Raw genomic sequence first — 55,497 nt, 5'->3', positions numbered from 1 at the left:
CCCGACGCCATCTTCGACTGCGTGGCGTACAAGCCCGCCGAGGTCGCCTCCGCGGTCGACATCTTCGCCGACGTGGACGCCTACGTCTACATCTCCAGCGGCGCGGCCTACGGACGCGAGGTCATTCCGAAGCGCGAAAACGAGACGCCGCTTTGCGACTGCACCGACGAGCAGGCGGCGGACGACTCGGGCGCGAGCTACGGCCCGCGGAAGGCCGAGGGCGACCGGGTCGTCTTCGAGGCGGCCTCGCGGGGTATCAACGCGATGTCCGTCCGCCCCTGTATCGTCTACGGCCCGGAGGACTACACAGAGCGCCTCGACTACTGGATCGACCGCGTGCTGAACTACGACCGCGTCGTCGTCCCCGGCGACGGGACGAACGTCTGGCACCGCGCCTACGTCGAGGACGTGGCGAGCGCGATGCGCGTCGTCGCCGAGGAGGGCGAGGCCGGCGAGGCCTACAACGTCGGCGACAGGCGGCTCGTCACGCTCGAAGAGATGGTTCAGGTCATCGCCGACGCCGCGGGCACCGACGTCGAAGTCGTCCACGCGGGCGAGCGCGAACTCGCCGCGACGGACCTCTCGATGGACGATTTCATCCTCTACCGCGGCTACCCGCACGTCCTCGCGACGGAGAAACTCGCCCGCCTCGGCTGGGAGTCGACCCCCGTCGAGGAGGCGATGCGCCGGTCGGTCGCCGACCACCGCGACAGCGACCGCGACGGCTCCGAACACGACCCCGGCCGCGACGCCGAAGAACGCGTGCTGTCGATTCTCGACACGCTCTGAGGAGGGTCGGAAAACCGGGACCGCGGTCGCGACGGGGTTTCGTTCAGCCGCTGAACTGGCCGTCGTGGTCCATCTCGGGGACCTCGTCTTCGAGCCACTCGCGGAACCACTTGACGCGCTTGAGCCGCTGGTGGGCGAAGCTCTGGGCCGTGTCGGTCTCGAGACGCGCGGACGCGTCGCGGCCGCGCTCGAAGACGCGCTCGACCATTTCGGCGGCGTCCATGTGCGTCCGCGCCTCGTAGCCCATCCGCAGGAGCATCAGCGCGGTGCCGTTCGCGCCGATTTTGTCGAGGATGTCGGCCTCGATGAGACAGCGCGTCTCCAGCGACACGTCCGTCAGCGGCCCCTGATACGAATGGTCGGAGACGACCTGACACACCTGGTCGACGAAGGACTCTGGGTAGTCGCCGTGGGTGCTGAGGAACTCGCGGGCGACGCGAGCGCCCTCCTCGGCGTGGACCTCCTGGTCGGCTTCGAGCTTCGAGATGTCGTGAAAGAGCGCGGCGACGCGGACGACGTCGACGTCAGCGCCCTCGCGGTCGGCGATGCGCGTCGCGAGGTCGACGACGTTGAGGATGTGATTGAACCGGTACTCCGCGGAGTGCCACGGGTACCAGCGCATCCGTCCGCCGTCGTCTTCGTTTTCGACGCTCGCAGAGAGATAGTCCGAGACGAAACGCTTCATATCCTCGAACTCCGCGTCGGAGACGGCCGACTCTTTGATTTCAACGCCCACGGCAGAACCTCCGTAGGTGTTGGCACGTGCGTATTCTCATTACACGGAATGAGGGTCGTTCCACTCTTAGGCGTTACGACCACCCTGAGTCGCGCGAACCGGGCTCTCGGGCGACCAGACCGGGTCTCGTGGCCGGCGGTGTGACTCGGTGCCACATCGGCGGGAGTTAACTCGACCGACCGCGTCGTCCCCGCCGTGACCGAAGCACGATACCTCGACGACGCGACGACACACGAGTTCGAGGCGACCGTCGAGACGGTCCGCGGAAGCGACCGCGTCGTCCTCGACCGGACCTATTTCTACCCGACCGGCGGCGGCCAACCGAACGACACGGGCACCCTATCGAGAGACAGCGAGAACGGCGACGGCGAGACGTGGGACGTGACGGACGTGCGGAAACGCGACCGAATCGAACACGTCGTCGCGGGCGACGCCCCCGAGCCGGGAACGACCGTCTCCGGACGCGTCGACGCGGCGCGGCGGCGGGCACACAGCCGCTACCACACGGCCCAGCATCTCCTCTCTGCGGTCCTCCTCGACGAGTTCGACGCCGAGACGACCGGTAACCAGCTGTACGCCGACCACGCGCACCTCGACTGCGCCTACGACCGCTTCGACGGCGACGACCTCCGGACCATCGAGACGCGCCTGAACGACCTCGTCGCGTCCGACCTCCCCGTTCGGTGGTACAGCCTCGACCGCGACGAGGCCGAGGCGACGCTCGACCCCGAGCGCACCCGACTGCACCTGCTCCCGGACTCGATTCGAGAAGTCCGAATCGTCGAAATCGGCGACTCGGACGACCCCTTCGACCGGACCGCCTGCGCGGGGACGCACGTCTCGGCGACGGGCGACATCGGCACGGTTTCCGTCACCGGGCGGACCACCCAAGGCTCGACTCACGAGCGCGTGAACTTCGTCCTCGAATAGCCGATTCGACCCCGACTGAACCCGACTGACCGCCCGCGACTACGCCGACTGGGCCGCCTCGGTCCGCGCCCGTGGCTCGCACACCCAACCTTCCTTGACCGGGACCAGTTCGTAGCCCGCCTCCCGGAGCAGGGCCTTCGCCGCCGCCTCGTCGTGGCTCCCGCGGGCGTCGTGCAGTTCGAAATACACCGTCGGCCGGTGCTCGCGGAGGACCGTTTCCGCCCCCCGGAGCACGTTCAGGCCGAACCCCTCTACGTCCACCTTCAGGTGGTTCGGCGGCGGGACCGTCCCGGAATCGACGAGCGAGTCGAGCCGCCGCATCGACACCGACGCCGTGTCGACGACCTGCGCTTCCCACGCGCTCGCGTGGTCCCGCGAGAACGAACCCAACTCGTCGTAACTCGACAGGTGGAACTCCCGCGACTCGTCGGCCTCGCCGAGGCCGCACTCGAGAAGGTCCACCCGGTCGCCGAAGTCATTGACCTCGACGTTCGCCCGCAACTGGTCGGCGACGTCAGGGTGCGGTTCGACGGCGACGACCCGCGCGGGGGACTCGCTGGCCGCGGTTGCGAGCGTGTAGGTTCCCGTGTTCGCGCCCACGTCGACCACGACGTCGCCGTCGTCGAGACCGAGCAACAGCGCCTGCAGGAGCACGTCGTTGCCGTGGCGGTTGTACAGTTCGTAGCTCCTGAAACTCGTGCGCCCGACGTGCTTCTTCGTGGCGACGAGCCGTCGTTCGTAGTTCGCCCGAACGACCGCGTAGTGGAGGGAGTACGCGAGGTGGCGAGCGGCCGATACCGGGTGCAGCAGAGACACGTTAGTATACTGTCATTGTCCGGTATTAAAAATCGCTCGGCAGCGAAGCGACTCGGCGTGTCGTGTTTTCGAAGGTTCGGTGGGATCGAATTTCGACGAGACGACGCGCTCTTCGCGTCGGTTCGTCGGAGAAGTTTGAGTAGTCCCGGGCGGATTCGAACCGCCGTCAGCGGCTGTCTTCTCGGCACGCATTGAACCGTACCAATCCAAAGGCCGCTATGATTGGCCACTACACCACGGGACTTCGGTCACGGTGTCCACTCGTCGGTTGTCCGCTGGTAAATGAAAACGCTTCGGTTCCGGCCGGTCGGCGGCGGCGATTAATCGGCGACTTCCGTCTCCGTCTCGGGCTCCGCGCCGCACACCTCGAGATACTCGCAGGCGTCCGTCTCGGGGTCGAAACAGTCCGGACACTCGGAGTTGCGGTCGATGATGGTGTCGAGTCGCTCCGCGATCATCCCGTCGATGACGGGTTCGAGTTCGCGGGCCTCCGCGCGGAACTCCTCGACGTCGAGGACGTTCGAGAGGAAGCGCTCGATGATGCAGTAGGTCTGGAGCGCGTCGCGAGCGCGGACGATACCCTCGTCGGTGAGGGTGACGCCCTTGTACTTCTCGTGTTCGGCGAGGCCGCGGGATTCGAGTTTGCCGATCATCTCGTTCGCGCTCGCCGGGCTCACCTCCATCATGTCCGCGAGCGCGCCGGTGGCTGCCGGGCCGTTCTCCATCTCCTGCAGCAGGTAAATCGCCTTGACGTATTGGTCTGCCGTGTTCATCGTTTCACTCGCGGTCTTCCATGATTCGCGTTACTTCTTCTACGCCCTCGGCCTCCTCCTCGCGAATCGCCGACAGCGTCGCGACGAGTTCCTCGCGGTCGATAGAGAACTGTGCGTCGCTCGCCTCGATGGCCTCGATGACGTCGTCGTAGAACTTGTAGGCGGTCTCCTCGTTACAGAGTTGGTCGTAGAGAACGCCGTCGAAGTCCTCGGGTTTCGTCTGGCCGTACTGGGCTTCGACCAGCGCCTCTATCTCCTCGAAGGGGACGCTGTCGACCTCCAGCCGGTCGATGACGGCTTCGAGGCGTTCGCGGTGGTCGGCAGACTCCTCGGCGGCGTGCGAAAGAAGGGCTCGAACCTCCTCGTCGAGCGCGTCTTCGCCGAGTTCCTCGTGGTGGTGGTAGGCGCGTGCCTCCACGACCTCTTCGAGGACGATACCGATCTGGAGGAGTCGGGCGAGCTGGTGGTCCGAGGTGACCTGATACCCGACGCTCACGGACTCGTCCCCCTCGACGTTCGAAGACACGGTCCCACGACGTACATACACACCTCTCCGGGAGTAACCGACTTAAGCGGTTCCCTCGCGGGTCGGCGGGACGAGAAAAACGGTCGTCGAAGCCGCGCCGCGGAGCGGTCTGCCTACCGCAGGCGGGCCGCGATGAGTTCTTCGAGGTCGTCGCGGAACTCGTCGACTGCAATCTCTTCGAGGACGGGCACGAAGAAGCCCTCCACGAGCATGTTACGGGCCTGTTCTTCCGGGATGGACCGAGAGACCATGTAGAAGAGGTCCTCGGCGTCGACCTGCCCGACGGAGGCGGCGTGAGACGCCTCGGTGTCGTGGTTGTTGATGATGAGCTTCGGCGACGCGTCGGCCTCGGACTGGTCCGAGAGCATCAGCGTGTTCTCGCGCTGGTAGGAGTTCGTACTCCACGCGTCGCGGCCGACGTCCTGGACACCCTCGTACACCGAGCGCGCCTCGTCGTCGAGGACGCCGCGGGTCACGAGGTCGGCCGTCGTGTTCTCGGCCTTGTGCCAGACGCGGGCGTTGACGTCGAGATGCTGGTCGTCGTGACCGAAGAACGCGCCGACGATTTTCGTCTCCGACGCTTCGCCGTTGAGTTCGGTCTCGACGTCGCTGCGGGTGAGCCGCGAGCCGAGGTTCCCCTCGATCCAGTTGACGGTCGAGTAGGTGTCGGCGTCGGCGCGCTTGAGCGAGTACGTGTACGTCTCCTCGTCGAGGTTCTGCAGGGAGCCGTACTGGACGTACGAGTTCTCGCCCGCGTCGATTTCGACGAGGTTCGAGAAGTACCGCGCGTCGTCGACGCTGTCGCCGGATTCGACGGCTTCGAGGATGGTGACCGACGAGGACTTCTCGGTGACGACGAGCGTGTGGCTGAACAGCGACCGAGAGTTCATCTCGGCGCGAATCTTCACGTCCTCGGCGTCGACGCCCTCGGGGACGTAGATGAACGTGCCCGTCGTGAACAGCGCCGCCGAAAGGGCGGTGAGGTAGTTCGACTGGGGGTCGACGACGGAGCCGAACCGCTCCTCGATGAGGTCGCCGTACTCGGAGAGCGCCTCCGTGAAGGGGAGGACGACGACGCCTTCGGGCGACTCGCGGGTCGTCTCGTCGGCCTGGTTCAGCGGGTCGACGAGCGACTCGAAGTCGAGCGCTTCGAGGTTCGTCCAGCGGCGACCGGGCGTCTGGATGACGTCCGGTAGTTCGAGCTCGTCGAGTGCTTCGAGGGCCTCGAGTCGGGTCTCGAGGAGCCACTCCGGCTCGTCCCGTGCGTCCGAAATCTCTCGTACCGTCTCTGCGGACAGGTTCGCGGGAAGTTGCGCACTCATTGGTTATCCGAGGCTACCCTCCATCTCGAGTTCGACGAGTCGGTTGAGTTCGACCGCGTACTCGATGGGCAGTTCCTCCGTGATGGGTTCGATGAACCCGGAGACGATCATCTGCTTCGCGTCGTCGTCGTCGAGACCGCGCGACTGGAGGTAGAAGATGTCCTCGTCGCCGATCTTGCCGACGGTCGCCTCGTGGGCGACGTCCACCGTGGACTCGTTGATCTCCATGTACGGCATCGTGTCCGAGGTGGACTCGTTGTCGAACATGAGCGCGTCACACTCGACCGCGGTCGAGGAGTTCTTCGCGCCGTTGGCGATGTGGACGAGACCGCGGTAGTTCGTGCGGCCGCCGTCCTTCGAGATGGACTTCGACTCGATGGTCGACTTCGTCTCGGGGGCGTTGTGGTACACCTTCGCGCCGGTGTCGATGTTCTGGCCCTCGCCCGCGAAGGCGATGGTGATGTGGTTGTCGGAGGCGCCGCGGCCCTTCAGAATCGAGGCCGGGTACAGCATGGTGGCCTTCGAGCCCATCGAGCCCGAAATCCACTCCATGCGACCGCCCTTCTCGACGATAGCGCGCTTGGTGTTGAGGTTGTAGGTGTTCTTCGACCAGTTCTGAACGGTCGAGTACTGGACGTGGGCGTCCTCGCCGACGAACACTTCGACGCCGCCGGAGTGGAGGTTGAACGCGGAGTACTTGGGAGCCGAACAGCCCTCGATGTAGTGGACTTCGGAGCCCTTCTCCGCGACGATGAGCGTGTGCTCGAACTGGCCCATGCCCTCGGAGTTCATGCGGAAGTACGCCTGGACCGGCATCTCGACCGTCACGTCCTCGGGGACGTAGACGAACGAGCCGCCGGACCAGATAGCGCCGTGAAGCGCCGCGAACTTGTTGTCGCTCGGGGGGACGCACTTCGTCATGAAGTACTCCTTGACGATGTCTTCGTGCTCCTGGACCGCCTGGTCCATGTTCATGAAGACGACGCCTTTCTCCTCCCAGCGCTCCTGCATGTTCTGGTAGACGACTTCGGACTCGTACTGGGCGCCGACGCCAGAGAGGGCGTTCTTCTCGGCTTCCGGGATACCCAGTTTGTCGAAGGTGTCCTTGATGTCGTCCGGCAGGTCGCGCCAGTCGTCGACGCCGCCGCGGACTTCCACGTCGGGTCGGATGTACGGGACGATTTCGTCCACGTTGACCTCGGAGAGGTCAGGCTGGCCGGGCCAGTCGGTCGGCATCGGCATCTTCTGGTACTGCTTGAGCGCGCGAAGGCGGCGCTCGAGCATCCATTCGGGCTCGTCTTTGTCCTCCGAGATGACGCGGATGGTCTCTTCGGTGAGACCCTTCTCGGCCACGAACGCGGCCTTCTGCTCCTTCTTGAACTCGAAGCGAGCTTCCGTGTCTGTCTCTTTGAGGTGGTCTTGGTCGGAACTCATGATGTTGGGGGATTACGCGGCTTCGTACACTTCCTCACGGACCCAGTCGTAGCCCTTGTCTTCGAGTTCGGACGCGAGCGAGGCGTCGCCGCTCTTGACGACCTTGCCGTCCAGCATGATGTGGACGTGGTCCGGCTCGACGTATTCGAGGATACGCTGGTAGTGAGTGATCTGGAGGATACCGGTGCCCTGCTCGTCGCGCAGCGCGTTGATACCCTTCGAGACGTCCTGCAGGCGGTCGATGTCGAGACCGGAGTCGATCTCGTCGAGAACCGCAATCGACGGTTCGAGAATCGCGGCCTGAAGGACCTCGTTTTGTTTCTTCTCGCCGCCGGAGAACCCGGCGTTGAGGTAGCGCTGCATGAACTTCTCGTCCATGTCGAGGAGGTCCATCTTCTCCTTGAGGAGCTTCTGGAACTCGGCGACGCCGACTTCGCCGTCGTCGACGTTACCCTCCATCGGGGAGGTGTCGTAGCCGGCTTCCTCTTCTTCTTCCTCGTCGTCCTCGCCGAAGAGGAGCTCCTCGCGCTCGTCGATCTTCGCGTTGAGCGCGGTGCGGAGGAAGTTCGTCATGGTGACGCCCTCGATTTCCGCGGGGTACTGGAAGCCGAGGAAGATGCCGAGCGCGGCGCGCTCGTTCGGCTCCAGTTCCAGAAGGTTCCACGTGCGGGCGTCGTCCGGAATTTCGAGGTCGCCGAAGTCGTCGTCCTCCAGGCGGAGGAGGATTTCGCCGTCGGTTACCTCGTAGGCGGGGTGCCCGGCGATGATTTTAGAAGTCGTAGACTTGCCGGACCCGTTGGGACCCATCAGTGCGTGGATCTCGCCGGATTTGACTTCCAGGTCGACACCTCGCAGAATCTGCTCACCGTCTTCCTCCGCGACACGTGCGTGGAGGTTCTTGATCTCGAGAGTTGCCATCGTTGGTTCGTTGCCTCGTACTCGAAGGGTGGGGAGTATCGCCCATAATGCTTGCGCATTCACCCCCGCCACCTTTTGTAGAAAGAAAATTTGTTTTCAAAACCGCAAAGAATCACGGCAGTTCGGAACGCTCGTCCGGGTTTTGGACAGCCGAACAACGTTACGGTTCCGTCGTCTATGTAACCGAATATAGTTTCATTACTCGGTGATACGGCCGGTCACATGAAACTCCCGAGGCCGGTCTGTTCCTGTCCGCTTTTCACCTCGTCCCACGACATCCCGAGCGCCTCGATGACGCGGGAGATGGGCCCTTCGAGCGTCTTGGTGAGCATCGTGTCCCAGTCGACCTCGAACGCCTCTGGAATCTGGTCGGCGTACTCGAAGCAGATGACGTCGGGGTCGCGCTTGAACTCGCGGTAGAGGTCGTCGACCTGCGGGTCGAACTCGCCGGTCTCCATCTCGCGGAACCACGACGGGTGGACCTTCTTGAGGTAGACCCGCTTCGGCTTCGAGCCCCGCCCGAAGTTCGTCCCGAGGAAGGCGTTGGCGTACTGCGCGCCCCGGACGTGCGCGGTCGGTGTCTCGTACGCCGAGAGGCGCTTGCCGATTCCGCCGGGGATACCGGCCTGTTCGAGCGGCAGGTTCCCCGACTCGAAGTCGGTGATGATGTCGTGGAGGTAGTCTTTGATGACTTCCGTCTCCTCGCCGTGGACGATCATGTCGATGACGTTCTTCTGGACCTCTTTCGTTATCTGCGCGATGTCCGAGCGCTTGTACTCGAAGCCCGTGATGTCGATGTCGTCGACGTCCTTGCCCTCCTTCCAGACGATGTGGCCCGCATAGCGCTTCTTCTTCCCCGCCTGGAAGAACCGCCGGTACAGCTTCTCGAACTCGATTTGGAAGCGGTGTTCGTCCGCGCCCAACTCGTCGCGCGCGAAGTCGTCGTAGGCGGCGTTGATGTGCTCCTCGATGTCGAACGACTGCTCGATGGCCTCCTGTTTCGACACGTCGGGGCCGAGTTCGAGCATGACGCTGTCGGTGTTGTGAAGGACAATACCTCCAACACCGTCGACGAAGTTTTCGTTTTCTTCGACGCTCAGGTCGTACACGTAGCCGTCGTGGTCGGCTTCGGTCAGCACGGGGTCTCGGCCTTCCCGGTAGGTGCTACACGTCCGAATAGTGTACGAGTCTTTACTGTCCCGATACTTGAGCGAGTGTTTTTGCCCCCGTTGCGTGAGCAACATCGAGAGACCGGCAGCAAGTTCTCGGCTCGTCGTCTCGAAGTCGAAGTTTCGCTGTGCGTACGCTTCGGTGTATCGTGGGAATTCGCGAGATCCATCGCCTTCGACGAGCAACGTCAGGAACAAGTCTTGCTTCTCCTCAGGAAGGTGGAAGACGAATGAGGGGATCCGTTTACCACGCGACGTCTGCCCTGCGAACTCGCGGAAGAACACAGCAGCGAGTTCGTTCATCATCTGCAGTTTCAGCGTCTCGTCATTGTACGTGACCGACGCACCGCCTGTGTCCGTTTGATACTCGACGGTTCGCTCCGCTCGTCGGTCGCTCGTAATGATACCGGCGGTCGTGTTCTCGAACAGTCGAGAGTAATCTCGCTGGAGTTGGGCTAGCCACTCACGGTCGGATTCAGCGATACTTGCCCCGAATTTCGACGTCGCCGTCTCGCCAGTGGATGCGCTTCCTTCAGGGACGTACGCACCGAGGAGCCGAATGAGTGCTGCACCATCTTCGCTGTCGATATCGACGAATCGTTTGACTTTGACGGTCGAGTCGACGTCTCGGTGGTGCTCGTGGCCGAACCAGACATACTCGTCGTCCGCATGGATTTGTTTCCGCTTCGTTATCGAATTATCGCTCCCGACGCTCCGTCCGTCCTCGTACTCGCGTTCGTACCCACGAAGGACCTCGTAGACGTCGACCTGCTCGACAGGCTCGACATCGGGTACCCCGGAGACGCGATACGGCTCCGCCACGTCGTCCGGAGAGACAGTTGTGAGGCCGTCTTCACCGGGGACGACGTACGAGTGGTCTCTCGTCGTCGTCGACTCACCGAACTTGTGTTGGAGGTTCACCACCGGTTTGTCTGTGTTATGGCGAATCGCCTGCGCAATCGGTTGCCACTCCGCCTCTCCATCTTCGTTCACAGAGAGGGCGTCCCACCCGTCGAGCGCTCGGCGAGTCTTCCCGGGAGTGGCACTTGCGACGACGTCCCCGTCGGCAGCGATGAGTACCTCAGATTCAGTCGTTCCGCGGGCAAACAAGTCCTCGATAGGAAGGATTCGAACAGTCCCACCGGGGTCTCTGACGACGACCGGGCGATCTCCCGTCACGCTGTCGCCGTAGGCCACGTCGTAGCCGATTTGGTTCGCGGCCTGCTCCGTGAACTCGATGACCTTCCGACCGGTCGCCGTCACCGCCGCGCCCATCTCCTTGTCGTAGAGTCGGAAGCGGTCCCAGCCCAGCACGCCGTACAGCGAGTTCATGATGACCTTCACCGCGGCCTGCTGGCGGTCGAACTGCTCGTACTCCGAGGAGCCGGGGTCGTGGGAGTTCCGCAGCGACTTCTTTTCCTCCCGCTCGGTGAGGAGTTCGTCGACCATCTCCCGAATCATGCCGTCCGGCTCCTGCTGGAAGTGCGTCCCGTTGGGCGCGCGGAACATCTCCCCATCGTAGCGCTCGGGGTCGACTTTCGTCTCCGGCGACGCGTTGATGGTCACCATGCACATCGGGTACAGCGACTTCAAGTCGAGCACCGTGACGTTCTCCTTGACGCCGGTAATGGGGTCGAAGACGGCTCCGCCCTCGTAGTCTTCCGACTCCTGTTTGCCCTTCGAGGGGAGCGCGAACTCACCGTGGACCTTGTGGAGCACGTAGATGTCGACGGTGTCGCCGGGCGTCGGCGCGTCTTCGAGCTTACAGCCGACGAACGTCCGCACCTCGTCCCAGAAGGCGATGATGTCCTGTTTCCGGTCGATTTCGACGCACAGCTCCACGTCACGGAGGTTGTATTCGAGCAGGCGCTCGGGGTCTTCCTCCCAGAGGTCGCCGATGTCGCCCGAGTAGCGCTCCTTGCCCGCGTCGAGTTCGAGTTCGCCGACCGCGTCGAGACGGTAGGATTCGAGTTCGGTGAACTGGGTGCGCTTGTAGGCGTACAGCAGGTCGAAGACGACGCGCCCTTTGATGTCCGGGCCGCCCCAGCCGCCGCGCCAGACCTCGCCGAGCCGCGACATGCGGTTGTAGTCGAGGTTCAGGTCGGTCCTCCTGTCGACCTCCTCCAACCGGTCGAGGAAGTACGGCGCGTCGAAGTCCTCGAAGTTCCACCCGGTGAGGATGTCGGGGTCGGTCTCCTCGATGTACGAGAGGAAGGCGTCGAGCATCGTCGCCTCCTCGTCGAACGTCCTGACCTCCACGTCCGCGTCCTCCCCGAGGAACTCGTAGTTCGGCAGCGAGTCGGGGCGCTTGCCGAGACCCTCCTCGGCGACGGCGTGCCAGACGACGTACTCGTCGCGGTAGGAGTCGTGGCTGGTGAGGCAGATAATCGGCTCTTCGCCATCCTCGGGGAAGCCGTTCCGGTCGTTGACCTCGATGTCGAAGGTGTTCACCCGAAGGCTCGCGTCGACCTCCGCGGGCGCGACCTCCTGGTGGGGTATCTGAATCGACCCGTCGTCGAGGCGGCGCTCGGGGACGCGGACGCCGCTCTTGATGTCCTTGTCGATGAGCAGGCGGTTCGGAAAGAGGATGTCCGCCTCGTAGTGGTCGAACTCGTCGCGAATCTGGCCGACGTCGCGGGGGGTGCGACCGTAAATCTTCGTTAGCTCCTCGCCACGGATGCTCTCGTAGCCGTCCTCGGTGCCGGTGATGACGTCCTTGTCGAGCGCGTCGTCGTCGAGGCTGGCGGTGGGCGCGTAGAAGTACGGCCGGAACCCGAGCACGCGGACGTGTTCGGTCTCGTCGTCCGCCGTCCGACCGAAGATGTGAATCACCGGGTACTCGTCGCGGCCCGCGCCCTCGATGGTGTAGTCGACCTGCGTGACGGCCAGTTCGACCGTCCCGTCCGGGTCGGGAAACCGCACCTCGTCCGTGTCGATGACGTCGGAGACGTGCTGGCCGGCGTCGCCGGCGACGATGGCGGCCTCCTCGTCAGGCCGCGCGTCGCCCGCGCCGTCGGCGTCGTTCCCCCCGAAGTCGGTCAGACCCGTCTGCGTCATGCCAGTCGCTTCGATGGCGCGGCTAAAAACCCCGGCGTTTCCGCGTACTGCACCCCGAACCACGGAAAGACATATATCCATGTGTGACATTCCTTGTCACACGATATGACCGACCACGCAACTCCGGAGCGGTGGGATGGCACGATCGACGGCGACGGACCGGCTGGTCCGACTGGAGCCGAGACGGTCGAATCCTACGACATCGACGGTGGCGTGGTGTTCTATGACGCGGAGAACCCACTCGCGTGGGTCGAGGCATCGCGGTCGATGCGCCTCGACGACTGCGCCTGACTCGGCCGAAACGGACACTTTTTCTCGGCACGGCGTCTCGACGCGAGCGTGACGGACGACGAGCGACGCGAGGGAACGCCCGCCGCTGGCGCGGAAGACGAAGGCGACGAGGCGGAGCGTCCGTCGGCGGACATGGCCTCGAAAATCGACCCCGAAACGCGATGGGGCGACCCCGAGGCCCGCTGGGGAGACCCGGAAGCCCGCTGGGGGAACCCCGAGAAGGAACTCCCGACGATTCCCCGCGTTCGCATCCCCGGCGAGGACGCCGACGACGAGGACCCGGACGGCGAGAGCCACGGCGACGACGCACCGGAGTTCTCCCCCGACGTGAATCCCGAGGTAGCCCGTCTGTTCTGGGCGAGCGTCGTCCTCGCGAACGTCGGCCTCGCGGGGGTCACGGTCGGCCCGATGCTCGCCTACTTCCGCGGCGACACGCTCCTCGGCGCAGGCCTGTTTCTGTTCGGTACGGTCGTGCTCGTCCGCGTCTACTCCATCTACCGAGAGTTCAAGCGAGGGGAGTGGCGGGACGACGGGGACGATGCGGACGACGGTGATGTAAGCGACACCGACGAAGACGCTCCCGAGCGCAACCGCTAACAGTCGCCGCGCCCTTCGCCGAGACATATGCGAACCGTCCGCGGGCCAGACGGCCGGACGTACCTCCTCGTCAAGCAGTCGAGCGACGCCAGCCGCGTCCGCGACCCGGAGACCGGCGAGGAGCGATACCTGCCGAACGACGACCTCGAAGCCGTGAGCGGCGAGTCCCCGCTCGAAACCGCCGCGCGCGCCGTTCCCGAACCGGTCCGGAAGATACTCGTCGCGGTCCCGACCGAGCGCGGACTGGGCTTGCTCGTCGACCTCGTCGACCGCGGGCCGCTCCCCGTGGTCGACCTCCTCGGGGCCTACGACCTCTGCGAGAGCGACCTCCACGGCCTCCTGACCGAGTTCCGGGTCGCCGGCCTCGTCGCCGAGACCACGGTCTACGGGGAGCGCGGCTACGAGGCGACCGACGCCGCAAAAGAAGGGGTCGAACTACTCCGGGCGAGCGCATAAGGCACTCGCGGCGGAACCGACCCGCACTCAGTCGTCCGCGAGCGCGCTCTCGACTATCGGCGCGTCGGTCCGCTCGACCGTCGAGCGGTTCGTCGTCGGGTTCTTCTCCACGCGGACGAGGTCGTCGGCCGCGCCGACCAGTTCGTCGTCGTGACTGACGATGAGAATCTGCTTGACGCCGCGGCTCTGCATGTCCCCGACGAGGTCGACCAACCGCGAGACGTGGCCGTCGTCGAGGAAGACCGTCGGTTCGTCGAGGATGAGCGGCGGAAGCGGGGCCGCGCCGTCGATTCCCTCGGCGAGGAGCCGGTAGATTGCACACCGGAGGCTGAGGTTGAACAGGGCGCGCTCGCCGCCCGAGAGCTGTTCGGGTTCGAGCGCGGTGCCGTCCTTCTGGAACACCGTCAGCCCGTACTCGCCGTCGAGTCGGATGCGCGAGTAGGCGTCGTTGGCGTAGACGAGGTCGAACGTCTCGTTGAGCATCCGTTCGAGCACCTCGACGTTGCGCTGTCGAAGCTCCGCCCGGAGGTCGCCGTAGGTCGATTCGAGCGTCGACACCTCCTCGTGGACCGATTCGAGGGCGCCGACGCGCTCGGCGAGGTGTTCGCGGCGCTCCCGGAGGTCGTCCAACTGTTCGAGTTCGGCCTCGACGCCGCCGACGCGGCTCTGGAGTTCGTCGCGCTTGTCTCGCAGTTCGGGGAGCACTTCGTCCTCGACCCGTTCGAGATACGTCGCGGCGTTCTCCTTGCGCTGTCTCGCTCCCTCGACCGCCTCCTCGTCGACCGTCTCGCGGAGTTCGTCGCGGCGCTCGCGACGCTCTCGGAGGTGTTCGCGGCGCTCGCGATTCACGTCTGCGAGCGTCTCGCGCTTCTCGCGGAGCCGGTCCCGCACGTCGATTTTCTCGGCCCGCGCGTCGACCAGCGACTCGACGCGGTCGAGTCGGTCGCGCCGCTCGTCGAGTGCTTCGAGGTCCGCTTCGAGCGACTCGACCGTCTCCGCGACCTCCTCGGCCCGCTCGGCCTGCGTCGTCGCGGCCTCGCGTTTCTCCTCGGCCTCGGCTTCGAGTTCCGCGGCCACTTCGCGTTTCTCCGCGGCGGCCTCGCGGCGGCTCTCGACGGTCCCCTCGCGGTCGGCGATACGTTCTTCGACGAGGTCGAGTTTGTCGCGCTGAGAGCTCGCGCGGTTCTCGATTTCGACCAGTGCCTCGGCCGCCTCGACGGCCGCCGAGCGCGACTCGACGTCCGATTCGAGCGAGTCGAGGTCGGCCTCCAGCGATTCGACCGCGGCCTCGCGCTCGCTGATGGCGTCGACGTGGGGCGAGCCCTCGACCGGCTGTCCGCACTCGGGACACTTGCCCGCGTCGCGGAGGCGCTCGGCCTCGGCGAGGCGCTCGCGCGCGTTCTTCAGTTCGGTCTCCGTCTCCGCGAGCGACTCGCGGGCGTCGGACCGCGTCTCACGCCGTTTTTCGAGGAGGTCGGCGGCCTCGCCAAGTTCGACGGGGGCGTCTTCGAACCGCGCTTCGGCGTCGTCGAGCGACGACCGAAGCTCCGCGCGCGTCTCGCGGAACGATTCGAGTTCCCGTTCGGCCTCGGCGGCGGTCTCCGCGTCGGCCTCGGCGGCCTCGCGTTTCTCCTCGGCGCGCGATTCGAGGTCGGCGGCGCGCTCGGCGAGCCGCTCGGCCTGCGTCTCGAACGCCTGCGCCCGCGTCCGCGCCTCGGAGAGGTCGTCGCGCAGCTCGGATTCGCGCTCCGAAAGCGCCTCCCGCGCGCCGGCAATCGCCTCGTCGCTCGCGTCGTCGAGGTCGGACCGGTCGAGGGCGTCGTCGATGTCGGATTCGAGGTCGTCGGCGGCGGCGTCGAGTTCGCGGACGCGCTCCGAGAGGTCGTCGCGCTTCGTCTCGTCCGCGGAGATTTTCGCGGTCAGGTCCTCGATTGCCGCCTCGACTTCGTCGAGTCGCTCCCGCTTTTCTGCGTGCTCGTCGAGCGTCGCCTCGGCGGCGTCGAGCGCCGCCTTCGCCTTGTCGCGCTGGCCCTCGTAGTTCGAAATCTCCTCGTCGAGGGAGTCGAGTTCGGATTCGAGCGCGTTGAGCGTCGCGTGGAGGTCCGCCTCCTCTTTCGTCTCGATTTGCGACTCGACGTCTTCGAGGACGCTCCGCTTTCTCGTCAGCACGTCTTCGACCCCGAGCCGGGCGTTGCCGGCGCGCTCGCGGTACGTTTCGAGCGTTCCGAGTTGCAGGAGGTCGTCTATCATGTCCTGGCGCTGGCTCGGCGTCGCGTTGATGAGCTTGTTGACCTCGCCCTGCTGGACGTACGCGCAGTTCACGAACGCCTCGGCGTCCATGCGCAGGAGCGACGCGACGTGCCGGCGAACGTCGCGCGCGCCTTCGACGGTCCCCTCGGGACCTTCGAGGACGCACTTCGCGGTGGTCGCGCGGTCGCCGGAGACGCGAACCCGACGCTCGATGCGGTACTCGCCGCCGTCGTGGACGAATTCGAGCGCGATTTCGGCGTCGGCGGCGCCCGTCGTCACCACGTCTTCGAGCGTCCCCGCGAGCGCCTTCGAGCCGTAGAGCGCGAAGAAACACGCTTCGAGGAGCGACGACTTTCCGCTGCCGTTGACGCCGTGGATGACCGTAACGCCGTCTCGGAGGTCGAGTTCGGCGTCCTCGTAGGGTTTGAAGTTCCGGATGGCGATGCGGGTGAACCTCACGCGAAATCACCCAGCGAACTGTCGCGGCTCGCCGCCGGTTCCGCGGCGGCCTCCGAATCGGATTCGGTCGTCGTTTCAGCGGTGGTCTCGGTCGTCGGCTCTGTGTCGGCCTCGGCCGCGTCTTCGGGGGCTTCCGCGTCCTCGACGGTCTCCGACTCCCCGGCCTCGACGCCGTCGTCGCTCTCGATGTCATCCTCGCTCTCGGCGGCGACAAAGGCTCCGGGGTCGTCGGAGAGCAGCGATTCGACGCGCTCGCGGACCTCGTCGCGGACGTTCGAGTCGGCGACCTTGCTCGCGCGGACCGTCTCGTCCACGTCGAGGGCGGCGCTCGACAGGCCCATCTCGCGGACCCGCTCGCGCACCGCGTCGTCGGGGTCGGCGAAGCTCACGTCGGCCGCCAGTTCGGCGTCGTCGGCGATATCGCGCTTGTCGTTGACGCGGGCGACGAGCGCGCCCTCCTCCACGGCGAACGACTCGACCGCCGCGGGCGTGACGGTCTCGCCCTCGCCTCGCAGTTCGACGATGACGACCGCGTCTTCGAGGTCGAACTCGCGGACCCGCTGGCGGACGCGCTCGATGCCCTCGTCGCCGGCGAGGTCGACCTCGACGAAGGCGAACGGGCGCGTTTCGAGGGTGCGCCGGCGGATGTCGACCTCGCCGGGCGCGAACTGAACGAGGTTGTACCCGCGCGGGTCGCGCTCGGTCGCGCTCGCGCGCTCGGTCGACCCGCAGTAGGTCACCCACGTCCCGTCGAGTTCGGCGGTGTCGGGGACGTGGTTGTCACCGAGGAGGACCGCGTCGAAGTCGACGTTCGACTCGGCGAGGACGGTTTCGGTCTCCCAGTCGGCGTGCGCGAAGGGGGTGAACAGACCGTGGGCGACGAGCACCGCGCGCTCGGCGTCGTGCGGTTCGAACTGGTAGTCAAGTTCGTCTCGGCGCGAGCGCGGGACGTGGTCGAGACCGTAGAAGGCCACGTCGCCGACGACGTGGGGGTCGCGTCCGAGTCTCGTCGCCAGTCCGAGGCGCTCGAAGAGGTCGAGCCACTGGCCCCCGCGGGTCGACTCGTGGTTGCCGACGATGGCGAGGAAGGGTATCCCGGCGTCGTCGAGGCGGCGGAGCGCGGCGAGCGTCCCGAGGAGGTCGGGGAGTTCGGGACGGCGGTCGTGGTAGAGGTCGCCGGCGTGGACGACGGCGTCCACGTCTCCGTCGAGCGCGTCCGCGACGACCCGCTCGAAGGCGTCGAGGAAGTCCTGTCGGCGCTCCGGCGAGTGGTACTGCTGATACCCGATGTGGGTGTCGCCGGTGTGTATCACCCGTGTCATCTATCAACCGGTTCGCCACCGCCGCTGAAAACGGTTGTGCGACCGGAGCGGAAGTGGTCGGCGTCCCGCGGTCGCCGCTGAGCGGTTCGGGAACACCGATTCGACACCTCGGTCGCGCCCGCGTCGACGAGCGCGCCGCGCAGGCGGTCGAGGTCCGTGAGGAGCGTCCGTCCGGTGCGCGCGCACTCGTGGTGTCCGCGCCGGTCGGCCTCGCCGACCGCTCGGCGGAGCGTTAGTTCGCCTCCGTCGGAGAGAAACCGGGCGGCAGAGTGGAGCGACTCGAAGGCGGTTCGCGCCTCGGCGACGACTTCGGCGGACGGGCGCGACTCGTAGTCAGGGATACCGGTGTCGGCGTCGGCGAGCGCGGAGAGCGCGCGGCCGACGTCGTCGGGAGCGGGCGAAGACATGCGGCGACGTGGCCGCGCGTTCGGATTTAAATGTTGAGCGTGTAGAGGCGCTTGCGCGCGTCGGAGAACGAAAATCGGGAGTCGACCGCGCCCTCGTCTTCCAGCCGGGAGAGCGCGTAGCGGACGGTACGCGGGGGCAGAAGCGATTCCTCGGCGATTTGGCTCTGGGTGAGCGTGTCCTCGTAGTCGAGAATCTTCGCGACCAACTTCGCGCTCGGGGGCATGTCCCGAACCGATTCCCACCGGTCGTCTGACTGGGGCTCGGACTCGCGTTCGACTGCTTCCGTGGTGCTCATCGTACGAGACACCATGCAATGCTATTAGATAATATTTGCTATCCAGATTTATTACTATGGGGAATTTATGTGACGCACGTCAGACTCGTCATCCGGGCGGCAGACGGCCCCTAGGCGGCGAATCCCTCACACACCCGAAGCCTCTTATGAACCTGCACCCTATGCCGGATGATGACCGATACTGTGGACGACGTCGACCTCCCCTACGATAAGGACTCGGCGTCGCAGCAGGAGAAGATCACCGCCCTTCAAGAGCGGCTCGAAGTTCTCGAAACGCAGAACGAGGAGATGCGCGACAAGCTCCTCGACACGAACGCCGAGAACAACAAGTATCAACAGAAGCTCGAGCGGCTTACCCACGAGAACAAGAAGCTCAAGCAGTCGCCGCTCTTCGTTGCGACGGTTCAGGAAATCACCGACGAGGGGGTCATCATCAAGCAGCACGGTAACAACCAAGAGGCCCTCACCGAAGTGACAGACGAGATGCGCGAGGAGCTCGAACCCGACGCGCGCGTCGCCGTGAACAACTCCCTCTCTATCGTCAAGCGACTCGACAAGGAGACGGACGTCCGGGCTCGCGTGATGCAGGTCGAACACAGCCCCGACGTGACCTACGAGGACATCGGCGGACTCGAAGAGCAGATGCAGGAGGTCCGCGAGACGGTCGAGATGCCGCTCGACCGCCCCGAGATGTTCGAGAAGGTCGGCATCGACCCGCCGTCCGGCGTGCTCCTGTACGGCCCGCCGGGGACCGGCAAGACGATGCTCGCGAAGGCCGTCGCCAACCAGACGAACGCCTCGTTCATCAAGATGGCCGGCTCCGAGCTGGTGCACAAGTTCATCGGCGAGGGCGCGAAGCTCGTCCGCGACCTGTTCGAGGTCGCCCGCGAGAACGAGCCCGCCGTCATCTTCATCGACGAGATAGACGCCATCGCCTCGAAGCGCACGGATTCGAAGACCTCCGGCGACGCCGAGGTCCAGCGCACGATGATGCAGCTGCTCGCCGAGATGGACGGCTTCGACGAGCGCGGCAACATCCGCATCATCGCGGCGACCAACCGCTTCGACATGCTCGACCCCGCGATTCTCCGGCCGGGTCGGTTCGACCGCCTCATCGAGGTGCCCAAGCCGAACGAGGACGGCCGCGAGATAATCTTCCAGATTCACACCCGGAAGATGAACGTCTCCGACGACGTGGACTTCGTCGAACTCGCCGAGATGGCCGACAACGCCTCCGGTGCCGACATCAAGGCCGTCTGTACGGAGGCGGGGATGTTCGCCATCCGCGACGACCGCACGGAGATATACATGCAGGACTTCCTCGACGCCTGGGAGAAGATTCAGCAGGAAGCCTCGGACGAGACGGAAGTCTCCCGCGCGTTCGCGTAACCGACGCGAGTCGCGTTTCGTTTCGGCTTTCGATTCTACCTTCGCTTTTCGCGCGATTGCGACCGTTGAGTGGCTACGCGGCGAACGCGAAGTACGGCAGGACGAACAGCGCGAGGAACATCGCGGCGAGGATGAGACCGTACCCGCCGAGCGTCGCGGCCGCGGTCAACCACGATTCGCGCCGGCTGGGGAGTTCGAGCGCGGACATACTCGGTCGGTCGCGGTCGTGAATGATAAATCGTCGGTATTCACGCGGCCGAATCGGTGGTGTCAGCGGGAGCCGTCTCCGACGCGGACCCCATCAGGTAGCCGCCGAACCCGATGAACCACAGGAGCACCGGGTAGGCGACGTAGCGCTCGATACCACCCGCGCCGAGGAACGAAAGCGGGTGCGGGAGGCCGAGGAGGCCGAACGCGAAGATGCTCGCCAGGAGGGCGAGGACGAACCCGCCCACCGCGACCGAGAGATACCGGAACGGGGTCTCGATGACCCGCGCGGCGACGACCGCGGAGAGGCCGCCGGCGAAGAACGTCAAGAGCGCGAACAGCCCGTGCATCGGGGCTTCGCTCCCGTCGAAGACGCCCACGCCGAGGATGCCTATGCCGAGCATCGCGACGGCGGTGGTGACGACGCGGTCGCGGAGCGCCCGGTGCGCGAAGTAGCTCGCGCCGAGGACCAACAGCCCCGAAAGCACCATCGTCGCGTTGAAAATCGTCGCCGACGGCTGAAGGATGATGCTGTTGGGCGGCCTGGTCGCGCCGAGGTCGCTGATCTCCTGTACGCCCGCGTTGTAGCCGGGGTAGAACGCCTCGGCGGTAATGATTCCCATGAACGCGAGCAGGCCGAACGCGAACAGCATCGCGCCGGCGACGAACCGGTCGCGCCGGTGGTCGTGTGCGCCCGGCGTCTCGGCGATTCGTTCGGGTCGCGTCTCGGTCGGCGGACTGCCGTCCCGTCGGGAGTCGGTGGTTGGTGTCATCGTGCTCACTCCGTCCGTCTAGACGGCTGACGCGTCGATAACACCGACCGATGGCTCTTAAACCGCGAGAATCCGGACGGTCAGGAATCCGCACCCCTCGCCCCAACCCGAACGACTGAAACCGACCGGGTCGCACCCACAGGTATGGGCACGCCACTCGAAAGCCGCGAGGCGCAAGCCGAGGAGGTCCTCGACCGACTGTACGAGGAGTACCCCGACACCACCATCTCGCTTTCCTACTCGAACCGCCTCGAACTGCTCATCGCCGTCATGCTCTCGGCGCAGTGTACCGACGAGCGCGTCAACAAGGTCACCGCGGAACTGTTCGAGAAGTACGACGACGCCGCGGACTACGCCGCCGCCGACCAAGAGGAGCTGGCCGACGACATCAGCTCCATCACCTACTACAACAACAAGGCGAAGTACATCCGCTCCGCGTGCGCGGACATCATCGAGAAGCACGACGGCGAGGTCCCGGACACCATGTCCGCGCTGACCGACCTCGCCGGCGTCGGCCGGAAGACCGCGAACGTCGTCCTCCAGCACGGCCACGACATCGTGGAGGGAATCGTCGTCGATACCCACGTCCAGCGGCTCTCGCGCCGCCTCGGCCTGACCGAAGAGGAGTACCCCGAGCGAATCGAGGAGGACCTGATGCCGGTGGTCCCCGAGCGCGACTGGCAGCAGTTCACCCACCTGTTCATCAGCCACGGCCGGGCCGTCTGCGACGCGCGCAACCCTGACTGCGACGCCTGCGTGCTCGAAGACGTCTGCCCCTCGTCGAAGCTCGACCACGAGGTCGACCTCGCCAGCGGCGAGGCGTGGTGAACGCTCAGACGAACACGTAACCGCTCAGGTAGCGGTAGATGCCGAGCAGCCACGCGAACACCCAGAAGATGACGTAGCCGAAGACGCCGACGCGGAGGCGGCCGCGCCACGCGCCCATGTTCTCGTGGAGGTCGTCGAGCGACACGTCCTGGTCCGGGTCGCGGTAGAGGTCGGCCTCCCACTTGGCCTGGAAGATGCGGACGATTCCCGTGAGCGCGAAGATGAGCATCGCGTACGCCTGCAGGCCGAGAATCGCGTGGAGGGCGCTGAGCCCGTTGAGCTGCTGAAAGAGCCGGGGGAGCATCCACGTGACGACCGGGACCGTGTTCAACACGAGCCCGGGGAAGATGATTTTGAGGTGGTAGACGAGCACGTCCCACGACACCGTCTCGGCGTCGATCATTATCCACGCGCCGTAGAGGTAAAACGGGAAGCTGGCCGTGACGGTAATCGCGGCGAGCGTGGCGAGCGTCGTCTCGTCTGCCATCGCACGGCGTTAGAACCCGGTCGGCCTAAAGGGACCGATGCGCCGCGTCCCGTTCGAGCGCTAGACCACGCGACAGGGGCTAAACGTCGGCCGCGACCGCCAGGATTCGAGCGCCGGACCACCTCCATTCGAGCGCCGGACCAGCGGGCGGTCGCTTCCGATGGGCGGCTCGTGGCCGACCGCCCGCGACGAACGCGGTTCGGGGTCGGAACACGTTTACCGGCGTGGACCCTACTCCGTGGCGATGTCAGACTCGTCTTCCGCCCCGGCCGACGACGGCTCGTCACCGGACGCGGACGCCGACGCCGCGATGTCCGACGCGGAGCTCGCGGCCCTCCGCGAGGAGGTCGAAGCCAAGTACGACTTCGAGAACTTCGGCCCGGCCGACATGGCGAAGATGACCCCCGAAGAGTGGGACGCCGCGTTCGACCCCGATTCGTGGGTCGTCGGCGAGGAGTTGCTCGACCGCGTCGAACAGGAACTCCGCTACCGCGTCGCGATTCGCGAGGTGTTCGCCGTCCTCGAACGCGTGACGGAAAACGGCGAGCCACGGATTCTCGCGTACTCCGACGAGGGCTACGCCGTCGTCTACCCGGACGGGAGCGTCGAGGGCGAGGGGACCGTCCTCCGCGACGTGAAACCGACCGTCGCGCTCTGTTCGATGGAGGACTTCGAAGTGAACGACGCGCCCGAGACCGTCAGGCTCCCCGAACCCGAAGAGGTCGCACAGGGGACCGGCGACTTCGGCAACCGAATGCTCCAAATCGTCGCGTTCGGGCAGCTACTCGGTGGGTTCGCGCTCATCGGCGCGTGGCTCGTCCTCCCCGACCTCGATTCGATTATCGCGCCGCTGGCCGGTCTGGGCTTTCTCGTCATCGGCTTTTTCCTCTTCGTCGTCGTGGCGAACGCCCGGCTCTCGGACCGCTTCCGCGCCGAGGAGTACCGAGACAGGCTCCGCGTCATGGGTCTCGAAGGCGGGTCGCGCCCCGAGTTCGTCCCGACGTTCGACGGGGACGAGAACGTCGCGTCCTTGGTCGAGGCCCCCGAGAGAGACGCCCTCAGTTCTGAGGGCTGAGACCGGCGCGCACTCACCTCGCAAACACCCTCCGTGACGGCATAGTCGGTGGGTTTAAGCGCGTCCCATCCTGACGAACGACCGTATGAAAAGGCGGGAGTTTCTCCGAACGGCTGGCGGTGCGACAGCCGCCGCGACCGCTGCCGCCGGGACCGCTGCTGCGCAGGAAGGCGGCGGTGGAGCGCAGGTTCAACCCGACTTCGGTGGCTACCTCGACGGCGTCGACGGAGGCTACGAAGACCTCCGCGGTCAGAGCGAAGTCACCATCGAGGTCGGCGCGTCCGGCAACGGAGGTAACCTTGCGTTCGCACCGGCTGGCATCTGGATCGACCCCGGCACGACCGTGACGTGGGAGTGGACCGGCGAAGGCGGCGGCCACAACGTCGTCGCGAGCGAGGGCGCGTCGCTCGACTCCGGCGCGGCCGTCTCCGAGGCCGGAACGACCTACGAGTTCACCTTCGAGAGCGGTGGTATCACGAAGTACCACTGCGTGCCCCACGAGGCGCTCGGTATGCTCGGCGCGGTCGCCGTCGGCGACGACGTGGCGACTATCAGCACCGGCGGTGGCGGCGAGAAGGAACTGCACGAACTCGGCGTCCCGATTCAGGCCCACTGGGTCGGCTCGGCGACGATTCTGGGCATCCTCGTCACCATCATCTACACGTTCTTCATCTTGAAGTACGGCGAGTCCCCAAATACGGGTAACACCGGAGGTGGCGAATAATGTCTTCGACCGGCAGCACATACGGCGATATTCACCGATACGAACCGGCGCGAGAGAGCACCGCAGCGGCCATCGCAATCGTCCTCCTGACGATTATCGAGGTCGTGTTCGTGTTCCTCTTCACCTACGGCTTCGTCTCCGGGTGGGGCCTGACGGACACGGGGAACATGTTCCTCGGCGGCGTCCTCGCCGTCATCTTCGTGGACCTCGCGTTCATCCTCGCGCTGTACCGCAAGGAGTTCCTCCCCGACGTGATGATCGTGAAAAAGCGGCGTCGCAAGTGGGAAGACCTCTACGTCCGCGAGGAGGACGTCGACGGTGTCACCTTCAGCAGCGACGACGCGTGGGAACAGGTCAAACGCGCGGTGTACCCCTACTACAAGCGATAAACCATGAGTCTCGAACGCAAAGACGACTACGACCACAAGGCCTGGATGAAAAAGAAGGACCTCACCCCGGTCGAGGCCACCTTCCTCACCACGCTCATCTGGCTGGATAAGCGACTCCGCATCGTCGATTATCTGGAACTTCTGGAGACGCTCTACTACCGAGTCAACCTCCAGATGCCGAAGAGCCACACCGAGCAGTACAACCTCGACAACAAGTTCTGGTACTGGTACCCCCTGTACACGCTCGGCTTGTTCTCGACGCTCGCGTACGTCGTCGCGGCGATAAGTGGTGCCCTTCTCGGGTTCTACTACTCCCCGGCGACGACCGGTGACCCCACGACGGCCTACAGCAGTATCGAATTCATCATGCGCGACCTGCAGTTCGGCTTCATGCTCCGCTCCGTCCACCGCTGGGCGGCGCAGGTCATGGTCGCGGCCGTGTTCCTGCACATGCTCCGTGTCTACTTCACGGGGTCGTACAAGGAACCCCGCGAGCTGAACTGGCTTCTCGGCATCGTCCTGATCAGCCTGACGATGGTGTTCGGGTACACCGGATACCTCCTTCCGTGGGACCAGCTAGCCTACTGGGCGGGGCAGATCGGCGTCGAGATGTCGCTGTCGGTCCCGCTCGCCGGTGAGTGGGTCGCACAGCTCCTGTTCGGCGGCTTCTCGCTGAGCCAGTCGACGCTACAGCGCATGTACATCATCCACGTGTTCCTGCTCCCGTTCGTCGTGACGACGCTCATCGCGATCCACATCGGCATCGTGTGGGTGCAGGGCATCGCGGAGCCGCACTGAGGTGACAATCATGAGCGACAACGAACCCGAAAACGAGGAGATTCGATCCGACGGCGCGGGCATCGTAGCCCCCGACGACGAGACGCCCACTTGGAGCGAGCGCAAGGCTCGTAAGACGGGGCTCTCCCGGCTCACCTACGAGTACTTCGAACGCGCACGCCGCGAAGACCAGGACCTCCGCACGGAGTCCGACTACGTCGAACGCGACGTCCTGGCGTTCCCAACTTGGCCCCACGAGACCGTCCGCAACCTCTCTATCGCGTCGTTCTTCGTCGGGATGATCCTGTTCCTCTCGGCGACCATGCCGCCTCACATCGGCAACCCCGCGAATCCGTCGAGCACCCCGGCGATTATCCTGCCCGACTGGTACCTCTACTGGTCGTTCGGCCTGCTCAAGCTCAACCCGCTGAACCCCGAGCTGGCCATCCTCGGCGGGCAGAAGCTGATGGCCGACCGCACCTACGGCGTGCTGGCGAACGGTGTCGTCGTCGGCTTCATCGCCATCGTGCCCTTCCTCAACAAGGGCTCGGCCCGGCGACCCGTCGAGCAGCCGTTCTGGTCCGCGGTCGGCGTCTTCGGCGTCGTGTTCGCGATGACCATCTCGCTTCTGGCCATCAAGAACCTCATGCCGATGAACGTCGACCTGCTGTTCGACCTGACGTTCCTGCTCCCGTTCGTCTTCGGGACCATCACCTACGCGGTGCTGAAGACGATGCGCGAGGGGTACATGTACAACCTCAACCGCCGCTACTACCGGCTTCGCCCGCCGAAATAGAGCGGAACCACTACCAACCGTCCCTTCTTAGCGTCACTGATGACAGACAGCGACGCAACCGGCCGAACCGGCGACGCCGACGAGACGCGGCGCGGACGCCGCGGCCGGCGCGACATCGTCGTTCCCATGCGGCTCTACAAGACGATCACCGTCTTCTCGACGCTCATCGCCGTCGTCAGCGTGGTCCTCGGCTTCGTCTTCCTCGACGCCGCGACGCTGCAGGTGAGCGCGCTCCGCGCGGTCATCGCGGGCGCGCTCGGCGCGCTCGGAATCGGCGTCGGGGACGGTCTGCTGAGCACGGCCCTCGCGGTCTTCGGACTCGGTATCATCGCGTTCGGCGCGGTCGTCTACACGCTCGGGACCCGATTTCGCGCCCAAGGAATGGGAAAGTCTCAAGAGGACTCCGGCGAAGACTCGAACAATGGCTGACGAATTCATCAAGGGTCTGGGTATCCTGACCGGGTCCGGACTCGCGTGGCTGGTGCTCGCGTCGTGGTACCGGACGAGCAGTTTCGAGAGCACACAACAGCTCATCGAGCCGCTGTCGTCCGGTGCGACCGAGGGACTGTTCAACATCATCGCCGTCACCCTGATGGACGTGTTCCTCTGGTTCGCGCTTCTCGGCGCACTCACCTTCTGGGTGCTCATCCCGGCGGGTCACCAGATTATGTCCGCGCTCGAAGAGCGCCGCAACGCGCAGTAAGCCGACACCGCGCTCCGTTCTCCTCTCATCTCGCTTCGAGTCGACGAAGACCCCCCACAATAGCGGTCGCCCTCCCCGCCGCTCCCGCGTCGGATTGGAAAAACTCTAATGAGTCTCGCTCCGACGGTCCTGTATGCACCCACTACAGTTCCTCGTCCCGCTCGACCAGTTGGCGGCGGTCGAACCGGTTGTCCCGCACGTGGCGCTCGTGCTCGTGCTTGCGAACTTCGCGACGCGCTTCCTCGGTCACCGGTCGCACGTCCGACAGGCCAAGGAGGGTGGAGAGGAGGCCATCTCCCGGTACCTCCCGCATTCGATTAGTTCGGGTGCGCTCGTCTTGACCTCGTTCCTCTACCTGCTCGTCGAGCCGCACGGTGGCATGGTGCTGACCGTGCTGGTCGTCGGGATGTTCGTCACCGACTTCTTCGAGTTCGAAGCGCGCAAGGTCGAAGCCCGCACCGACAAGCCGCTCGAACGCCCGAACGGCTCGCTCGTCGCCGCGACGCTCGTGCTCCTGTACGCGGCGTTCCAGAGCCTCTTCTTCCTCGTCGCGGACTACTGGAACCTCATCGTCTAACTCCGCGACGCACTCTTCTCGGCGTCGTCACGCTCGCACCGCTCACGAGGAACACGTATTTTCGCCGCGCCGAGCGCCGCCGCTCGGTGTCTGAATCACGGCCGAGTGAGACGCTACTCGACGAGAAGCGGAACGCTCCCGTCGCGGTCGATGACCACCGATTCGGACGGGAGAACCTCCCGGACGACCTCGTCGTCGGCGACGAGCGACACGGGCGCGTCGTCGCGTTCGACCGACAGCCGGACGGGCGGTTGGAGGACCCACGAGTCCGTCTGCGTCGCGTACGGTGAGACGGGGACGACGGCGAGCCCGGCGGCCGGACCGACGACCGCGCCGCCCGCGGCGCGCGCGTAGCCGGAACTCCCGAGCGGAGTGGCGACGACGACGCCGTCGGCGCGGAACTCGTCGACCGGCGTCCAGCGCGCCGCCGCGTGCGACTCACCGGTCGGGTCCGACGAGAAGGGGACCGCCGCCTCCGCGTGGGTGACGCCGTACTCGGAGATGTGCGCCGGCTCGCTCGTGACGAGCATCGCGTCGAAGAGCGCGCGGGTCGCAGGGTCGCCGCCGACGCGGAGCGAGAGCGTCGGGTGGTCGACGACTCGGCCGTCACCCGCCGCGACCGCGGACAGCCGCGATTCGAGTCCGCGCCGCGGGGTCGACCACGGCGCGCCGCAGTCGACGGGGACGACCGGACACGACCACTCGGAGCCGAGCGCGACCGTCGAGAGCGCTGACTCGCCGACCGCGACGACGGCGTCCGCCTCGGCCGACGTCGGTTCGACCGACGCACCGACCGCTCTGACGGCGGTGGCGACCGAGTCGTCACCGACGATACCGAATCTCATCGTCGTCCACCCGCGGCGAGCCCCCGTAGCATCGTCCCGTGCTACGCCGCCGCGAATAAAAGCCCTCGTGGTTCGGTTGCGCGAGGTTCGGCGCGACCCGAGCGGGACGGCCGCGTCGCCGACCGCCTCAGAACGGCCAGTCGCCGGTGACTTTCATGCCCTCGGCCTGGTCTTCGGCTTCGAGCGCCGCCGCGATGTCCGCGGGGTCGGCGTGGGGAATCTCGCGGTCGGCGTCGGCGAGTTCGACGGTCAGTTCCGTCAGGAGAATCGCCTGCTCGCGGAGCGTCCGCGACTCCAGTTTCTCGATGGTGTCGGCGTGGGTGTGACCCCACCCGCGGCCGCGACCCTCCTTTTCGCTTCCGACCATGTACGCCGGGACGCCGTGGGCGACGAACGGCCAGTGGTCGCTGTGAGGGAGCTGTTCGGGGAGCGTCGAGATATCGTGGTCGAACCGCTCGGCGACGGCGTCGGCGACGGTTTCGAGCTCGCCGAAGCCGTGGGTCGTGAGCTTGAGCGTCCGCCCGGCGACGACGCCGTCGTTGTTGACGATGGCCTTTACGTCCGCCCGGTCGTCGCCGAGGCGGTCGGCCTCGTACTCGGAGCCGACGAGCCCGACTTCCTCCGCGCCGAAGCAGAGGAAGCGGACGCGCGTATCGAGTTCGTCCTCGCGGGCGGCGAGCGCGCGGGCGACCTCGACCACCATCGCGGTGCCCGCGCCGTTGTCCATCGCGCCCTCGGCGATGTCGTGGGCGTCGAGGTGGCTCGTGACGAGCACCTCCTCGTCGGTGTCGGGGCCGAGTTCGGCGTGGACGTTCCCGCTTTCGGCCGCGGGCGTCTCGCAGGTCACGTCGACGGTCACCTCATCGCCGTCGAACCGGCGGCGGAGGCGCGCGCCGACCTCCTTGCTCACGCCGACGGCGGGGATGTCGCCGATGGGCGCTTCGGCGGTGCCGACGCTGCCCGTGGGCGGGAGTTGGCCGGGGACGTGGTTGGCGAAGACGAACGCGGCCGCGCCGGCCTCGACGGCGTAGTAGTACTTCTCGCGACGGTGGATGAAGCGGTCGTAGTGGTCGGGAACCGTCGTGGAGACGACGACGACCTTCCCCGAGAGGTCGCGGTCGAAGTCCTCGGGCAACCCGTAGCCGAGGTCGACCAGTTCGCCGCTCGCTGTTCCGGCGGGACTGCGCGGGAGCGCGATGCAGTCCTGCGTGGTGTCGGCGGCGTAGACGGCGCTGTCGCCGCGCTCCCAGCCCTGAATCTCGAATGGGTCGATGCGGGCGTTCCGCGCGCCGACGCGTTCGAGGGCGTCTCGCGTCGCCTCCATCGCCTCGCGCTCGCCGGGCGAACCGGTCATCCGGTTGCCGATGTCGACGAGCGTCTCGAGGTGGTTCCAGCCGACCTCGCTGGTGAACGTGTCGCCTATCCAGTCACTCATAGTGGACCGTCTCGCGGGGCCGTGGTAACCGTTGCGATGGGTCGAAAACGCGGCGGTGGTCAGGTGGAAAAACCGACCGACACCGGCGAGACGCTCGCTTCAAGGCGTCGCGGCCGCGACGGCGAGCGAACGGGGCCGAACCGCGACTCGACCCACGGGCGAACGGCAGGTTCAAGGACCATCTATCACGTACGTTCATTCATGACTGACGTGCGAATCGCCGGGGTCGGACTGACGAAGTTCGGCAGTCACCCCGAGCGAACCGGCCGCGACCTGTTCGCGGAGGCCGCCCTCGCCGCCCGCGAGGACGCCGGCGTCTCCCGCGACGACTACGAGGAAATCTTCTACGGCAACTTCATGGGCGAACTCGCCGAGAAGCAGGGCCACCAGGGGCCGGTCATGGCCGAGGCGGCCGGTCTCGACTGCCCCGCGACCCGCTACGAGCAGGCCTGCGCCTCCGCGGGCGTCGCCTTCCGACAGGCCGTCGCCGCGATTCGGAGCGGCGCGGCCGACGTGGTCCTCGCCGGCGGCATGGAGCGCATGAACAACCTCGGGACCGCCGAGGTGACCCAGTCGCTCGCCATCGCCGCGGACGAACTGTTCGAGGTCCGCGCGGGCGTCACGTTCCCCGGCGCGTACGCGCTCATGGCTCGCGCGTACTTCGACGCCTTCGGCGGCGACAGCGAGGACCTCGCGCACATCGCGGTGAAGAACCACGCCAACGCGATGCACAACGACTACGCGCAGTTCCACCGCGAAATCACCGTCGACGACGCCCTCGAAAGCCCCGTCGTCGCCGACCCGCTCACCCTCTACGACGCCTGTCCCATCACCGACGGCGCGAGCGCGGTCGTCCTCGTCAGCGACGACTACGCCGAGCGACACCGCCTCGACGCGCCCGTCTCCGTCACCGGATCGGGGCAGGGCGGCGACAAGGCCGCGCTCCAAGACAGGCCCCACCTCGCGCGGACGCCCGCCGCGACGAAAGCGGCCGACGCGGCCTACGCGGACGCCGGCATCGCCCCCGACGACGTGGACGTGGCCGAGGTCCACGACTGCTTTACCATCGCCGAGGTGCTCGCGCTCGAATCGCTCGGCCTCTACGACCACGGCGAGGGAGTCGGCGCGGCCGCCCGCGGCGAGACGACCCGCGACGGCGACCTCCCGGTGAACCTCTCGGGCGGCCTCAAGGCCAAGGGCCATCCCGTCGGCGCGACGGGAACCGCCCAAATCGTCGAGATGACGAAGCTCCTGCGCGGCGACCACGGCAACAGCGACGCCGTCCCGGACGCTCGGGTCGGCATCACCCACAACGCGGGCGGAACCGTCGCCAGCGCGGTCGTCCACGTCTTGGAGGTGGACCGATGAGCGACACCGGCTACGACGAGTGGCTGGCCGCAATCGCCGATGGCGAGGGCTACTACCTCGCGTGTCCGGACGGTCACGGCTCGCTCCCGCCGCGGCGCTCTTGTCCGCACTGCGGCGCGGCCGAGTTGACCGAAGAACCGCTCCCGGAGACGGGCGAGATACTCACGTTCACCGAAGTGCACGTCCCCGCACCGAACTTCGCCGACGAAGCGCCCTACGTGACGGCTATCGCGTCGTTCGGCCCCGTCAAACTCACGGGCGTCGTCCGCGAGCTCCCCGCCGACGAGGTCGACCTCGGCGCGACCGTCTCGGCAGCCGTGGGCACGAACGCGACCACCGACGAGCAGTTGCTCGTGTTCCGGCCCGCGAGCGAGTAGCGCCGCACCCGCCGCACGTTATTTCTCACGCGCCTCGACGGCCTCCAGCGGCGAGCGCCAGCCGAAGACGTACGAACCGAGGAGCCACGCCCAGAAGCCGGCCGCGAGGAGCGCGATGGCACCGTACAGAAACAGCGATAGGGAGTCGAGCATCGGTTCAGTTCGGGTGGCTGGTTCGGATTGGGGAGTCGAATTCGGGTCGCGGAGCGGTTCCCCTCAGTCGAGGGCGTCGCGGACGGTGTCGACGAAGGCGTTCGGGAACTCGACGTGCGGGAGCAACATCGCGTCGTCGAAGACGACGAGCGTGCAGTCCGCCGCGTCCGCGAGGTCGCGGCCCCGCTTCAGCGGCGTGATGTCGCTCTCGCGGCCCCAGACGAGCGTCGTCGGGACGTCGAGGGCCGACAGCGTCTCGCCGAGGTCGGTGTCGGTGTTGAGGTAGCCGGAGATGAACGACGCCGGCGCGAAGCGCGCGCCCTCCTGATGGGCGGTGCGCCACTCGTACTCCTGCCACTCCTCGCCCGCCTTCTCGGGGTCGTAGTAGCCGTGGTCGGCGTTGAAGTAACGAATCGAGGGTCGGGAGGCGACGACGTTGAACAGCGCCTCGCCGACGACCGGCGCGCGGACGAGTTCGCGGAGCCACTCCTTGGGGTCCGGGCCGCCGCGCGACGTGGGACAGACGAGGACGAACCGCGAGACCGACACGTCGCCTCGCTCCGCGGCGGCGACGGCGTAGGCCGCGGTGAGCGACGAGGCGACGACTGCGGGGTCGTCGTACTCGGCGAGGAAGTCGCCGACGAAGTCCTCGTAGAGCGCGGGCGAGTAGTACAGCGCCGGCCGGTCCGAAAGCCCGAATCCGGGGAGGTCGGGCGCGACGACGTGGTAGTCCTCGGCGAGGGTCGAAAACACCTCGCGGAACTCCCCGGACGACCCCGCGGCGTTGATGCCGTGGAGGAGGACGAGCGTCGGGTCGTCCTCGTCGCCGGCTTCGACGTACGAGACGTCCATACCGCGCCAGCGGTACGTCCCGTGGTTTCCGGAGAGCGGCGGTTCGAGGGGACCCACGCGTTTCGAGAGGGCGGCGTTGGTCGCGGCGGCGAGACCGACGCCCGCTGCGGCCAGTCCGATGGCTCGTCGGAGTTTCATGTCACGTAGATGGTGCGCGGTGGCCTTAATTCGCCCGCCCGTGGCGGGGTGACGGGTGACGGGCAACGGGCGGAACGCGGCGAGCGTCCCGCCCGAATCGCGGCCGTCTCGGTCGTCTCGGCGTCAGCCGTCTCAGCGTCAGTCGTCTCGACCGTCCAGACACTCCCGGAACGGTTCGAGCACGTCTTCTGCGACCGCGTAGGGGTCGGTCTCCTTTTCGACGACCGCCTCGGCGAACGCGTCGACCCCGCCGCGGCGGTCGAGCTCGGCTTCGAGGAGCCGGTTCACGTCGCTTCGGAGGAGCTGTCGAATCTCCTCTCCCGCGCGCTTGCGGGCCTTCTCCGCCAACTCGCCGGAGGCGTCGAGGTAGTCGCGGTGGTCGTCCAGCGTCTCGACCAACTCGTCGATTCCCTCGCCGGTCGTGGCGACGGTCTCGAGGACCTGTGGCGTCCAGACGGGCGGTTTGTCGCCGTCGGAAGGGTCATCCTCGGCGTCGACGTCGGCTTCGGCATCGCTCGCGTCCGCGTGCCCGCCGTGTCCGTGGCCGGCGTCGTCGAACGCCTCGGCCCCGTGGTGGCCCGTATCGAGGTTCGCCCGCGGGTCGTCGCGGAGGTGGATCATCTCCTGTAGTTCGGCGACGGTGCGCGACGCGCCCTCCATGTCGGCCTTGTTGACGACGAACAGGTCGCCGATTTCGAGGATGCCCGCCTTGAGCATCTGCACGTCGTCGCCGCTGCCGGGTTGGACGAGGACGACGACCGTGTCCGCGGTCTTCACCACGTCCACCTCGTTTTGCCCCGCGCCGACGGTCTCGATGATGATGCGGTCTTTCCCGAAGGCGTCGAGCGCCTTCACGGCGTCCGCGGTGGCGGTCGAGAGGCCGCCGAGTTGGCCGCGGGCGCTCATCGACCGGAAGAACACGTCCATGTCGCCGACGTTCGAGGCCATGCGGATGCGGTCGCCGAGGACGGCCCCGCCGGTGTACGGCGAGGAAGGGTCCACGGCGATGACGCCGACCGTTTCCCCTTGGTCGCGGTAGTACTTCGCAAGCTTGTCGACGAGCGTCGACTTGCCGGCACCCGGACTGCCCGTGATGCCGACGACGGAGGCGTCGCCCGTGTGGGCGTGGAGTTCCGAGACGATGTCCCGGTACCCCGGCGACTGCGATTCGATTTTGGTGATGGCCCGCGCGAGCGCCCGGTGTTCGCCGTCGAGGAGTCGCTCGACGAGGTCGGATTCGACCGCCCGGCTCATCGTCACGCTCGCTCGGGCGCGTTTTCCTTCACGAAGTCGATGGTCTCCTGCATCGGCGTGCCGGGACCGAAGATGGCGTCGACGCCCTGTTCGAGGAGTCCTGGCCGGTCTTCTTCGGGGATGATGCCGCCGACGATGACGAGCGTGTCGTCGAGCGCGCCGTACTCTTCGAGGCCGGCCATCACCTTCGGGACGAGCGTGTTGTGCGCGCCGGAGAGGATGGAGATACCCAGTACGTCCACGTCCTCTTGGACCGTCGCCTGAATAATCTCGTCCGGAGCGCGATGCAGTCCGGAGTAGATGACTTCGAATCCCGCGTCGCGGAAGGCGCGAGAGATGACGTGTGCACCGCGGTCGTGGCCGTCCAGTCCCACCTTCGCGATGAGACACCGGATCGTTCGCTGTTCGGAGTCCGCGCTCATAGACGGGGATTCGATGTCCCGCGCTTTGACTCTAACGGAAAATAAGGCAGGTCCGATTCAGTCGTCCGCGGCGGGCGCGCTCCGGACGTACTCGTCGAGGAAGTCGGCTATCTGGGAGTACGCCTCGATGCGGTTCTCCAACTTCGAGAAGCCGTGGCCCTCGTCGTCGAAGATGAGTTCGCGGACGTGGGCGTGTTCTCTGGCCTCCTCGACGAGTTGGTGGGCCTCGCTGACCGGTACCCGCGGGTCGTTCTCGCCGTGGAGGACGAAAAGCGGCGCGCGAATCTTCTCGACGTTGTTGATGGGCGAGATGGATTCGAGGAACTCGCGGTCGTCTTCGAGCGACCCGTACTCCGCCTCGCGGAGTTCGCGCCGCCAGTCGCCCGTGTTTTCGAGGAACGTCACGAAGTTGGCGATGCCGACGATGTCGACGCCGGCGGCCCACAGGTCCGGGTACTCGGTCATCGCCGCGAGCACCATGAACCCGCCGTACGAGCCGCCCATGGCGACGATTTTGTCGGGGTCGACGGCCGGGTGGTCGTGGAGCCACTCGACGGCGGCCTCGATGTCGGCGACGGAGTCCATCCGCTTTTCCACGTCGTCGAGGTGGCCGTAGGCCTTCCCGTAGCCCGCGGAGCCGCGGACGTTCGGCTCGAAGTAGGCGTAGCCCCGAGAGAGGAAGTACTGTTTGACCGACGAGAACGACGGCCTACGTTGGGACTCCGGCCCGCCGTGGATGTCCACGATGACGGGCGTCTCGCCCTCGGGTGACTCCTCGGGGAGCGTGAAGAACGCCGGGATGTCGCGGCCGTCGAACGTCGGGTACCGGACGAGTTCGGGCGAGACGAACGTATCGCGCGGGATGCCCGCCGTCGCCGCGAGCGTCCAGCGCTCGGCGTCGCCCGTGGCTAACTCGACCACGTAGACGTTCGCGGTGTCGGCGCTGGCGGTGACGGTGACCGCGGCGCGCTCGCCGTCCGGCGAGAACGAGACGCCGCCGGCGACGCCGTTCGGCAGGTCGGGCTGGGGGAGCAAGTCGATTCGGTCGGGCGCGGTGAGTTCTCCGAAGGTGAGTTCCGTGTACCCCTCGACGTTCCGGGAGTAGACGAGCCGGCGCGAGTCGTGGTCGATGCTGATGCCCTCGAGTTCGTGGTCGCCGCCGGTATCGACGGTGGTAAACTCCCCGGAGGCGAGCTCGTAGCGGACGAGTTCGAGCGTGTCGCTCCCGCGGTCGGTCACCATGTAGACGTTCTCGCCGTCCGGCCCCCACTCGGGGCTCTGGAAGCGGACCGTCCCCTGATGCGGCGTGATGTGGGTCAGTTCCCCCGTGGCGAGGTCGAGGACGGACACGTCCTGGTCGAAGTTCGAGTACGCCTCTTGGACGATGAGCTTCGAGTCGTCGGGCGACCATCCGCCGACGGTGAGCCAGCCGTCGCCCTCGTGGACGAGTTCGGCGTCGGTGCCGCTCCCGTTTCGGGCCTGCACGTACACGTCGAAGACGGCGTTGTCGCGGCGGTTGGAGGTGAACGCGAACCGCTCGCCGTCGCGGCTCCAGCCGCCCCAGCGGTGCTTGGCGTCGGGGTGTTCGGTCAGGTTCTCGATGACGCCGGTGTCGGGTTCGAGCCGGAACAACTGCGCGCGCTCGTTGCCGCCTTTGTCCATGCCGAAGGCCAGTTCGGGGCGTTCGGGCGACCACGAGGCGAAGGTGACGCGCTCCTCGTAGAACGTCCGCTGTTCGGGCCACGCGCCGGGCGAATCGACCGTCCAGACCTGCGGGACGCCCGTCGTGTCCATGAGGAACGACAGGCGCTCGCCGTCGGCCGAGAAGGACGCGCCGTAGGCGCTCCTGATGTTCAGGTAGCGCTCGATGTCGTACGTTCGCATACCTCGAATTGTCCCGGCGACGAGAAATCGGTTTGGGTGTCAGAAGTCCGAGAGCCGCGTGTCCTCGCGGTCGGTCCACCCGCGCATCTTCGCGTACGCCTCCGGGTTCGTCGGCACGCCCTCGGTGTTGAGCAGGCGCTCCGGGTACAGTTCGAAGGCGATGCCGATGAGTTGGTACTCCAGTTCTTCGAGGTAGGGTCGCGTGTCGGGGTACGGTCCCTCGGTGCCGACCGCCCACGGCTCGACCCAGAAGTACACCGGTTCGCGGAGCCGCGGCGGGTCTGTCGAGGCGAACAGCGCGTCCACCCAGCGGTCGTACTTCCCCGGCCCGTCGCCGCGGAAGACGGCCGACGAGAGGTCGCCAAAGTGGTAGTAGTTCCCGTAGCCCCAACGCGCGAGCTTTCCGTCGTTGGTGTCGACGTTTCGCAGGTTGCTGTTGAGGTCGGTGCCGGACGCGCCGAACTTCCCGCACTTGCCGAGGTATCGGGGGACCACCTCGTCGCCGTCGAGGGTGTACATCATGTAGACGAGCCCCTCGTAGCGGCCCTCGCGTCGGTCGTAGTCGGCGACGACGCGGCCGCCGGCCTCGCGGAGTCGCCGCTCCATGCGCTCGCCGCGGCGGAGTGTCCGCCGGCCGGAACGGCCGTACGCGATGGTCTCGACGGTCCCGTCGGCGGCCGTCTCGAAAAGTGAAATCGGGTCCGCGGCGTCGACGAAGCGGTCGACGAAGCGGTCCCAGAGCGCACGTTTCGTCTCGGTCACGCGACGACCGAACTCAGATCATGTCTTCGGCCTTGAGGCCGGCGATGATGTCGTCGACGAGGCTCTCGGCGTCCTCGTACGGGAAGTCCTGGTGCTTGCCGAGCTTCGCGGCCAGCTCCATCGCCGTGATGGTCACGTCGTCGGCCTTGAACTTCGTGCCCGGACCGTTCGGGAGCGCGGGGACGAGAGACATCTGGTTCTTCACGGGGAAGTCGGCGTTCGCGAAGGCGTCCATGAACTGCTCGCGGAGCTGAGATTCGGTGTCGGACATACCGTGTACCTACGTAGAGAGGTGGAAAAGGGTTCCGGAACAATAATGAATATATTTAGAGTTCTTTGCGAGACGGCGCGGCGGCCCGTCGAGTGTCGGCACGCTCGCCCGGGACTGATGGACTTATCTACAACGGCAATTCATGCACTCGCATGGACTTCGACTTCGACCGTCTGAAGCAACTCACCGAGACCAGCGGTGTCCCCGGCTACGAGGACCGAATCCGCGCGCTCGTCCGCGAGGACCTCGAAGCGACGACCGATTCCGTCCGCGTCGACGCGATGGGGAACGTCGTCGGCACCATCGAGGGCGAAGGCGACTACGAGGTCGCCGTCGCCGCCCACATGGACGAGATCGGCTTCATGGTCCGCCACGTCAACGACGAGGGCTTCCTGCAGCTCGACGCCCTCGGCGGCTGGGACCCCCGCGTTCTGAAGGCCCAGCGCGTGACGGTTCACACCGAAGACGAGGACCTCACCGGCGTCATCGGCTCGGTTCCCCCGCACACGCTGACTGAGGAACAGAAGAAGAAAGAGCCGAAGGTCGAGGACGTGTACGTCGACCTCGGCCTCCCCGCCGAGACCGTCGAGGAGACCGTCTCCGTCGGCGACCTCGTGACGATGGAGCAGACGACCGTCCGCATGGGGAACCACGTGACGGGCAAGGCCATCGACGACCGTGTCTGCCTGTTCGCCATGCTGGAGGCCGCCCGGCGCATCGAGAACCCCGAGGTGACGGTCCACTTCGCCGCGACGGTCCAGGAGGAAGTCGGCCTCCGCGGCGCGCAGGCGCTCGGCGTCGACCTCGACCCCGACCTCGCGCTCGGCCTCGACACCACCGTCGCCAACGACGTGCCCGGCTTCGACCCCGCCGACCACGTCACGAAACTCGGCGAGGGCGCGGGCATCAAACTCAAGGACTCCAGCGCCATCGCCAACCCGAAGGTCCACCGTCGCCTCCGGAGCGTGGCCGAGGACAACGACATCGCCTACCAGATGGAACTGCTCCCCGCGGGCGGCACCGACACCGGCGGCTTCCAGAACAGCTACGGCGCGAAGCCCGTCGGCGCGATTTCGATGCCGACGCGCTACCTCCACACCGTCACCGAGAGCGTCCACGAGGACGACGTGGTCGCCTACATCGACCTCCTGACGGCCTTCTTGGAGAGCGAGACGGGCGAGTTCGACTACACGCTGTAGGCAACCCCGCGAGGCGGTCCCTGTGGCGACCCCCGTTGTCGCGCCCGGCACCGCGGGGATACCCCCCTATATCGAGGCGCGGCACCCCCGACCGGCGGACGAGAACCAAAGTATTCACTACAGGCCCACACCAAGCGGCGGACATGACCGACGGCAACGTGGATATGTCTCGGCGGGCGTTCCTCGGGGCGGCCGCTGGCGGCGCGGCGGTCGCCGCCACTTCCGGCACGGCCGCGGCGCAGACGGAAGAACCAGACTTCGGTGGCTACCTCGACGGCATCGACGGAGGCTACGAAGACCTCCGCGGCCAGAGCGAGGTCACCATCGAAGTGGGCGCGGAAGGTAACGGCGGCGCACTCGCGTTCGCGCCCGCCGGCGTCTGGATAGACACCGGAACGACCGTGACGTGGGAGTGGACCGGCGAGGGCGGCGGCCACAACGTCGTCGCGAGCGAGGGCGCGTCGCTCGACTCCGGCGCGGCCGTCTCCGAGGCCGGAAGCACCTACGAATACACCTTCGAAGAGGGCGACGCGGGCATCACCAAGTACCACTGCGTGCCCCACGAGGCGCTCGGCATGCTCGGCGCGGTCGCCGTCGGCGGCGACGTGCCGACCGTCAGCACCGGCGGTGGCGGCGGACCGAGTCTCCCGCAGGTCCCGGACAGCGCGAAGTCCCTCGGCGTGGCCACGACGTTCGCGATGGTCGCGACGCTCGGCCTCGCGTACTTCTTCATGAAGTACGGTGGCGACTACGACGTTCAGGACTGACGCGGTCGTCACTCCTCTCGATTTTCAGCAGTCCCGAGCGGCCGCACTCGCTCGGGTTCGGTCGCCGCCGCGACAGCCGCCGGCACGGTGGCCGAGTCAGAAGAAGCCGTAGTCGTCGCGCTCGGCCTCGTAGACCGACTCGTACTGCTCGATGACCCGCCGGTAGTCGTAGCGCGCGAAGTCGTCGTCGACCGTCTCGTGATCGTACCGACGGGCGGCGACGATTTCGTCCGCGAGTTCCTGCGGACTCGTGACGAGCGACCCGCGCTCGCGGCCCTCGACGAGTTCGTGGGCCGACGAGCGGGCCTGATACTCGACGATGGACACACAGCCGCAGGCGAGCGCCCACAGCAGGTTCGTGGCGAAGGGTTCGACCGTCGCGGTCTGCGCGAAGACGTGCGCGCCCTTCATGATGGGAACCGCCTCGTCCGCGGGGAGGTCGCCGAGGAACTCCACACGGTCGTCGATGCGGAGGTCGCGGGCGGTCTGTTCGGCCGTCGAGCGCTCGGGGCCGTCGCCGATGACGGCGGCGGACCAGCCCTTGTCGCGGAGTTCCGCGAGCGCGAGGAGGAAGCTCTCGACGTTCGCGTGCTCGTCGAGGTCGCGGGCGTACACCACGTCCGCGCGCTCCTCGGCGTCGGCGCTCCGGACGAGGTCCATGCTGATGGGTTCGGGGACGAGGTGGGTCGCGTCGACCGACGCGCCGAGTTCGCGGACCTGCGTGCGGACCATCTCCGAGGGGACCAAGACGGCGTTCGGGGCCTTCGCCGCCCGCCGGTAGGCCCGCGAGCCGCCGCGGTCGTCGCGGGTCCACCAGTCGGCGACGACCGGCGTCCGGAGGAACCGCGCCGCGGTCTTGACCGCCGCGATGTGCGACGGCGGGTAGCTCGCGACCTGAATCACGTCGGGAGACACCTCGCGGAGGGCGAAGGGAACGCGGGAGGCGAAGCCGCCGACGGAGGGCGCGTCGGTCACGCGGTGATAGGTCACCCCGTCCTGTTTGAACTCGACGACCTCGCCGTCCCACCACTTCGCACAGAGCACCGTCACCTCGTGGTCGCGCTCGGCGAGGAGTTCGGCCGTCCGTCGGAGCCGTCTGGTCGCTCCCGTCTCCTCGTGGTGCGTCGTGTACATCGAGACGAGCGCGACTCGCATATTCGCCGCCACTACGCCGCGCAATAAAAATCCACAGTTTTCGAGGGCGCGACACGAGCGACCGCCGGAGCGCCGCCAGAACGGAGCGCGGTCCGGCGACGCGCCTCAGAGCCCGACGGCGGGTGCGACGAGCGCGCCCGCTGACTCGACGGCGGTGACCGTGTACTCCCAGCTGTAGATGTGGTTGAGAAGCAGGTACGTCACGACGCCGAGGGCGAGCGAGACGAGCCACGCGCCGGCCGCGATGCGGCCGACTTTCCGGTGGGGCGTCTCGGCCCGGAGTTCGCGTTCTGAGTGGGTTATCCCGAGGATGAGCGCGTAGAGGACGACCGGCACCGAGACGATAGAGAGGATGATGTGAATCGCCAGCATCGCCAGATACGGATAGTACGCGAACGCGGGGCCGACGAACTCCTTGGTGCCGCCGCCGCCGATTTTCGCGAGGTACATCACGAGGAAGACGAGGATGAGGCCGAACGACGTGACCATCGCGGCCGCGTGCTTCTTGACCTCGTCGCGGCGAATCCAGCGCCAGCCCGCCGCGATGACGAGGACGTTCACCGTGTTCACGACGGCGATGGCGTCGGAGAGGAGGTTCACCTGTGGGAGCGACAGGTCGGGAAAGACCCTCCCGGGGACGACGCCGAGGAAGGTCCCGATGACGAGGGCGTACCCGACGACCGAGAGGACGGCGGTCGCGGCCGCGGGGTGTTCCTTCAGCGGGTTGTCTGCACTCGCAGTTGCCATGGCCGGGGGTTGGGAAGACGGCGTATTGCGTCTTCGGGTTCCGGACGGCGTTTGAGAGCGGAACCACCAAGACTCGACTCAATCGAGTGACCGTGCGAAGTCGACTTGCTTCGGTCGGAACTCCGTGCCACGGAGTCCCGAGCGCACCACGTCGTGTAACACGAACGTGCTGTCCCACGAGCGAGGCCGGAGGCCGAGTCTCGTGGCTTTTTCCCGCCAGGTTTTTGCGCCGGGTGGTCGCCCCGCGACCCGGGGCGTAAAAAGGTGGGTTTAGATGACGCCGGTGATGGTCGCGGCCTCGATGGCCGCCTCCTCGCTCACGCCGTTGCCGAGAATCGTGTAGCGGTCGCGAATCTCGTGGGCGGTCGTGAGCGCCTCGATAATCGTCTCGTCGTCGATGCCGAGTTCGTCCGCGGTCGTCGGCGCGCCCATCGTCGACAGGGCGTCGCGGATGTCGGTCCACTCGCCGCGTGCGCCGCTGTGGAAGTACTCGGTCATGATGGAGCCGACGCCGACCTGATGGCCGTGGAGGGCGCTCCCGGGCGCGATGCGGTCGAGCTGGTGCGAAAAGAGGTGCTCCGCGCCCGACGCGGGCCGCGAGGAGCCGGCGATGGACATGGCGACGCCCGAGGAGACGAGCGCCTTCGTCACTATCCACGCGGACTCTTCGAGCCCCGGCTTAATCGAGTCGGCGCTGCCGACGAGCATCTCGGCGGTCATCTGCGAGAGCGCGCCCGCGTATTCGGAGTACTCCACGTTCTTCAGGCGGTGGGCGAGTTCCCAGTCTTTGACCGCGGTGTAGTTCGAGATGATGTCGGCGCAGCCGGCGGTCGTGAGCTCCCACGGGGCCTCCGCGAGCAGCTCCGTGTCGGCGACGACCGCGAGCGGTGGGTCGGCGGCGACCGAGTGGCGGGTGTCGCCCTCGGGAATCGACGACCGACCCGAGACGATGCCGTCGTGGCTCGCCGCCGTCGGGACCGAGATGAACCCGCAGTCGAGACGGTCGGAGGCCATCTTCGCCACGTCGATGGGCTTGCCGCCGCCGAGGGCGATGAGGTAGCCCGCGTCGGCCTCGCGCGCCGCGTCGACGACGCGCTCGACCGACTCGAAGCTCGCGCGGTCCAAGGAGACGGACGAGATGCCGTCGAACTGCTCGCGAACCCGGTCGCCGGCGATGCGGTTCGGCGACGGACTCGTGACGAGAAACGGCTCGCCCGAGAGGTACAACTCGTCGACCGCGGCCGAGAGGTCGTCGAGCACGCCGTGGCCCTGAAGGACGCTCCGGGGCAGCTTTATCCACGTCGATTTGTCGAACATACGCGGAAATCGGCCACGGCGGTTCATAGTGTTTCTCGTCTCGACGGCCGGCCCCCCGTCGGTTCTACCACCCCGACTACGACACGGGAGCGAGGTTTCGCCCGACTGTTGGGACAGTATCTCAACGTACCGAACCGTAGTTTGATTTATCACGTTTCGCTTCGCACGAAAGACACCCGCAGACGCGCGGGTAGACAACCCATGGCACACAGACGGCAGTTCCTCGCGACGACAGCAGCAGCGCTCTCCGGACTCGCGGCCCTCGGAAGCGGTCCCACGGCCGCCGCGTCGGTCCCCCACGTCTCGACGCGCGACCACTTCGACGACGACGGCTCGCTCGCGTCCGGTCACACCGCCCGCGGCTACGACACCTCCGGCGACGTGCCCGGCGTCGACGCCGGTTGCGCCTCCGACCTGACCGTGTTCGTCCACGGCTGGGACAAGGACGGCGACGACCCCGAGGCGGCCGCCCTCGACAAGATAGCGACGGCCGACGCCGAACTCTCCGCCGCCGGCTACGGCGGGACGGTCGTCGGCTACACGTGGGACAACGACAAGGGCGGCGGCTGGGACTACGGCTGGGCCGAGTCGCAGGACATCGCCCAAGCGAACGGCCGCAAACTCGCGCAGTTCGCCGTCGACCTCAAGGCGGCCTGCCCGGGCGCGACCCTCCGGTTCGCCAGCCACTCGCTCGGCGCGCAGGTCGTCTTCAGCGCGCTCCGAACCCTCGACGGCCGAAGCGACTGGACCGACCCGGGCCACGAGGTGGCGACCGTCCACCCGTTCGGGGCCGCGACCGACAACGAGGTTCCCAGCGAGGAAGAAGGGCGAGCTACCTACGAGGCCATCCGCGACCGGACCGGCCACGTTCACAACTACTACAACGAGGCCGACGACGTGCTCCAGTGGGTGTACAACACCATCGAGTTCGACCAGGCCCTCGGCGAGACGGGCCTCGAAGACGGCGACACGCCGCCCGCGAACTACACCGACCACGACGTGGAGGGACAGGTCGGCGACGACCACAGCAACTACCTGAACACGATTGCCGACGACATCGTCGGCGACATGTAGCGGCTCAGAAACACATTTTTCCGCGCTTCAGAGCGCGAGCGACCGCACTGCGCCCCAGATGAGCGACCGCACCGCGTCCCAGATGAAGACGAGCGACTGCACCGCATCCCAGATGAAGACGACGCCGAACCCGCCGAGAACGACGGCGCTGACGGCGGCGACGGCCGGCGCGAAGGAGTCGACGCGCTGTTCGGCCGCGACGAGCGCCGCGGGGAACCCGGTCACCCAGAGCGCGATACCGCCGAAGAAGCCGAGGATGAGCGCCGGGCTGCCCGTCTCGACGATGAGCAGGTTCGACAGCGACGCGCCGAGATAGGGCGTGTGGGCGAGCACGTCGACGGTCCCGGTTTCGAGCAGGCCGACGCCGATGGTGAGCCAGAACAGAATCTGGTAGGGGTTCGTCAGCGCGAGCACGAACGCCTTCGTGAACCCGGCGCTGTCCTCGTCGGGGTCGGCGGCCTCGCGGAACGTGGTGTCCATCTCCTGTGCCGCGCCGTAGGCGAAGTAGAGCATGAGGACGCCCCCGGCACCGACCATGACGGCCTGCACCGTCGGGAACTGCTCGACGAACGCGACGAGGCCGAGCGCCGCGAGGACGAAAAACAGCGCGTCGGCGCTCATCGCGCCGAGCCCGGCCCGAGCGCCCGCGGTCCACCCGCGGACGACGCTCTCCTCGGCGATGACGGCGTTCATCGGGCCGGGCGGCGCGGCGAGGGCCAGCCCGAACACCAACCCGGCACCCAAGGACGGAAGGAGGGTAGACATGGCTCTCTCTTGGGCGCGATGCCGTGAAAAATGGCGCGGAAGCGACGGCGCGGAGGAGTTAGACGCCCCGCGGCAGGTGGGGCTGACCGGGGGATTCAGGACGTCTACCGTCCGGTCAGACCAGCGCGAGGACGGCGTCGCTGACGGTGCCGACGAGCGTCTCCCAGACGGAGAAGCCGGTGGCGATGGCGAGCAGGGTGTCGACGGCGAAGAAGCCGAACAGGGCGGCCGCGCCGAGGTACGCCTTGCGCGTGTCGACCCGGCCCGAGAAGCGGTGGAAGAAGTACGCGTTGGCGATGCTCACGGGGATGATGGCGAGCATCTCACCCACCCAGATGGCCGAGGTCGCGCCGTACTGCAGGGCCAGTCCGATGGTGACGACTTGGGTCTTGTCACCGAACTCGCCCGCGGCCATCATGGCGAAGATGGGCAGAAAGCCGCCGAAGCCCTGCGTCGACAGTTCGCGGCCGAACACCGTCGGCGCGTCGTCGAACCCGGAGACGCCGCCGTCGGTGGTCGCGACCTCGCTCCCCGCGGACGCGTCGGGCGCGGAACGGTAGAGCAACACCGCGAACGTGGCGAACAGGACGGCGGTGATGGCGTCGAGCGCGGCCGGCGGGAGCGCGCTCTTGAGCGCCTGCCCGAGCATGATTTCGAGGGCCGTCCAGAGTGCGAACGCCGACCCCGCGGCCGCGACGACGACCTTCGGGTCGAAGCGGGTCGAGAGGCCCGCGATGATGAACTGGACCTTCTCGCCCGGCAGGACCGCAAGTTGGGAGACGAGGGCGATGACGAGAATCTCCCACCAGCCGGTCACGCAGGCGACACCTCCTCGCTACTCGGCTCGTCGGGCGGTCGGACGCGAATCGTTCGGGCCACGGACTCCGGGAGACTCTGCTCGCGACCGTCGTCGCCGACGCGCACCGTCACCATCCCGAAGGGGGCGATGTCGGTCACTTCGATGGTCGTGCCGGGTGTGACGCCGGCCTCGGAGAGGTACTCCAACTCCGCGGGGTCGCGGTCGCTGACGCGGGCGACCACGAGGCGGTCGCCGACCTCGCACTCGGAAAGCGCCGACAGCCCCGAGGAGTCCGGCGGCGTGAGGTCGGCGCTCGGGATGGGGTCGCCGTGGGGGTCGACCTCGGGTTCGCCGAGGGCGGCCGCGACCCGCTTTTCGAACTCCTCGCTGATGTGGTGTTCGAGCGCGTCTGCCTCGTCGTGGACCTCGCTCCACGAGTAGTCGAGGTGCTCCGTGAGATACGCCTCCAAGAGGCGGTGGTGGCGGAGGACTTCCAGCGCGACGGTCTCGCCTTCCGTGGTCAGTTCGACGCCTTTGTACTTCTCGCGGTCGACCAGCCCGCGGTCTTCGAGCTTTCCGACCATGCTCGTCACGGTCGGCGGCGTCTTCCCGAGGTACTCCGCGATGTCGGAGGTCGAAACCGGCGGCCCCTGCTCCATCTGGAGCGTGTAGATTGCCTTCAGGTAGTCCTCCATCACGTCGCTCAACATACCACGGATTAGATGCGTCTAAAGTAAAAGTCTGATGGAGGTAACGTGGGCGTTCGAACGGGGAACCAGCCGGCCGAAGCGGTCCTCAGACGCCCTGTCCCATCAGGTGACTGCGGAGGATGTCGGCGTTCTTCGTCCCGGACTCGGTGTTGACGACGACGACCGTGTCGTCCTCGTCGAACTCGTCCGCGAGTTCCCACGCGCCGGCGAGCGCGACGCCGCCCGCGGGGCCGACCTCGACGCCGGCGGACTGAGCGGCAGTAACGGCGGATTCGAGCGCGTCGTCGTCGCTGACGGCGACGGCCACACCGCCGGACTCGCGGACGGCGCGGAGCGCGAGCGACCCGCCCGCAGGGTCGGGGATTTCCAGTTCGCCGACGATGGTGTCCGGGTGGTTCCACGCCTCGTGGGCGTCGCTGTCGGCCTCCCACGCGGTGGTGACCGGCGAGCACCCGACGGACTGCGCGGCGACGAGTTTGGGGACCGACTCGACCAGTCCGAGTCCGACGAGGTCGGAAAAGCCCTTGTAGACGCCGTAGGCGAGTTCGCCGGTCGAGACGGGGACGACGACCCAGTCGGGCACCGACCAGTCGAGGCGCTCTGCGACCTCGTAGGCGATGGTCTTCGCGCCGTCGTGGCGGTAGGGATTGTCGAACTCCTGCAGGGTGTACCAGTCGCTTTTGAGCTGTTCGTGAAGCGCCGAGAGGGCGGCGGGGTAGCGCCCGCCGACGACCTTCATCTGGCCGCCGTGGACGTTCACCATGGCCTTGTTCGGGAACGGCGTCCGCGAGGGGACGAAGCCGTAGGAGCGAGCGTCCACGAGGCCCGCGTAGGAGGCCGCCGACTGCGCGCCGTTGCCGGGCGAGGCGTGCGCGACGACCTCGGCGTCGGCCTCACGCGCGGCGGTGACGGCGAGCGAGAAGCCGCGGTCGAGAAACGTCCCGGTCGGGTTTCGGCCCTCGTCCTTGATGAGGAGCGAACCGACCTCGGCCTCCTCGCCGAGCGCGTCGGCCGAAACAAGCGGCGTCGCGCCCTCGTTGGCCGTCACCGGCTCCGCGAAGGGGAGCAGTTCGCGGTAGCGCCACATCGTATCGAAGGGGCGCTCGGCGAGCGTCTCGGCGTCCCACTCGACCGCGTCGAGGTCGTAGGTGGGGTCAAGCGGCGCGCCGGCGTCGCTCGCGCCGGTCGCGTCCGCGTCGTACTCGTCGCCGGTCTCCGTGCACACCAGCCCGGAGAAGGTGTCGGACGTCTGCATGGGCGGGGCTTACGGGGGGAGGGACTAAGCCCTTCCCGTCGGTCGATGGTCGCCACCCGTAGCGGCTTTGTGTCGCCCGTCCGAGAGACGAGGTATGGACGATAGCCACATCGCGGTCGTCGGCGCGGGCCTCGCTGGCCTCGTCGCCGCGCGACACCTCGCCGCCGCCGGGGCCGACGTGACCGTCGTGGAGCGGCGCGACGGCGTCGGCGGACGGGTCCGCACCCGGACGAAAGACGGCTTCACGCTCGACCGCGGGTTCCAGGTCCTCATCACCGACTACCCCGCGGTCCGACGGGAACTCGACCTCGACGCCCTCGACCTCCGGCGGTTCACGCCCGGCGCGACCATCTGCCGACCGAGCAGACGCGCGGTCCTCTCGGACCCCTTCCGCGACATCGGGAGCCTGTTCGAGTCCGTCCGCAACCCGGAGGTGACGACGAGCGACAAGCTCCGGACGCTGGCGCTCAGACAGGACGTGAGCACCCGCGACGAGGAGGGAATCTTCGCCTCGGCGGACCGGAGCATCCGGTCGTATCTCCGCGACTGGGGCTTCTCCGAAGACTACATCGAGCACTTCGTCGCGCCCTTCTACGGCGGCATCACGCTCGACCGCTCGCTCTCCTCGTCGAAGCGGGTGTTCGAGTACACCTTCAAGATGCTCTCGACGGGGAGCACCGCGGTCCCCGCGGCGGGGATGCAGGCGGTTCCCGAGCAACTCGCCGACGCCGCCCGCGACGAGGGCGCGACCGTCCGCCTCGGCAAGCGCGTCGAGTCGGTCGAGTCCGACGGCGACGGCGCGGTCGTCACCACGGGCCGCGAGTCGCTCGAAGCCGACGCGGTCGTCGTCGCCACCGACCCCAAGGAGGCGCGCCGACTGACCGGGGTCGGGTCGATTCCGACCGAGGCTCACGGCTGTGTCACCCAGTACTACACGCTCCCGAGCGGGAGCGGCCTCGACGCGGGCAAGCGCATCATGCTCAACGCGCCGAGTCCCGACCCCAACACGGTCGTCCCGCTGTCGACCGTCGCGCCGGAGTACGCCCCGCCGGGCGCTGAACTCCTGAACGCGACGTTCCTCGGCGCGGCCGCACAGGACAACTCCGAGGAAGAACTGTTCGAGAAGACTCGGCGGACGCTCGAAGCGTGGTACCCCGATCGCTACTTCGACGACCTCGAACTCCTCCACACCGACTACATCTCCTTCGCGCAGTTCACCCAACCGCCGGGCGTCCACGAGTCGCTTCCGGACGCCCGCGACGCCCCCGGCCGGGCGTACCTCGCCGGCGACTACACCGCGTGGTCGTCGATTCAGGGCGCGATGCGGAGCGGGAAAGAGGCGGCCGACGCCGTCCGCGACGACCTCTCCTGAGCCGGTGCGCGCCTTTCGGAGCGGTCTGCCTACCTTCTGTGGCGGTCAGTCGAGTGACCGCGCGGGACCGTCTTCGCGCGGCAGTTCGGCCTTGCGAGTGCGCTCGCCCGCGAACGAGAGCCCGTTCGTCGGGAGCGGCTTCGAAGACAGGCGCGCCGCGCCGTATCGGTAGACGAGCACGCCGACGAACAGCCACGCGGCCGCGGCCAGAGCGGCCTCGGCGGGGAGCAGGCCGTCACCACTAATTCCCGTCGAGAGGAAGACCGAGGTCGCGTTCCAGACCGAGTGGAACGCGACGGGGACAAGGACGCGCCCGCCGGACTCGTTGTAGAGCCAGGTCGTGACGACGCTGATTCCGACGACCGACACGAGGTAGAAGGCGAACGACGTGCCCGCCTGCGAACTCCCGGGCATGGCGAAAAGCGGCGCGTGCCACGCGGCCCAGACGACGCCGATGACGAGGGACGCGCGGAACGCGCCGAGTCGCCGCTGGAGGACCGGCAGTCCGAATCCACGCCAGCCCGGTTCTTCGAGTCCGCCCCTGATGAACGACGAGACGAGGAGCGCCGCGAACAGGGTCGCCGGACCGAGCGCCGCGGACTCGAACGTCCACCCGAGCGCGACGGTGAACGCGAGGGTCGCGCCGAACAGGACCGGGGGGAGGACCGCGGCGGCGACCCAGACGAACGGCGGCGCGCGGGGACTCACGACGTGACGAAGCCACGGGCGAAGGTCGCCGGTGGCCGCGGCGACGACGATGGCGGCGAGGAACGGCCCGAACCCGCCCGCGAGGACGAGCAACGACACGGGAACGATGCGCTCGGCGCTGACGAGGAGCGCCGCCGGGACCCACGCGAGCCACGTGAAGAGGAACGTCAGCGCGACGAAACTGACGAATCGGTGCGTTCGAACGGCGGTGGCGATGGCGGGCATGACGACTAGCAGTACGTCGCCGCGAGCCAAAGCCACCAATCTCGGTTCTCGTCGGGCGAGAAGCAGAAGTCGGTCTCTGCGGGCTAAAACGCCCGGAACCGACGGCTCAGAGCAACCGACGGAGCTTCCCCAGCGGCGGGAACGTGAGCGTCTCGCCCGCCTCCGCGTCGCGGACGAGCGGCCTGAAGTCGTCCGCGTCGCGCACCAGCGGCGAGTCGAAGTCGGCCCCGCGCATCCGGTTGACTTCGACGCCCGCGGCGAGGCGGGTGAACGCCGGGAGCATCAGCACGTCGCCGCCGCGGTAGGCGTCGGGGCCGTAGAGGACGCAGGGCCGTCGCCGACCCTCGATAGCGAGCGTCGGGTGGTCGTGTCCGACGACGTACCGGTCGGCGTCGCCGTCGGGCTCGCGGTGGCCGTGGCAGACGACCGTCTCGTCGGCGAGGCGGTACTCGTCGTGTACGTCTCCCGACCAGCCCTCCGCGAGCATCGTGTCGTGGTTGCCGGCGACGAACACCGGGTCGGAACCCGCGTCGACGCACGTCTCTGCGAGGACTTCGAGGGCCGCGACGTGGCGCTCCGAGACGCGGTCGAACCGGTGGAGCACGTCGCCGGCGAAGACGACCTCGCCGGGGGCGAACTCGGCGCAGTAGGCTTGCAGGCGCTCCGCGAGGTCGGTCCCCTCGCCGAGCGGAAAATCGACCGCCGACGCGTCGGCTCGGCCGACGTGGAGGTCCGAGAGGACGAGCGCGTCGGCGTCGGGAAAGAAGACGGCGCGCTCGCGGACGGAGACGCGGGTCACGACCGAGTGGAAGGGCGTCGGAGACAAATCTCCACCGGCAGCGCGCGACGAGGCGAACGCTCGCGGGAGGCCGGCGAAGTTGGGGGCAGAGCCAGCGTCGGAGCAGGGGCCTTTTTAGTCGGTGCGTCCCACGTTCGGCACATGAGCGGCGCACTGGAGGACAAGCGCACCGCGACCCGCTTTCGCATCCTCGCCGAGATAGCCGACCGGCAACCGGCCGTGAGTCAGGGCGAAATCGCCGAGGCGGTCGGGGTGACGAGCCAGGCGGTCTCCGAGTACATCCGCGACCTCGTCGAAGACGGGCTCGTCGAAAAGCAGGGCCGGTCGCGCTACCGCGTGACGAAAGAGGGCGTCGACTGGCTGTTTCAGGAGGCGCGCGCCCTCCAGCGGTTCGCCGAGCACGTCACCGACGACGTGCTGGAGAGCGTCAACGAGGACGCCGCAATCGTCACCGACGACGTCGCGGCCGGCGATACGGTGACCCTGTCGCTCCGCGACGGTCTGCTACACGCCACGCCCGGCGACGACGGGCCGGCCATCGGGGTCGCCACCACCGACGCCGAGGCGGGCGACGCGGCCAGCGTCACCGGCTTCGAGGGCGTCATCGAGATGGAACCCGGCTCGGTCCGCGTGCTGCAGGTGCCGCCGGCGCGAGTCGCCGAGTCCGACGCGGTCGACGCGGACGCGCTCGCGGCGGCGTGCGACGAGGCCGACATCGTCGTCGCCGCGGGCGTCGAGGCGGTCGTCGCCTGCCGCCACGCGGAAGTCGATGTCAGAACGTGGTTCGCGCCGGGCGAAGTCGCCGCCGACGCCGCGGCCCGCGGACTCGACGCCGCGGTCGTCGCCAGCACCGACACCGCCGGGCGCGTGACCGACGCGCTCCGCGACGCGGGCGTGCTGTTTGAAGTGACGGAGCCGTAGCTCCGCGCCGGTTTCGGGTTTTCTCGACCTCGAATTCGCCGCTTAACTCTCCGCGTGTTCCCGCGCCATCGTGTACGCCTCCCGTAGCTCCCGGAACCGCTCTCGGTCGCCCCCGTGGTCGGGGTGTACGTCTTTCACCCGCGCGCGATAGGCGTCTCTGACGGCGTCCGAAGAGGCGTTCGCGGGGAGGTCGAGCCGGTCGAACGCGGCCGACACGGGGTCGTCGAGGTCGGCCAGTTCGGGCTCGATGTCCGGCACGTCGAAGGGGAGCCGCCGGCCGAGTTGGCCGCCGGGCATCTCGTGTTCGCAGAGGACGGCGTAGACGCCGGCGCGTTCGAGGCGGAAGAACGCCTGCGCGTCGAAGGTGATGGCGACGCCGCGGTCGGGGAGGAAGAACGCCACCGTCTCGCCGCGGACCGGGCGGTCCTCGACGAACCGCTCGTCGATGGCGGTGAGGTAGTCGCGGATTTCGTGGCGGCGGCGGCCCGTCCCGTCGACGCGGGGGCCGCGGGAGACCCGCCGCTCCGGGAAGACACGACCGCCGACGACGAAGACGCCGGCGACGACGACGGAGGCGACCGCACCCGCGGCGAGGCCGACGAGGAGCCACGGCGGGAGCAGAAAGACCCACTCCGGAAGCACGCTAGAAATCACGGGACGAGCGATTATGAACCCCTCGCTGCCCGTACCGATTTGCCGCCGGCGGCCCACGCGTTGGTATGCGACCGATTCGCTTCGAGGAGGCCGACAGCGCGGAGCGCACGCAAATCGGCGAGGGACTGACGCGACCGGCCGTCGCCGCCGGGCGACTGGAGACGGGCCGCGCCGAGGGGAAGTACTTCCTCCGACACGACGACGGCTGTGCGGTCTGCGGGAAGCCGGTCGAAGCGGGGTCGCCGTTCTATCTCGACCCGGACGCCGGCGAAATCCTCTGCGAAGAACACGGACGGGCGCGCCGAGAGTCATGAGAACGGCCGTTTCCGGGTCGACGCCGCAATTTCATACTCGCCTTCGAGTGAGTTTTCATTCATACTTGTTTCGTTCGCAAACTTCTTTATCGGGGTGCGGGACCATACGAACATCACATGGCTGTAGTCTGGCTGGACGACGTACGGGCTGACGACCTCGACCTGGTCGGCGGGAAAGGCGCGTCGCTGGGCGAACTAACCGGTGCGGGGCTTCCCGTCCCGCCGGGATTCGTCGTGACGGCGGGCACGTACCGCGCGTTCATCGAGGACGCGGGCATCGACGACGAGCTGTTCGCCGCGGTCGAGGTCGACCACGAGGACTCCGAGGCGCTGCAGGCGGCCCACGAGACGGCGCACGACCTCATCATGGAGACGCCGATGCCGGACGACGTGCGGGAGGAAATCCTCGACGCCTACCGGAGCGTCGGCGAGGGCGACGCCTTCGTCGCCGTCCGGTCGTCCGCGACGGCCGAGGACCTGCCGGACGCCTCCTTCGCGGGCCAACAGGAGACGTTCCTGAACGTCACCGAGGAGGACCTCCTCGACCGCGTCAAGGAGTGTTGGGCCTCGCTGTTCTCCGAGCGCGCCATCTACTACCGCAACCGCAAGGGCTTCCCCCACGACAAGGTCGACATCGCGGTGGTCGTCCAGCAGATGGTCGACGCCGAGAAGTCCGGCGTGATGTTCACCCGACACCCCTCGACCGGCAAGAAGGAGATTATCATCGAGGCCGCGTGGGGCCTCGGCGAAGCCGTCGTCTCCGGCACCGTCTCGCCCGACAACTACGTCATCAGCCGCGAGACCGGCGAGGTCGAGACGGCGACCATCGCGGACAAGAAGACGATGTGCGTCCGCGACGAGGAGAGCGGCGAGACCGTGATGCGCGACGTGCCGAACGACCGCCGCCACGAGCGCGTCCTCACCGACGACGAGGTCTCCCGCCTGCTCGAACTCGGCGAACTGGTCGAAGACCACTACGAGACGCCGCAGGACGTGGAGTGGGCCGTCTACGAGGGCGAGGTCTACATGCTCCAGTCGCGCCCGATTACGACTATCGCCGAGGCTGACGACGGCGAGGAAGACGAGAGCGACAGCGGACGTTCGCGGGCGGCCGCGACCGGCGACGACGTGCTCATCCGCGGCCTCGGCGCGAGCCCCGGCATCGCCTCCGGTCGCGCCCGCATCGTCACCAAGCTCGACCACCTCGACCAGGTCGCCGAGGGCGACATCATCGTCACCGAGATGACCATGCCCGACATGGTGCCCGCGATGAAGCGCGCCGCCGGCATCGTCACCGACGAGGGCGGCATGACCTCCCACGCGGCCATCGTCTCCCGCGAACTCGGCGAGCCCGCGGTCGTCGGCACCGGCGACGGGACGAAGACCCTCGAAGACGGCGAGGTCGTCACCATCGACGGCGACAAGGGAACCGTCCGCGAGGGCGAAGAGCCCGAGGAGAAACAGCGCCAGCCCGTCGAGGAGGCCCGCCCCAAGACGCCCGTCAAGCCGATGACCGCGACCGAGGTCAAGGTCAACGTCTCCATCCCCGAGGCGGCCGAGCGCGCCGCCGCAACGGGCGCTGACGGCGTCGGCCTGCTCCGCATCGAACACATGGTCCTGACGCTCGGCAAGACCCCCGAGCGGTTCATCGAGCAGAACGGCGAGCGCGCCTACGTGGACGAAATCGTCTCGGGCGTCCGCGAGGCCGCAGAGGAGTTCTACCCGCGACCGGTCCGCGTCCGCACCCTCGACGCGCCGACAGACGAGTTCCGACAGCTCGAAGGCGGCGAGAACGAGCCGCGCGAGCACAACCCGATGCTCGGCTACCGCGGCATCCGCCGCGGCCTCGACAACCCGAGCGTCTTCCGCCTCGAACTGCAGGCGTTCCGCCGCCTGTTCGACATGGGCTACGACAACCTCGAAGTCATGTTCCCGCTCGTCAACGACGCCGAGGACGTGCTGCGGGCGAAAGAGCACATGCGCGAGGCCGGCATCGACCCCGAAAAGCGCGAGTGGGGCGTCATGATAGAGACGCCGGCCGCGGCGCTCTGCATCGAAGAACTCGCCGACGCCGGCATCGACTTCGCCTCGTTCGGCACGAACGACCTGACGCAGTACACCCTCGCGGTGGACCGCAACAACGAGCACGTCGCCGACATCTACGACGAACTGCACCCGGCGGTGCTCAAACTCATCGGCGACACCGTCGAGACGTGCCGCGAGGTCGGCGTGAAGACGAGCATCTGCGGGCAGGCCGGCTCGAAGCCCAAGATGGTTCAGTTCCTCGTCGACAAGGGCGTCAGCTCCATCTCGGCCAACATCGACGCCGTCCGCGACGTGCAACACGAGGTCAAGCGCGTCGAACAGCGACTCCTCCTCGATTCGGTTCGCTGACCCCGGCGAACGTCGAGGGCCGACCACCCGCGTTCCGTCTTTTCTCGTCCCCGTAGCGGTGGCCGTCGGCTGGGCGACGCGGCGCAATGGAGCGGAACCGATATACTGGGTGTGGTTATAGTGGGATGCATGCAGCGCGCGGCACCGCAGGAGTTCGACCGCGTCCTCTCTTCGATGTGCACCCGACCGCACCCGGCCGCCCGGAAGGCCGCAGAGCGGTTCTTTGCCACCAATCCCGGCGACCCGGCGACCTATCAGGCCGTCGCCGCCCTCGAAGAAGACGCACTCTCGTACCTCGGCGACATCACCGGCCTCTCGGCCCCCCACGGCTACGTGACGAGCGGCGGGACCGAAGCCAACATCCAGGCCATCCGAGCCGCGCGCAACCACGCCCGCGACGACGACCCGAACGTCGTCGCCCCCGAGAGCATCCACTTCAGTTTCCAGAAGGCCGCCGACGTGCTCGACGTGGAACTCCGAATCGTCCCCGTCGACGACGACTACCGCGCGAACGTCGCGGCCGTCCGCGAGGCCGTCGACGACCACACCGTCCTCGTCGCCGGCGTCGCCGGCACGACCGAGTTCGGCCGCGTCGACCCGATACCCGAGCTGACCGCGGTCGCCCACGACGCCGGCGCGCTGATGCACGTCGACGCCGCGTGGGGCGGGTTCATCCTCCCCTTCACCGACCACGAGTGGTCGTTCGCTCACGCGCCAATCGACTCGATGACCATCGACCCCCACAAGTACGGGCAGGCGGTCGTCCCCGCCGGCGGCCTGTTGTTCCGCGACAAGTCGGTCGTCGACTCGCTGGCGGTCGACACGCCGTACCTCGAATCCGCGTCGCAGGCGAGCCTCACCGGGACTCGAAGCGGCGCGGGCGTCGCCTCCGCGGCCGCCGCGATGCGCGAACTCTGGCCCGACGGCTACCGCGACGCCTACGAGCGCCAGCAGGCGAACGCCGAGTGGTTCTACGACGAACTCCGCTCTCGGGGCTACGACGCGGTCGAACCGGACCTCCCGCTGGTCGCCGCGAGCGTCCCCGACGAGCAGTTCGAGTCGCTCCGGGACCTCGGCTGGCGCATCTCGCGGACCGCGAGCGGCGAACTCCGCATCGTCTGCATGCCGCACGTCTCCCGCGAGTCGCTCCGGGCGTTCCTCTCGGACCTCGACGACCTCCGGTCGACCCCGACGCGCAACTGAGCCGGTCCGAACCTGAAAACTTACAACCGACTGGCTTCGACCCTCTCGTGTGTCTCTCACCGCGTTCGCATCGCTCGCAGACCTG

60 protein-coding genes and 1 tRNA gene (2 of these 61 cut by a window edge) are annotated in these 55,497 nt (G+C 67.3%); 26 read left to right on the top strand and 35 right to left on the bottom strand.

The features are described from left to right. Positions 1-789 carry the 3' portion of an NAD-dependent epimerase/dehydratase family protein gene (locus BN984_RS10630; protein WP_049968186.1) on the top strand. It extends 201 nt beyond the left edge of the window, so 789 of the gene's 990 nt are visible here — the last part of the coding sequence; its start codon lies beyond the left edge, outside the window; the stop codon is at positions 787-789. 43 nt (positions 790-832) lie between these two features. Here the strand turns inward: BN984_RS10630 and BN984_RS10625 are convergent, their stop codons facing one another. Beyond that, positions 833-1,525 (bottom strand): HD domain-containing protein, encoded by a 693-nt coding sequence (locus BN984_RS10625; protein ID WP_004972562.1) that lies wholly within the window; start codon positions 1,523-1,525, stop codon positions 833-835. Positions 1,526-1,720: 195 nt separating this feature from the next. Here BN984_RS10625 and BN984_RS10620 point away from each other — a divergent pair, with 195 nt between their 5' ends. Beyond that, positions 1,721-2,455, top strand: a complete 735-nt coding sequence (locus BN984_RS10620) for an alanyl-tRNA editing protein (protein ID WP_049968185.1) — start codon at positions 1,721-1,723, stop codon at positions 2,453-2,455. A 39-nt stretch (positions 2,456-2,494) separates the two neighbouring features. On the opposite strand, the gene BN984_RS10615 is transcribed toward BN984_RS10620, so the two are convergent. The 8 genes from BN984_RS10615 to BN984_RS10580 form a co-directional block, all read right to left on the bottom strand. Next, on the bottom strand, positions 2,495-3,271 hold the full coding sequence (locus tag BN984_RS10615; protein WP_008092350.1) for an FkbM family methyltransferase: 777 nt from the start codon (positions 3,269-3,271) through the stop codon (positions 2,495-2,497). A gap of 140 nt (positions 3,272-3,411) precedes the next feature. Beyond that, positions 3,412-3,515: transfer RNA gene (locus BN984_RS10610), tRNA-Gln, on the bottom strand. A gap of 76 nt (positions 3,516-3,591) precedes the next feature. Then, complete coding sequence (locus BN984_RS10605; RefSeq protein WP_004972567.1) at positions 3,592-4,044, bottom strand: metal-dependent transcriptional regulator; 453 nt, start codon at positions 4,042-4,044, stop codon at positions 3,592-3,594. A 4-nt stretch (positions 4,045-4,048) separates the two neighbouring features. Continuing rightward, positions 4,049-4,540 carry a hypothetical protein gene (locus BN984_RS10600; protein ID WP_004972568.1) on the bottom strand — a complete coding sequence of 164 codons (492 nt, stop codon included), beginning with the start codon at positions 4,538-4,540 and terminating at the stop codon, positions 4,049-4,051. Positions 4,541-4,683: 143 nt separating this feature from the next. Continuing rightward, positions 4,684-5,892: a Fe-S cluster assembly protein SufD gene (sufD, locus tag BN984_RS10595; RefSeq protein ID WP_008092346.1), complete on the bottom strand. Its 1,209-nt coding sequence runs from the start codon at positions 5,890-5,892 to the stop codon at positions 4,684-4,686. A gap of 3 nt (positions 5,893-5,895) precedes the next feature. Continuing rightward, entirely contained in the window at positions 5,896-7,326 is a 1,431-nt protein-coding gene (gene sufB / locus BN984_RS10590; protein WP_004044077.1) for a Fe-S cluster assembly protein SufB, read from the bottom strand. Between the two features lie 12 nt (positions 7,327-7,338). Beyond that, positions 7,339-8,244 (bottom strand): ABC transporter ATP-binding protein, encoded by a 906-nt coding sequence (locus BN984_RS10585; RefSeq protein WP_049968184.1) that lies wholly within the window; start codon positions 8,242-8,244, stop codon positions 7,339-7,341. A gap of 218 nt (positions 8,245-8,462) precedes the next feature. Next, complete coding sequence (locus tag BN984_RS10580) at positions 8,463-12,470, bottom strand: DNA polymerase domain-containing protein (RefSeq protein ID WP_049968183.1); 4,008 nt, start codon at positions 12,468-12,470, stop codon at positions 8,463-8,465. Between the two features lie 105 nt (positions 12,471-12,575). Here BN984_RS10580 and BN984_RS10575 point away from each other — a divergent pair, with 105 nt between their 5' ends. Genes BN984_RS10575 through BN984_RS10565 form a run of 3 tightly spaced genes read left to right on the top strand, consistent with a single transcriptional unit; the run spans position 12,576 to position 13,814 of the window. Then, positions 12,576-12,761: a DUF7331 family protein gene (locus BN984_RS10575; RefSeq protein WP_004972572.1), complete on the top strand. Its 186-nt coding sequence runs from the start codon at positions 12,576-12,578 to the stop codon at positions 12,759-12,761. Between the two features lie 48 nt (positions 12,762-12,809). Beyond that, complete coding sequence (locus tag BN984_RS10570; RefSeq protein WP_008092337.1) at positions 12,810-13,358, top strand: DUF7322 domain-containing protein; 549 nt, start codon at positions 12,810-12,812, stop codon at positions 13,356-13,358. 27 nt (positions 13,359-13,385) lie between these two features. Further along, positions 13,386-13,814, top strand: a complete 429-nt coding sequence (locus BN984_RS10565) for a DUF7346 family protein (protein ID WP_008092335.1) — start codon at positions 13,386-13,388, stop codon at positions 13,812-13,814. Between the two features lie 27 nt (positions 13,815-13,841). On the opposite strand, the gene rad50 is transcribed toward BN984_RS10565, so the two are convergent. Genes rad50 through BN984_RS10545 form a run of 4 tightly spaced genes read right to left on the bottom strand, consistent with a single transcriptional unit; the run spans position 13,842 to position 18,548 of the window. Continuing rightward, entirely contained in the window at positions 13,842-16,523 is a 2,682-nt protein-coding gene (gene rad50, locus BN984_RS10560) for a DNA double-strand break repair ATPase Rad50 (RefSeq protein WP_049968182.1), read from the bottom strand. Then, complete coding sequence (gene mre11 / locus BN984_RS10555; protein WP_049968181.1) at positions 16,520-17,845, bottom strand: DNA double-strand break repair protein Mre11; 1,326 nt, start codon at positions 17,843-17,845, stop codon at positions 16,520-16,522. Before mre11 ends, rad50 begins: the two co-directional genes overlap by 4 nt. After that, entirely contained in the window at positions 17,842-18,252 is a 411-nt protein-coding gene (locus BN984_RS10550) for a hypothetical protein (RefSeq protein ID WP_049968180.1), read from the bottom strand. The genes mre11 and BN984_RS10550 overlap by 4 nt, the downstream gene beginning before the upstream one ends. Before the next feature lie 26 nt (positions 18,253-18,278). Then, a complete protein-coding gene (locus tag BN984_RS10545; protein WP_004972579.1) occupies positions 18,279-18,548 on the bottom strand; it encodes a helix-turn-helix domain-containing protein in 270 nt (89 codons plus the stop codon). Positions 18,549-18,719: 171 nt separating this feature from the next. On the opposite strand from BN984_RS10545, the gene pan1 reads away from it, so the two are divergent. Further along, positions 18,720-19,937, top strand: coding sequence for a proteasome-activating nucleotidase Pan1 (gene pan1 / locus BN984_RS10540; RefSeq protein WP_004971162.1), 1,218 nt, complete (start codon positions 18,720-18,722; stop codon positions 19,935-19,937). Positions 19,938-20,010: 73 nt separating this feature from the next. Here the strand turns inward: pan1 and BN984_RS20060 are convergent, their stop codons facing one another. After that, on the bottom strand, positions 20,011-20,145 hold the full coding sequence (locus BN984_RS20060; RefSeq protein ID WP_280512970.1) for a hypothetical protein: 135 nt from the start codon (positions 20,143-20,145) through the stop codon (positions 20,011-20,013). A 40-nt stretch (positions 20,146-20,185) separates the two neighbouring features. Further along, positions 20,186-20,917 carry a DUF998 domain-containing protein gene (locus BN984_RS10535; RefSeq protein WP_008092323.1) on the bottom strand — a complete coding sequence of 244 codons (732 nt, stop codon included), beginning with the start codon at positions 20,915-20,917 and terminating at the stop codon, positions 20,186-20,188. 144 nt (positions 20,918-21,061) lie between these two features. Between BN984_RS10535 and nth the strand changes: the two genes are divergently transcribed. Next, a complete protein-coding gene (gene nth, locus BN984_RS10530; RefSeq protein ID WP_008092322.1) occupies positions 21,062-21,745 on the top strand; it encodes an endonuclease III in 684 nt (227 codons plus the stop codon). 4 nt (positions 21,746-21,749) lie between these two features. Here the strand turns inward: nth and BN984_RS10525 are convergent, their stop codons facing one another. Next, complete coding sequence (locus tag BN984_RS10525; RefSeq protein ID WP_008092321.1) at positions 21,750-22,232, bottom strand: DUF7321 family protein; 483 nt, start codon at positions 22,230-22,232, stop codon at positions 21,750-21,752. A gap of 244 nt (positions 22,233-22,476) precedes the next feature. On the opposite strand from BN984_RS10525, the gene BN984_RS10520 reads away from it, so the two are divergent. From BN984_RS10520 to BN984_RS10485, 8 genes are all read left to right on the top strand, one after another. Beyond that, positions 22,477-23,307 carry a DUF7319 domain-containing protein gene (locus BN984_RS10520; protein WP_004044091.1) on the top strand — a complete coding sequence of 277 codons (831 nt, stop codon included), beginning with the start codon at positions 22,477-22,479 and terminating at the stop codon, positions 23,305-23,307. An 85-nt stretch (positions 23,308-23,392) separates the two neighbouring features. After that, the gene (locus BN984_RS10515; protein WP_008092319.1) at positions 23,393-24,031 is read left to right on the top strand and encodes a halocyanin domain-containing protein; all 639 of its coding nucleotides are present in this window, start codon (positions 23,393-23,395) and stop codon (positions 24,029-24,031) included. Beyond that, on the top strand, positions 24,031-24,420 hold the full coding sequence (locus BN984_RS10510; RefSeq protein WP_004971171.1) for a DUF7318 family protein: 390 nt from the start codon (positions 24,031-24,033) through the stop codon (positions 24,418-24,420). Before BN984_RS10515 ends, BN984_RS10510 begins: the two co-directional genes overlap by 1 nt. A 3-nt stretch (positions 24,421-24,423) precedes the next feature. Continuing rightward, positions 24,424-25,218, top strand: coding sequence for a cytochrome b (locus tag BN984_RS10505; RefSeq protein ID WP_004972586.1), 795 nt, complete (start codon positions 24,424-24,426; stop codon positions 25,216-25,218). Between the two features lie 10 nt (positions 25,219-25,228). After that, complete coding sequence (locus BN984_RS10500) at positions 25,229-25,993, top strand: cytochrome b family protein (protein ID WP_004972588.1); 765 nt, start codon at positions 25,229-25,231, stop codon at positions 25,991-25,993. A 39-nt stretch (positions 25,994-26,032) separates the two neighbouring features. Beyond that, complete coding sequence (locus BN984_RS10495) at positions 26,033-26,422, top strand: DUF7315 family membrane protein (protein ID WP_008092315.1); 390 nt, start codon at positions 26,033-26,035, stop codon at positions 26,420-26,422. After that, complete coding sequence (locus BN984_RS10490) at positions 26,415-26,696, top strand: DUF7314 family protein (protein WP_004972591.1); 282 nt, start codon at positions 26,415-26,417, stop codon at positions 26,694-26,696. The genes BN984_RS10495 and BN984_RS10490 overlap by 8 nt, the downstream gene beginning before the upstream one ends. Positions 26,697-26,829: 133 nt before the next feature. Continuing rightward, positions 26,830-27,273 (top strand): DUF7313 family protein, encoded by a 444-nt coding sequence (locus BN984_RS10485; protein WP_008092312.1) that lies wholly within the window; start codon positions 26,830-26,832, stop codon positions 27,271-27,273. A gap of 113 nt (positions 27,274-27,386) precedes the next feature. Here BN984_RS10485 and BN984_RS10480 read toward each other — a convergent pair whose 3' ends face one another. Together BN984_RS10480 and BN984_RS10475 are read right to left on the bottom strand one after the other, a co-directional pair. Beyond that, complete coding sequence (locus BN984_RS10480; RefSeq protein WP_008092310.1) at positions 27,387-28,118, bottom strand: NAD(+)/NADH kinase; 732 nt, start codon at positions 28,116-28,118, stop codon at positions 27,387-27,389. 127 nt (positions 28,119-28,245) lie between these two features. After that, positions 28,246-29,553 (bottom strand): M28 family peptidase, encoded by a 1,308-nt coding sequence (locus BN984_RS10475; RefSeq protein WP_008092309.1) that lies wholly within the window; start codon positions 29,551-29,553, stop codon positions 28,246-28,248. A 201-nt stretch (positions 29,554-29,754) separates the two neighbouring features. On the opposite strand from BN984_RS10475, the gene BN984_RS10470 reads away from it, so the two are divergent. Further along, positions 29,755-30,921 (top strand): thiolase domain-containing protein, encoded by a 1,167-nt coding sequence (locus BN984_RS10470; protein ID WP_049968179.1) that lies wholly within the window; start codon positions 29,755-29,757, stop codon positions 30,919-30,921. Further along, positions 30,918-31,298, top strand: coding sequence for a Zn-ribbon domain-containing OB-fold protein (locus tag BN984_RS10465; protein ID WP_049968178.1), 381 nt, complete (start codon positions 30,918-30,920; stop codon positions 31,296-31,298). The genes BN984_RS10470 and BN984_RS10465 overlap by 4 nt, the downstream gene beginning before the upstream one ends. An 18-nt stretch (positions 31,299-31,316) precedes the next feature. Here BN984_RS10465 and BN984_RS20055 read toward each other — a convergent pair whose 3' ends face one another. The 7 genes from BN984_RS20055 to BN984_RS10435 form a co-directional block, all read right to left on the bottom strand. Continuing rightward, positions 31,317-31,451, bottom strand: a complete 135-nt coding sequence (locus tag BN984_RS20055) for a hypothetical protein (protein ID WP_280512969.1) — start codon at positions 31,449-31,451, stop codon at positions 31,317-31,319. A 63-nt stretch (positions 31,452-31,514) separates the two neighbouring features. Next, positions 31,515-32,441, bottom strand: a complete 927-nt coding sequence (locus BN984_RS10460; protein WP_049968177.1) for an alpha/beta fold hydrolase — start codon at positions 32,439-32,441, stop codon at positions 31,515-31,517. Between the two features lie 138 nt (positions 32,442-32,579). After that, a complete protein-coding gene (meaB, locus tag BN984_RS10455; RefSeq protein ID WP_049968176.1) occupies positions 32,580-33,695 on the bottom strand; it encodes a methylmalonyl Co-A mutase-associated GTPase MeaB in 1,116 nt (371 codons plus the stop codon). Between the two features lie 2 nt (positions 33,696-33,697). Further along, a complete protein-coding gene (locus BN984_RS10450; RefSeq protein ID WP_008092303.1) occupies positions 33,698-34,117 on the bottom strand; it encodes a cobalamin B12-binding domain-containing protein in 420 nt (139 codons plus the stop codon). A 57-nt stretch (positions 34,118-34,174) separates the two neighbouring features. Further along, positions 34,175-36,001 carry a S9 family peptidase gene (locus tag BN984_RS10445; protein WP_008092302.1) on the bottom strand — a complete coding sequence of 609 codons (1,827 nt, stop codon included), beginning with the start codon at positions 35,999-36,001 and terminating at the stop codon, positions 34,175-34,177. A gap of 39 nt (positions 36,002-36,040) precedes the next feature. Next, positions 36,041-36,763 (bottom strand): hypothetical protein, encoded by a 723-nt coding sequence (locus BN984_RS10440; protein ID WP_049968175.1) that lies wholly within the window; start codon positions 36,761-36,763, stop codon positions 36,041-36,043. Between the two features lie 13 nt (positions 36,764-36,776). Next, complete coding sequence (locus BN984_RS10435; protein ID WP_008092300.1) at positions 36,777-37,034, bottom strand: MTH865 family protein; 258 nt, start codon at positions 37,032-37,034, stop codon at positions 36,777-36,779. Between the two features lie 152 nt (positions 37,035-37,186). On the opposite strand from BN984_RS10435, the gene BN984_RS10430 reads away from it, so the two are divergent. Continuing rightward, positions 37,187-38,233, top strand: coding sequence for a M42 family metallopeptidase (locus BN984_RS10430; RefSeq protein ID WP_049968174.1), 1,047 nt, complete (start codon positions 37,187-37,189; stop codon positions 38,231-38,233). A gap of 143 nt (positions 38,234-38,376) precedes the next feature. After that, on the top strand, positions 38,377-39,000 hold the full coding sequence (locus tag BN984_RS10425) for a halocyanin domain-containing protein (RefSeq protein ID WP_008092298.1): 624 nt from the start codon (positions 38,377-38,379) through the stop codon (positions 38,998-39,000). 96 nt (positions 39,001-39,096) lie between these two features. Here the strand turns inward: BN984_RS10425 and BN984_RS10420 are convergent, their stop codons facing one another. The 3 genes from BN984_RS10420 to BN984_RS10410 form a co-directional block, all read right to left on the bottom strand. Beyond that, positions 39,097-40,155 (bottom strand): glycosyltransferase, encoded by a 1,059-nt coding sequence (locus BN984_RS10420; RefSeq protein WP_008092297.1) that lies wholly within the window; start codon positions 40,153-40,155, stop codon positions 39,097-39,099. A 105-nt stretch (positions 40,156-40,260) separates the two neighbouring features. After that, a complete protein-coding gene (locus BN984_RS10415; protein WP_049968173.1) occupies positions 40,261-40,902 on the bottom strand; it encodes a DUF420 domain-containing protein in 642 nt (213 codons plus the stop codon). Between the two features lie 270 nt (positions 40,903-41,172). Next, on the bottom strand, positions 41,173-42,219 hold the full coding sequence (locus tag BN984_RS10410; RefSeq protein ID WP_004972614.1) for an NAD(P)-dependent glycerol-1-phosphate dehydrogenase: 1,047 nt from the start codon (positions 42,217-42,219) through the stop codon (positions 41,173-41,175). A 201-nt stretch (positions 42,220-42,420) separates the two neighbouring features. Between BN984_RS10410 and BN984_RS10405 the strand changes: the two genes are divergently transcribed. Next, complete coding sequence (locus BN984_RS10405; protein WP_049968172.1) at positions 42,421-43,293, top strand: alpha/beta hydrolase; 873 nt, start codon at positions 42,421-42,423, stop codon at positions 43,291-43,293. A gap of 27 nt (positions 43,294-43,320) precedes the next feature. Here the strand turns inward: BN984_RS10405 and BN984_RS10400 are convergent, their stop codons facing one another. The 4 genes from BN984_RS10400 to BN984_RS10385 all read right to left on the bottom strand — a co-directional run bounded on the left by BN984_RS10400 (position 43,321) and on the right by BN984_RS10385 (position 46,822). After that, positions 43,321-44,022: a LysE family translocator gene (locus tag BN984_RS10400; protein ID WP_049968605.1), complete on the bottom strand. Its 702-nt coding sequence runs from the start codon at positions 44,020-44,022 to the stop codon at positions 43,321-43,323. Between the two features lie 151 nt (positions 44,023-44,173). After that, positions 44,174-44,875 (bottom strand): TMEM165/GDT1 family protein, encoded by a 702-nt coding sequence (locus BN984_RS10395; protein ID WP_049968171.1) that lies wholly within the window; start codon positions 44,873-44,875, stop codon positions 44,174-44,176. Next, entirely contained in the window at positions 44,872-45,567 is a 696-nt protein-coding gene (locus BN984_RS10390; RefSeq protein WP_049913377.1) for a metal-dependent transcriptional regulator, read from the bottom strand. The genes BN984_RS10395 and BN984_RS10390 overlap by 4 nt, the downstream gene beginning before the upstream one ends. An 85-nt stretch (positions 45,568-45,652) precedes the next feature. Continuing rightward, positions 45,653-46,822: a threonine synthase gene (locus BN984_RS10385; RefSeq protein WP_049968170.1), complete on the bottom strand. Its 1,170-nt coding sequence runs from the start codon at positions 46,820-46,822 to the stop codon at positions 45,653-45,655. A 94-nt stretch (positions 46,823-46,916) separates the two neighbouring features. Between BN984_RS10385 and BN984_RS10380 the strand changes: the two genes are divergently transcribed. After that, positions 46,917-48,194 carry an FAD-dependent oxidoreductase gene (locus BN984_RS10380; RefSeq protein WP_049968169.1) on the top strand — a complete coding sequence of 426 codons (1,278 nt, stop codon included), beginning with the start codon at positions 46,917-46,919 and terminating at the stop codon, positions 48,192-48,194. Between the two features lie 45 nt (positions 48,195-48,239). Here the strand turns inward: BN984_RS10380 and BN984_RS10375 are convergent, their stop codons facing one another. Then, positions 48,240-49,163 carry a CPBP family intramembrane glutamic endopeptidase gene (locus BN984_RS10375; protein ID WP_233514184.1) on the bottom strand — a complete coding sequence of 308 codons (924 nt, stop codon included), beginning with the start codon at positions 49,161-49,163 and terminating at the stop codon, positions 48,240-48,242. A gap of 70 nt (positions 49,164-49,233) precedes the next feature. Then, positions 49,234-49,926: a metallophosphoesterase gene (locus tag BN984_RS10370; RefSeq protein WP_049968167.1), complete on the bottom strand. Its 693-nt coding sequence runs from the start codon at positions 49,924-49,926 to the stop codon at positions 49,234-49,236. Positions 49,927-50,067: 141 nt separating this feature from the next. Between BN984_RS10370 and BN984_RS10365 the strand changes: the two genes are divergently transcribed. Then, the gene (locus BN984_RS10365; protein WP_049968166.1) at positions 50,068-50,847 is read left to right on the top strand and encodes a DUF7839 domain-containing protein; all 780 of its coding nucleotides are present in this window, start codon (positions 50,068-50,070) and stop codon (positions 50,845-50,847) included. A gap of 42 nt (positions 50,848-50,889) precedes the next feature. On the opposite strand, the gene BN984_RS10360 is transcribed toward BN984_RS10365, so the two are convergent. Then, complete coding sequence (locus BN984_RS10360) at positions 50,890-51,489, bottom strand: J domain-containing protein (RefSeq protein WP_008092287.1); 600 nt, start codon at positions 51,487-51,489, stop codon at positions 50,890-50,892. A 77-nt stretch (positions 51,490-51,566) separates the two neighbouring features. Between BN984_RS10360 and BN984_RS10355 the strand changes: the two genes are divergently transcribed. The 4 genes from BN984_RS10355 to BN984_RS10340 all read left to right on the top strand — a co-directional run. Next, positions 51,567-51,815 carry a hypothetical protein gene (locus tag BN984_RS10355; RefSeq protein ID WP_008092285.1) on the top strand — a complete coding sequence of 83 codons (249 nt, stop codon included), beginning with the start codon at positions 51,567-51,569 and terminating at the stop codon, positions 51,813-51,815. Between the two features lie 117 nt (positions 51,816-51,932). Continuing rightward, complete coding sequence (ppsA, locus tag BN984_RS10350; RefSeq protein WP_049968165.1) at positions 51,933-54,209, top strand: phosphoenolpyruvate synthase; 2,277 nt, start codon at positions 51,933-51,935, stop codon at positions 54,207-54,209. Between the two features lie 129 nt (positions 54,210-54,338). Next, complete coding sequence (gene mfnA / locus BN984_RS10345) at positions 54,339-55,412, top strand: tyrosine decarboxylase MfnA (protein ID WP_049968164.1); 1,074 nt, start codon at positions 54,339-54,341, stop codon at positions 55,410-55,412. Between the two features lie 49 nt (positions 55,413-55,461). Then, positions 55,462-55,497, top strand: the 5' portion of a protein-coding gene (locus BN984_RS10340) for a YqaA family protein (protein ID WP_008092282.1). Its footprint extends 531 nt past the window's final position; the window shows 36 of its 567 coding nt (coding positions 1-36); its start codon is at positions 55,462-55,464; its stop codon lies beyond the right edge, outside the window.

The organism is Haloferax prahovense (assembly GCF_000723845.1).
GTDB classification, from domain to species: Archaea; Halobacteriota; Halobacteria; order Halobacteriales; family Haloferacaceae; genus Haloferax; species Haloferax prahovense.
The sequence above is the reverse complement of the archived record's forward strand: the minus strand, read 5'-3'. Positions and strand labels throughout refer to the sequence as shown.

Bases quoted from the DNA above. Each gene is read 5' to 3' on its own strand.
- BN984_RS10605 (WP_004972567.1), bottom strand. From the start codon at position 4,044: ATGAACACGGCAGACCAATACGTCAAGGCGATTTACCTGCTGCAGGAG.
- sufD (WP_008092346.1), bottom strand. From the start codon at position 5,892: ATGAGTGCGCAACTTCCCGCGAACCTGTCCGCAGAGACGGTACGAGAG.
- sufB (WP_004044077.1), bottom strand. From the start codon at position 7,326: ATGAGTTCCGACCAAGACCACCTCAAAGAGACAGACACGGAAGCTCGC.
- BN984_RS10585 (WP_049968184.1), bottom strand. From the start codon at position 8,244: ATGGCAACTCTCGAGATCAAGAACCTCCACGCACGTGTCGCGGAGGAA.
- BN984_RS10580 (WP_049968183.1), bottom strand. From the start codon at position 12,470: ATGACGCAGACGGGTCTGACCGACTTCGGGGGGAACGACGCCGACGGC.
- BN984_RS10575 (WP_004972572.1), top strand. From the start codon at position 12,576: ATGACCGACCACGCAACTCCGGAGCGGTGGGATGGCACGATCGACGGC.
- BN984_RS10565 (WP_008092335.1), top strand. From the start codon at position 13,386: ATGCGAACCGTCCGCGGGCCAGACGGCCGGACGTACCTCCTCGTCAAG.
- mre11 (WP_049968181.1), bottom strand. From the start codon at position 17,845: ATGACACGGGTGATACACACCGGCGACACCCACATCGGGTATCAGCAG.
- BN984_RS10550 (WP_049968180.1), bottom strand. From the start codon at position 18,252: ATGTCTTCGCCCGCTCCCGACGACGTCGGCCGCGCGCTCTCCGCGCTC.
- BN984_RS10545 (WP_004972579.1), bottom strand. From the start codon at position 18,548: ATGAGCACCACGGAAGCAGTCGAACGCGAGTCCGAGCCCCAGTCAGAC.
- pan1 (WP_004971162.1), top strand. From the start codon at position 18,720: ATGACCGATACTGTGGACGACGTCGACCTCCCCTACGATAAGGACTCG.
- BN984_RS20060 (WP_280512970.1), bottom strand. From the start codon at position 20,145: ATGTCCGCGCTCGAACTCCCCAGCCGGCGCGAATCGTGGTTGACCGCG.
- BN984_RS10535 (WP_008092323.1), bottom strand. From the start codon at position 20,917: ATGACACCAACCACCGACTCCCGACGGGACGGCAGTCCGCCGACCGAG.
- nth (WP_008092322.1), top strand. From the start codon at position 21,062: ATGGGCACGCCACTCGAAAGCCGCGAGGCGCAAGCCGAGGAGGTCCTC.
- BN984_RS10525 (WP_008092321.1), bottom strand. From the start codon at position 22,232: ATGGCAGACGAGACGACGCTCGCCACGCTCGCCGCGATTACCGTCACG.
- BN984_RS10520 (WP_004044091.1), top strand. From the start codon at position 22,477: ATGTCAGACTCGTCTTCCGCCCCGGCCGACGACGGCTCGTCACCGGAC.
- BN984_RS10515 (WP_008092319.1), top strand. From the start codon at position 23,393: ATGAAAAGGCGGGAGTTTCTCCGAACGGCTGGCGGTGCGACAGCCGCC.
- BN984_RS10510 (WP_004971171.1), top strand. From the start codon at position 24,031: ATGTCTTCGACCGGCAGCACATACGGCGATATTCACCGATACGAACCG.
- BN984_RS10505 (WP_004972586.1), top strand. From the start codon at position 24,424: ATGAGTCTCGAACGCAAAGACGACTACGACCACAAGGCCTGGATGAAA.
- BN984_RS10500 (WP_004972588.1), top strand. From the start codon at position 25,229: ATGAGCGACAACGAACCCGAAAACGAGGAGATTCGATCCGACGGCGCG.
- BN984_RS10495 (WP_008092315.1), top strand. From the start codon at position 26,033: ATGACAGACAGCGACGCAACCGGCCGAACCGGCGACGCCGACGAGACG.
- BN984_RS10490 (WP_004972591.1), top strand. From the start codon at position 26,415: ATGGCTGACGAATTCATCAAGGGTCTGGGTATCCTGACCGGGTCCGGA.
- BN984_RS10485 (WP_008092312.1), top strand. From the start codon at position 26,830: ATGCACCCACTACAGTTCCTCGTCCCGCTCGACCAGTTGGCGGCGGTC.
- BN984_RS10480 (WP_008092310.1), bottom strand. From the start codon at position 28,118: ATGAGATTCGGTATCGTCGGTGACGACTCGGTCGCCACCGCCGTCAGA.
- BN984_RS10475 (WP_008092309.1), bottom strand. From the start codon at position 29,553: ATGAGTGACTGGATAGGCGACACGTTCACCAGCGAGGTCGGCTGGAAC.
- BN984_RS10470 (WP_049968179.1), top strand. From the start codon at position 29,755: ATGACTGACGTGCGAATCGCCGGGGTCGGACTGACGAAGTTCGGCAGT.
- BN984_RS10465 (WP_049968178.1), top strand. From the start codon at position 30,918: ATGAGCGACACCGGCTACGACGAGTGGCTGGCCGCAATCGCCGATGGC.
- BN984_RS20055 (WP_280512969.1), bottom strand. From the start codon at position 31,451: ATGCTCGACTCCCTATCGCTGTTTCTGTACGGTGCCATCGCGCTCCTC.
- BN984_RS10460 (WP_049968177.1), bottom strand. From the start codon at position 32,441: ATGAAACTCCGACGAGCCATCGGACTGGCCGCAGCGGGCGTCGGTCTC.
- meaB (WP_049968176.1), bottom strand. From the start codon at position 33,695: ATGAGCCGGGCGGTCGAATCCGACCTCGTCGAGCGACTCCTCGACGGC.
- BN984_RS10450 (WP_008092303.1), bottom strand. From the start codon at position 34,117: ATGAGCGCGGACTCCGAACAGCGAACGATCCGGTGTCTCATCGCGAAG.
- BN984_RS10445 (WP_008092302.1), bottom strand. From the start codon at position 36,001: ATGCGAACGTACGACATCGAGCGCTACCTGAACATCAGGAGCGCCTAC.
- BN984_RS10435 (WP_008092300.1), bottom strand. From the start codon at position 37,034: ATGTCCGACACCGAATCTCAGCTCCGCGAGCAGTTCATGGACGCCTTC.
- BN984_RS10430 (WP_049968174.1), top strand. From the start codon at position 37,187: ATGGACTTCGACTTCGACCGTCTGAAGCAACTCACCGAGACCAGCGGT.
- BN984_RS10425 (WP_008092298.1), top strand. From the start codon at position 38,377: ATGACCGACGGCAACGTGGATATGTCTCGGCGGGCGTTCCTCGGGGCG.
- BN984_RS10420 (WP_008092297.1), bottom strand. From the start codon at position 40,155: ATGCGAGTCGCGCTCGTCTCGATGTACACGACGCACCACGAGGAGACG.
- BN984_RS10415 (WP_049968173.1), bottom strand. From the start codon at position 40,902: ATGGCAACTGCGAGTGCAGACAACCCGCTGAAGGAACACCCCGCGGCC.
- BN984_RS10410 (WP_004972614.1), bottom strand. From the start codon at position 42,219: ATGTTCGACAAATCGACGTGGATAAAGCTGCCCCGGAGCGTCCTTCAG.
- BN984_RS10405 (WP_049968172.1), top strand. From the start codon at position 42,421: ATGGCACACAGACGGCAGTTCCTCGCGACGACAGCAGCAGCGCTCTCC.
- BN984_RS10390 (WP_049913377.1), bottom strand. From the start codon at position 45,567: ATGTTGAGCGACGTGATGGAGGACTACCTGAAGGCAATCTACACGCTC.
- BN984_RS10385 (WP_049968170.1), bottom strand. From the start codon at position 46,822: ATGCAGACGTCCGACACCTTCTCCGGGCTGGTGTGCACGGAGACCGGC.
- BN984_RS10380 (WP_049968169.1), top strand. From the start codon at position 46,917: ATGGACGATAGCCACATCGCGGTCGTCGGCGCGGGCCTCGCTGGCCTC.
- BN984_RS10365 (WP_049968166.1), top strand. From the start codon at position 50,068: ATGAGCGGCGCACTGGAGGACAAGCGCACCGCGACCCGCTTTCGCATC.
- BN984_RS10355 (WP_008092285.1), top strand. From the start codon at position 51,567: ATGCGACCGATTCGCTTCGAGGAGGCCGACAGCGCGGAGCGCACGCAA.
- ppsA (WP_049968165.1), top strand. From the start codon at position 51,933: ATGGCTGTAGTCTGGCTGGACGACGTACGGGCTGACGACCTCGACCTG.
- mfnA (WP_049968164.1), top strand. From the start codon at position 54,339: ATGCAGCGCGCGGCACCGCAGGAGTTCGACCGCGTCCTCTCTTCGATG.